This window comes from Acidobacteriota bacterium, from assembly GCA_028874215.1.
GTDB lineage: Bacteria > Acidobacteriota > UBA6911 > RPQK01 > JAJDTT01 > JAJDTT01.
Genome location: JAPPLF010000061.1, coordinates 115,343 through 172,209, shown reverse-complemented (window position 1 = coordinate 172,209; position 56,867 = coordinate 115,343). Strand labels below are relative to the sequence as shown.

Genomic DNA, 56,867 nt, shown 5'->3' with positions numbered 1-56,867 from the left:
TGGAGATACGTTGAGCGGGATCGCCCGGCGGTTCGGGACGTCGGTGGCCACTCTCAGACGGAACAACAGCATCCGGGGCACGCGGATCTACGCCGGAGAGGTTCTCACGGTGTCGAAGCCCAAAAAGAAGAGCCGCACCGTCGCCGAGGCCCAGAGCCCGACCCCTTCCAGGGCTCAACGCGGCAACGCCGCCAGATCGGGCAGCCCGGAGGTCTATCGGGTCCGGCGAGGAGACAATCTTTGGCGCATTGCCAAGCGATTCGGGGTTTCGCCCAGCCAAATCCAGAGGGCCAACAACATCCGGCACCGTGATCGTATCCACCCGGGCCAGACGCTTCGCATCCCGCAGTAGGTCCTGGGACGCTCGACACGCCCAGGCCCCGGTCAGCCGGCAACGCCGGTCTTCCGCCTGTCGGAATCGTGACTGAAGACCGGTTCGCCCCCGCCGGGAGCCGCTTCCGCCTGGATCCGGGCGCCTTCCGTCAGTGAGCCGGCAACGATGAGCCGCGCCAGTGGATTCTCGATCCGCCGCTGAATGGCCCGCTTGAGCGGACGGGCTCCGTAGACGGGATCGTAGCCCTCCCGCACCAGTTGCATCCTGAGCTCGTTGCTCAACTCCAAAGTCATTCGGCGCTCTTTCAGGCGCTGCCGCAAGAGATCCAACTGAATCTCCACGATCTGTTTCAGATGATCCTGAGACAGGGAGTGGAAGACGATCCGGTCGTCGATTCGATTCAGAAACTCGGGACGGAAGTGCTGAGCCAGTTTCCGGATCACGGCCTGCTTCATCCTCTCGAATTCGGTTCCGTCGGAGGCCCCCCGGTAGTCCAGGATGTCGGCGCTGCCCAGGTTCGAGGTCATGATGATGATGCAGTTCTTGAAATCCACCGTCCTGCCCTTGCCGTCGGTGAGGCGGCCGTCGTCCAGGATCTGGAGGAGGAGGTTGAAGACGTCGAAGTGGGCCTTCTCGATCTCGTCGAAGAGGAGCACGGAGTAGGGTCTGCGCCGGATCGCCTCGCTCAGTTGGCCCCCCTCCTCGTGTCCCACGTAGCCGGGAGGAGCACCGATCAGTCGCGCCACCGTGTGCTTCTCCTGGTATTCGGACATGTCGATGCGGATCATGGCCTGTTCGTCGTCAAAGAGGGCCTCGGCCAACGCTCTCCCCAGCTCCGTTTTTCCGACTCCCGTCGGACCCAGGAAAAGGAAGCTGCCGATGGGGCGGGCAGGGTCCTTGAGTCCGGCCCGGGAACGGATGACGGCTTCCGAGACGGCCCGAATCGCCTCGTCCTGGCCAACGACTCTTCGATGGAGCGTCTCGCCCAGGTTCAGGAGCCGCTCCATTTCGCCCTCCATGAGCCGGGAGACCGGGATGCCGGTCCAGTGGCTGACCACGTCGGCGATGTCTTCCTCGCCCACGTCCTCCTTCAAGAGAGGGGCCGCTCCCTGTTTGCGGTCCAGCCTCTGCTGCTCGGCCTTCAGTTTCCGTTCCAGGCATGCCAGAGTTCCGTACTTGAGTTCGGCCGCCTGATTCAGGTCGTATTCCCGTTCCGATTGTTCGATCCGGATCTTGGTCTCCTCGATCCGCTCTCTGATTGTTCGCAGTTGCCGGACTCCCTCCTGTTCGGACTGCCATTGCGCCTTGAGCGCGGTGGCCCTGTCCCGTTCCTCGGCCAACTCCTTTTCGATCCGGTCCAGCCGGTCCCGGGAGCCCTTGTCCTTCTCCTTGCGCAGCGCCTCCCTTTCGATCTCCAGTTGCATCACCCGCCGCTGGGTCTCGTCCAGTTCGGTGGGCATGGAATCCATTTCGGTCCGAAGCTTGGCTGCGGCCTCGTCCATCAGGTCGATGGCCTTGTCGGGCAGAAAACGGTCCGGAATGTAGCGGTTCGAGAGGACGGAGGCCGCCACCAGCGCCGTGTCTCTGATGTGGACGCCGTGGTGGACCTCGTAGCGTTCCTTCAGACCTCTCAGGATCGAAATGGTGTCCTCGACCGAAGGCTGGTCCACCAGGACCGGCTGGAACCGCCGCTCCAGCGCGCTGTCCTTTTCCACGTGTTTCCGATATTCGTCCACGGTGGTGGCGCCGATGCAGTGGAGCTCGCCCCGGGCCAGCATGGGTTTGAGCAGGTTGCCCGCGTCCATGGCTCCTTCGACCCGGCCCGCGCCCACCACCGTGTGGAGCTCGTCGATGAAGAGGATGACTTCGCCTTCCTGCTCCTGAACCGCCTTGAGGACGGCCTTGAGGCGCTCCTCGAATTCGCCCCGGTACTTGGCGCCGGCGATCAGGGCTCCCATGTCCAGCGAGACGACCCGGCGGCGTTTCAGGCCTTCCGGCACGTCGCCCCGGACGATGCGTTGAGCCAGGCCTTCCGCGATGGCCGTCTTGCCGACGCCCGGGTCGCCGATCAGGACCGGGTTGTTCTTGGTTCTGCGGGACAGGACCTGCATCAGCCGGCGGATTTCGTAGTCTCTTCCGATGACCGGGTCGAGCTTCCCGGCGGTGGCCAGCCGGGTCAGGTCCCGGCCGTACTGCTCCAGGGCCTCGTAGGTCGCCTCGGGATTTGGAGAGGTCACCCTCTGGCTGCCGCGAACGTCCCGCAGGGTCTGCATCAGGCGCTCGCGGCTGATTCCCTGCGCCTGCAGGAGGCGTCCGGCGGCGCCCGTATCCTTGACCATGGCCAGCAGCAGGTGCTCGACGGACACGTACTCGTCGTTGAGCTGTTTCGCTTCCTCCTGAGCTCTGTTCAAGAGCTGCGTCAAGCGAGGTGTGGCGTAGACCTGGCCGGCCGGCGCAGCGGGTCCGCTCACCCGGGCGCGGCTTTGCAAATCCTGGCGCAGCCTCCGGGTCAGTTGGCCGGGGTCCAGGTCGGCCTTGTTCAGGATGGATGCCGCCAGCCCTTGCTCCTGCTCCAGCAGGGCGGCCAGAAGATGCTCCACGTCCACCTGTTGGTGGCCGAGGTTCCCGGCCACCGCCTCGGCCCGGGTCAGGCCTTCGCGAACGCTCTCGGTCAATCGATTCAGTTCCATGTTCCGATCCTCCACTGTCCGGTCTCCCCTCCTTATAGGATCGGCCCTCGACCGCCGCAAGGAAGCGCGGACCTTCGCGGATATTCCGTTTTGAGGCGCCGCCGGATGACGGCTCCACGGATGAGGTCTACGGCCGGTCCCCGGTTTCTCGCACCTGCCCGCCGTAGTAGACTGCGCCTGTTCTACACGACGTTGGAGCGAGCCCCGATATGGCCGAGAAGGACAGTGAAGGAAGGTTTCAGGTCACCGACCGGCGAAGCTGGCTCGAAGATGAGTCGGTCATCGACCGGTCGCAGGTCCCGGAGACGCGGTATCCCACTTACGTGGAGGAATTGAAGGCCCGGACCGAGTTGGCCGAACGGAAGCTGAAGCAGAGGCTCGAGCAGCTCGAGTCCGACAACGACGCGCTACGCCAACGTCTTGAACGGACCCTGGAACAGCGCCTGGACCGGTTCAAAATGGACCTCCTCCGCCAGTTCCTGGAGGTGGTGGACAACCTGGAGCGGGCGTTGGAGGCGGCCGAGAGCGGTTCCGACCTGCAAGAGCTCCGAAAGGGCGTGGAGTTGAATCTCCGGCTCTTCCTGGATCGGCTCAGGGAGGCGGGGATCGAGCCCATCGAGGTGTTGAACCAGCCCTTCGATCCCCATCTGACGGAGGCCGTGGGGCTCATTCCGGTCACCGACCCCGAACTGGATCAACGGGTCGTCGAGGTGGTTCAGAGGGGCTATCGGTACGGGGACCGGCTCCTGCGTCCTGCAAGAGCCCGAGTCGGCCGCCTGGTCGACGCCGCACCCGGCGGAGAGTCCGAATCCGGCGCGAAACAGGAGTGAGGGTCTTCCGGAACGAGGGGTCAGCGGGCAAGTCTTGCCTGCTGCTGCAGCCGTTGGGAAGACACTCCCTTGAAGGCATGGCAGAGGGCCACGGCCAGGGCGTCGGCCGCGTCGTTGGGCCGGGGGCGTTCCTTGAGCTTGAGCAGGATCCGGACCATGGCCTGAACCTCCTCCTTGGTCGCCCGCCCGGTGACCGAGATCGATTTCTTGACCTCCCGCGGAGAGTATTCGAAGAGCGGAATCTCCAGTTCCGCGGCGGCCAGCAGGACCACCCCGCGGGCGTGCCCCAACTGGAGAGCGCTGCGGGCATTGACTGCATGAAAGACCGATTCCACGGCCACCACGGCTGGAGCGTGACGGCGGAGTACGCTCCCAAGTTCGTGGTAGATGGTCTTGAGCCGTTGCTCGAAAGGAGTCTTCAGCCTGCGGTCATGACAGCGGATCGCGCCGTAATCGACGCAACGGCAGTGATTCCCGAGTATCGAGATGACCCCGAAGCCGGTGATGCGGCTCCCCGGATCGAGGCCCATGACGATGGTGGGCGAGGGTTGACCCATCAGGTCTGGAGAAGCGCCTCCATCTCCTGCTCGTCGATGTCGAAGTTGGCGTAGACATGCTGGACGTCGTCGTGGTCCTCGAGGGCGTCCATCAGTTTCAACATCTTTCCCGCCATCTTGCCTTCCATCCTGAGGGAATTCTGGGGAAGCATGGTGATCTGACTCGACTCCGTGGGGATGTTGGACGCTTCCAGTTCCTGCCGCACCTGCTCGAAGTTCTCGAACGGAGTGTAGACGGCCAGCGTGTCGCCTTCGGTCTGGAGATCGTCGGCCCCGGCGTCCAGCACCACCTCCAACAGCGTTTCTTCCGAGACGGAGTCGCTGGGCACCCCGAAGTATCCCCGCTTCTCGAACATCCATAGAACGCTGCCCGTCTCTCCCAGACTCCCGCCGTTCTTGGAAAAGATGTGCCGGATCTCGGCCACGGTCCGGTTCCTGTTGTCGGTCAGCGTCTCGATCAGAACCGCCACGCCGCCGGGGCCGTAGCCCTCGTAGGTCACGGAGTCGAAGTTCTGGCCCGGGAGTTCGCCCGTCCCCTTCATGACCGCTCGTTCTATGTTGTCGTGGGGCATATTGGCCGCCTTGGCCGTCTGAATGGCGGTGCGCAGCCGCGGATTGGCGTCCGGGTCTCCGCCGCCCGTACGGGCCGCCACGGTGATTTCCCGGATCATCTTGCTGAACATCTTGCCCCGCTTGGCATCCACGACGGCCTTCTTGTGCCGAATGGAATGCCACTTGGAATGTCCTGACATGGGCGGATCTCCTGGTCGTTGTTGGCGCCTATTGTAACATGGCGTCTCGGTGGGCCAGAGTCCGCAACCGGGGGATCGAACGGGTTTTGACCAAGTATCGTTGTGTGGTCCAGTATCGCTCCGAGGGTTATTCCGGGTGGCAGGTCCAGAAGAATCGTCCCACCATCGGCGGAACCCTCGAAGCCGCGCTGGCCCGGATCACGGGCGAGACCGTCTCCGTCGTGGGCGCCGGGAGAACCGATGCCGGGGTGCATGCCCTGGGCCAGGTGGCGCACTTCAGGCTCCGTCGTCAACGGACGCCCGACCGCCTGCTGAAATCTCTCAACGGCGTTCTCCCCTCCCGGATTCGGGTGCTCCGGTTGAGCGTGGCTTCCGACGCCTTTCATGCCCAGAAGGACGCGACGCGGAAACGCTACATCTATCGTCTCTACAACGGCCCCATACTCTCTCCGTTTCTGGAGGGCAGGGTGCTGCAGGTCTACCGCCCCCTCTCCCTGGAGGCGATGCAACAGGCGTCGGAACTGATCGTCGGCACCCGTGATTTCACCGGCTTTACGGCCTCGGCGTCGCAGGTGAAGAACCGCGTCCGAACCGTTTTCGTTTCCCGTTGGCGGCGGAAGGGAAGGCACTTTTCCTACCGAATCGAGGGTGACGGCTTTCTCCATCACATGGTCCGGAACCTCGCGGGCACCATGATCCAGATTGGACACGGTCAAAGGCCGGCGACGGACATGACCGCGATTCTGGAATCCCGGGACCGGCGCCTGGCCGGGCCCACCGCCCCCGCGCATGGCCTGTTCCTGGCGCGGGTGTGGTACCGGAATTGAAAGCTCCAGTCACCGCTCGGTCCCATCCGGGAGGGCTCCGAATTGTGGTAGATTTAGCCCACCGCAATGACTCCCCCCTTTGAGAACTTCACCGGCATCGTCGAGCCTGGAAGCCTGGAAGCGCGCCTGCTGGCGCAACTCGATCCACACAAGTTGCCCCGCCATGTGGCCATCATCATGGACGGTAACGGCCGCTGGGCCCGGCAGCGGGGCCTGCCCCGGGTCAAGGGCCACAACGCCGGGATCAAGGCGGTTCGGGCTACGGTCGAGACCAGCGTCCGGCTCAACATCCCGGTGCTGACCCTCTACGCCTTCTCGGTGGAGAACTGGAAGCGGCCCATGAGCGAGGTCAATACCTTGATGGAGCTGCTCAAGGAATATCTGCGGAAGGAGTTGCCGGAGATCCAGGAAAACGACATTCGTTTCCACGCCATCGGGCGGATCCACGAGCTTCCCCGCTCGGTCCGGAGGGAGTTGCGGCACGTCGAGGAGGAGTCCCGGTTCAACCGGGGGATGAAGATGGTCCTGGCGCTGAACTACAGCGGCCGGGCCGAACTGGTGGACGCGTTCAACTCACTGCTCCTGCAGGGGAGAACCCGGCGGGTGAGTGAATTGGAGGTGCAGCGGAGTCTCTATACGGGCGATCTTCCCGATCCGGATCTCTTGATCCGCACCAGCGGAGAGATGCGAATCAGCAACTTCCTGCTCTGGCAGATCGCGTACTCCGAGATCTACGTCACCGACGTGTTCTGGCCGGACTTCCGGTCCCAACACCTGCTGGAGTCGATCCTGGCCTACCAGAAGCGGGAGCGGCGTTACGGGGGAATCCGATCCCGTTCCCTGCAAGGCGCCAGATGATCCTCCGCACCCTGAGCGTCGCCGTACTGGCGCCGCTGGTCCTCTTGATTATCGTGTTGGCGCCCGCCCCGGTGTTCCTGGGCTTCCTGGATCTGATCCTCCTGATCGCAGTCCTGGAACTGTTTCGGCTCCTGGCGCCCTTGGGAGCCAGGAAGCCCCTTCCTGCCATCGCCGCGTGCCTGATTCTTCCCTGGGTGTGGAATCAGGGAGGGAACGCGGTCGTAGCCTACCTGCTGGGAGCCTGCCTCTTCCTGTTCACCGCCAATCTCTACCGGTTCTCCAACCACCGGGACGCCCTGGCTTCGGCTTCGGCCAGCCTCATGGCGCTCTTGTATCTGGGGCTGCCCGTGTCGTTGCTGGCCGGGTACCGGAACAGATCCGACGAGCTGCTCATGATTCTGGCCATCGTCTGGTCATGCGACATCGCAGCTTATCTGGTCGGGTCGCGCTGGGGACGCCGCCGCATCGTTCCCCGGTTGAGCCCGGCGAAGTCCCTGGAGGGATTCGCCGCCGGTCTCGCCGCCGCGCCGGCGCTGGCCGTATTGTTGGGGTATGGCCTGCTCGGCCGTTCCGATTGGGGATTGTTGTCGCTGGTAGGCGTCGTGGTGGGGTTGGCAGCCATCCTGGGGGATCTCTTCGAGTCGCTCCTCAAGCGTGCCGTCGGCGCCAAGGACAGCGGTTCCCTGATTCCCGGACACGGGGGAATTTTGGACCGGATCGACAGTCTGCTCTTCGCTTTTCCCGTCTATCATTGCCTGTCTTTTCTGCTAGGATGATGCGCTGAGACGGCTATTCGGCGCGTTTCTTCGCGCCTGAAAGTCCGCATCGATTTTGGCCCTGGACTGTCGAATGCCGTGACGACTTTTACCACGGGCTGTTCAGCGCCGCGCTCGATCGATCGCCTGACGAACCCCGGAAGAAGATGAAGAAGATTTCGATTCTGGGCTCTACGGGTTCCGTTGGACGCAGCACGCTGAGTCTGGTCGATCTGAACCCGGATCAGTTCCGGATCGTGGGGTTGGCGGCGCGAAGAAATGCCGCTCGACTCCTGGAACAGGCCCGGAAATATTCTCCGCTCGCCGTCGCCCTTCATGATCGTGAGCAGGCGGCGTGGCTCCGGCAGCGACTTCCGGGGACGCCGGTTTGGGAGGGGCAGGAAGGGGTGTCGAAACTGGCCGCCGAAGTGGAGGCGGGAATGGTGGTGGCAGCCATTACCGGTGCCGCGGGTCTGATTCCCACGCTGGCCGCCATCCTGGCGGGCCGGGACGTGGCTCTGGCCAACAAAGAGACGTTGGTGATGGCGGGGGAGTTGGTGATGCGGGAGGTCCGGGACGCAAAGGTCCGCCTGCTGCCCGTCGACAGCGAGCACAGCGCCATTCACCAATGTCTCAACGGGGAGCGGATGGCCCAGGTCAAGCGGATTCTGCTCACCGCTTCCGGCGGCCCCTTCTTTGGCAAGTCCCTCCGGGAGCTGAGCGACGTGACGGTACAGGAGGCCTTGAACCATCCGACCTGGAAGATGGGACCCAAGATCACCGTGGACTCGGCCACGCTCATGAACAAGGGTCTGGAGGTGATCGAAGCGCACCATCTTTTCGGCCTGCGGCCGGGGCAGGTGGAAATCGTGATCCATCCCCAATCGATGATTCACTCCATGGTGGAGTTCGTGGACGGGGCCATCATGGCCCAACTGGGAATCACCGACATGCGTCTTCCCATCGGCTACGCCCTGAGCTACCCGGACCGCTGCAGCCTGCCGGTCCCGTCCCTGGACCTGTTCGCGTTGACGCCGCTGGCGTTCCATCCGCCGGACCCCGTCAAGTTTCCCTGCCTGCGCCTGGCCGGAGCGGCTCTGCAAGAGGGACGGACCTACCCCGCGGCCCTCAATGCCGCCAACGAAGTGGCCGTCGGACTATTTCTGGAGGAACGAATTCCTTTTCGGGATATTCCCGCCACGATCGAGGGAGTGCTGGACCGGCACCGGCCACAGGAACCCGATTCCCTGGAAGTCGTTCTGGAAGCGGACCGGAGGTCCCGGCGCGTGGCAAACGAACTGGCTCTGGCCAGAATCTGACTGCCCGCGGGGGAGAACGGGGAACAGAAGCGGGCTGCGGCACGTTTGAGGATCCGAGAGTTGGAGCGAATGTCGTTTACGATTGAGACGGCGGGTCGCAGGGATACCGAGTTCCGTCCCTGGAGCCCTGTCAGAAAGGCGAGATTCCTTTGCAGTTGATCGGTGATTTCGGGACCACCCTGCTGGCCTTCATTTTTGTCTTGGGGGTCATGATCTTCGTCCACGAGTTGGGACATTACGCGGTTGCCAAGTATCTGGGCATTCGCGTCGACGTGTTCTCCCTCGGATTCGGCCCCAGGCTGGCGGGGTTTCGCCGTGGCGACACCGACTACCGGGTGAGCATTTTACCCCTGGGCGGTTACGTCAAGATGGCCGGAGAGAACTATGACGAGTCGTTCACCGGTTCCGGCGACGAGTTTCTGGCCCACCCCAAGCGGCATCGTTTCGCCGTGGCCGTGGCCGGCCCCTTGATGAACATCGTCCTGGCCGTTCTGCTGTCGGCCGCCGCCTACACGCTGGGGGTCCAGGTGCTCGCCTACCGGTCCGGACCGGCGGAAATCGGGGCGGTGGCCGACGATTCCCCTGCCGTAGCGGCGGGGATTCAGATTCGCGACACGATCGTGGCCATCGATGGAGACGAAGTGTCCACCTGGCAGGATGCCGAGATCGCCATCGCCACGAGTCCCGGGCAGAGCCTTCGCCTGACTCTCGACCGGGGAGGGAAACGAATCGATAAACGGGTGCTGGTCGCCGCGGCGTCGGAAAGAGGCGAGATCGGAACCATCGGAGTGGAGCCCTGGATCCCATTCATCATCACCGGAACCATGGAAGGCTCGCCGGCGCAAGCCGCCGGATTGAAGCCGGGTGACGAGATCCTGGAGGTCCGGGGAGAGAACGGTTCCGTCGATGAACCCTCTGCCATCTCGCCGTTCGTGTCGGAACGCGAAGGAGAACCGTTGCTGTTCAAGCTGCGGCGGGGCGAAGAGTTCCTGGAGGCCACCATTCGCCCGGCGGAGATCGACGGCAGGGTTCTGATCGGTGTCGAGCGAGGTCCCCCCGTCCGCGTCGAGAAGTACGGAATCGTGGAGTCCCTGGCCCTGTCGATCCGGAGGAACGGAGAATTGGTCCTCTTGATCGGTCAAATCATCGGCAAGATCGTGACCGGCAGGGCCTCCCTCCGGAGCATGTCAGGTCCCATCGACATCGCCCGCTATTCGGGGGCCGCCGCGTCGGGCGGGTTGGTTCCCCTGATGGGATTCATGGCCCTGGTGTCCCTGAACCTGGGGATCCTGAACCTCTTTCCCATCCCTGTCCTGGACGGAGGCCTCATCGCCATGTTGGCCATCGAGGGGCTCATCGGCAGGGACCTCAGCATGAAGGTGAAGGAACGGATCTTTCAGGCCGGCTTTTTTTTCCTGATCCTGCTGATGGGGGTCATTCTCTTCAACGACCTCTCCAAGAATCTGCCCTTTTGAGAAATCGGGGGAGTGAAGAAAGGCGCGTCGTTTCCGTGTAGAGGGGACCACGGTCGAGAGTGGTCTCATCACGGAAACGGCAGCCGGACTGACTCGATCCCTTTTTTCTCTCCTGACTCCACCGGGCGCCGGCCGGCGCCCGGTGGGGGAGCCTCCTCGGCTGATAGCGATCAGGCGAAACTGGCGACCGCGTCAGCCTCGTTTTCGAAGGTATCGAAAACGGTCAGAAGCTTGGTGATGGCCAGCAGCTCCCGGGTCCTCTTGGTCAGATGGAGAAGCTTGAGCGCTCCTCCCTGGTCTGCAACGTGAGTGTACGAGCTCACCAGCTCGCCGATCCCGGTGCTGTCCACCGTGCGGACATCGGCCAGGTTCATGAGTAGATTCTTCTGCCCCGACTGGACCAATCCCCGTATGGTATTCCGTATCAGTGCGCTCTCTTCGCCGATGGTGATTCTGCCCTGGACATCCAGGATGGTGACGCCGTGCACGTTTCTGGTCGCGATGCTCATGATTACCTCCTCACATCGTGTGTTTGAACCACTTCTCCATTGTAACTTCGAATCCCCCCTGCCTGAGATTCCGATAGGTCACTTTGTCCATGAAGGTATGCACAAAGAACACCCCGCGGCCCGAGGGTTTCAGTAGATTCCCGGTATCCAGTGGATCCGGCAACGAGGACTCGTCGAAACCACGTCCCTGATCTGAAACGGTGATGAGAAGACGGTGGCGATCGATGCGGAATCGGACGCCCACCCTCTTGCTCTCATCCTCCTGATTTCCGTGCTGGATGGCATTGGTCACCGATTCGCGGATCGACAAGCAAATCCAATGGCTTGCCTCGTCATCGAATCCGGCCATTCGAGTGATGCTCTGGGAGATCTCCTGCACCAGATCGAGAAACTGAATATTGCTCCCGAAAGACATCTCGAATTCCTTGTCGAATCCCCTTCCCGCCAGTTCACTCGGCAACTCTTGCCGGTGCGCGTCCCGTTGCTCTGAATCGCTCATTGCAGATGGTTCCGCGGCGCATGAGCTGTGCTACGTTCGCACCGACTTTGTGAAGCCGCGGTCACACAAAAATATATACGCGGAAAATGGCCCCGAGTTTCAATGAACATCCGGGCACATTCCGATATCGGTGCTGCCGGGGATGGTTGCCGGGAACTGCCGGCAGCAGACTCTACAGTCTCTTCAGCCTGGCGCCGGACCGGTTGGACCCCGGCACGGGAGGTCTCTCAATAAACGTCTTTTCTGGAGTCGACGATCAGAGTCACCGGACCGTCATTGACCAGCGACAAATCCATCATGGCGCCGAATCGGCCCGTTTCCACAACCACCCCCGGCTCCCGGAGGGACTCCGCGAGGCGCCGGTATACCTCACGGGCCGCGGTGGGAGGCGCCGCCCTGCTGAAGCTGGGCCGGTTCCCTTTTCGGCAGTCGCCATAGAGCGTGAATTGGGAGACCAGAAGTATCGAATGCCCCGTTTCCAGAAGTGAACGGTTCATCCTGCCGGCTTCATCCGGAAAGATGCGGAGCTGCAGGATCTTCTTTCTGATGAATGCCAGGTCCCTGTCGGTGTCACCGGCGCATACGGCAACCAGGACGGCCAATCCGGGGCCGATCCGGCCCACCGTGCGGCCCTGGACCTCCACCTCGGCCATCGACACCCGCTGGATCACGACTCGCATGGCGATTCAGTGGATGGTCGGTTCCATTCCTTTGCCCCAACGTTTCCGCAGGACTCTCTCGAAACGGGGCATGAGAAGCAGGTGGAAGGTGAACTCTTTGTCCGGAAACATGCCCAGGACGGCACGCTCGGTCCGCCGCACCATCTGCCGGGCTTCGCCCAATGTCAACCTGGGGTCCTGGTACAACACGCTGAGCGTCAGATCGACCAGAAAGCGCATGCGCCGGAGTTTCCGATTCTCCTCCTGAATCAGATCTTCGCGAGCCGAAGTGGACATTGCCGTTCAGTTTAACAGTCCGTGGTGAAAGTCTCGCGAGCACCGAGACCGTTCCTGCGCCCGCCGGACAAGGCGCTATGGGCGCGCATACCAGGAGTATGTGCCCGAATCGCAACGCAGTCCGCGCCTGTGCAGGGACGGTCGAATGCCGTGACGACTTTTGCCACGGGCTGTTGACAGTCCGTGTTGAAAGTCTCGTGCCGCTCCGGGAGTCTGGGCCTTGAGAGACTGCACAAAAAGGATGCAAAATGGAGAAAGTCTCCATTTAACAGCCCCTTGAATCGTGTCTTCACAACGTTTTCCACCGGCATTTCCACAAAATCCGTGGACAACCCTTCCGGGCCCAGGTCCCGGTCCCGGTTTTTCGCCCGGAGAGTCGTTTGCAACGCCGGAGAAAAGGGATAACTATACGAGCAGGGGCCGCCGGGATTCTGATGTTCATGGGAATGGTCCATGTGGCGGCAGCAGCGGCTCTGACGACAGTTGCGGAGGATGGTCCGTGAAGCCGAGCCGATTCAGAACCGAATCCCCCGCCTTCGGGGCGTCGGACGTGGCCGAATTGGATTATCGCCGGGACATTGGCGAACCTGGATCGTACCCCTACACCCGGGGCATCTACCCGAACATGTACCGGGGACGTCTCTGGACCATGCGCCAATTTTCGGGCCACGGAAGCGCCGAAGAAACGAATCGCCGGTATCGGTTTCTCTTGGAGCACGGACAGACCGGCCTCTCCGTCGCCTTCGATCTGCCCACCCTCATGGGTCTGGATTCGGATGATCCCTTCTCGGCCGGTGAAGTCGGAAAATGCGGCGTTGCCGTCGACTCTCTCCGGGACATGGAGGTCCTTTTCGACCGGATCGACCTGGCCCGGGTGAGCACCTCCATGACCATCAACGCACCCGCGGCCGTCCTCCTGGCCATGTACGTGGTGGCGGCGGAGAAGCAGGGAGTCGCGGCCCGCCGAATCCGGGGCACCCTCCAGAACGACATCTTGAAGGAGTACATCGCGCAGAAAGAGTGGATCTATCCCCCCGCCCCGTCCATGCGACTGGTCGTGGATTCGATCCAGTTCTGCTCGCAGCAGCTTCCCCGGTACAATAGCATTTCCATCAGCGGGTACCACATTCGCGAAGCCGGCTCCACTGCGGTCCAGGAACTGGCCTTCACGTTGCGGGACGGCATCGAATACGTGGACTGGTGCGTTCGCCGCGGAATGGAAGTGGATGACTTCGCACCCCGCCTCTCCTTCTTCTTCAACTCCCACAACAACTTCTTTGAGGAGATCGCCAAGTTCCGGGCCGCCCGGAGGCTCTGGGCGCGGACCATGAGGAGCCGTTTCGGAGCTCTGAACGAGCGGTCGTGGATGTGCCGGTTCCACACTCAGACCGCCGGATGCACGTTGACCATGCAGCAACCGGCCAACAACATCATCCGGACCACACTGCAGGCGGTCGCCGCGATTCTGGGAGGGACCAATTCGCTTCACACCAACGCCCTGGACGAGGCGTGGGCGCTTCCCACCGAGGAGACGGCCAAGATCGCGCTTCGGACTCAACAGGTTCTGGCCTACGAGTCGGGCCTGACCGCAAGCGTGGACCCGGCGGGCGGCTCCTATTTCCTGGAGAACCTCACCAGCCGGGTCGAGGATCGGGCGGTGGAGTACATGGACCGGATCGACGAGATGGGAGGAATGATCAACGCCATCGAGGCGGGGTACCCGCAGCGCGAGATCCAGGATGCTTCCTACCGGGAGCAACGCGCCATCGAAAGAGAGGAACAGGTGGTGGTGGGCGTGAATCGCTTCGTCACCGACGAGCCGTCGCGGCCGGAGATTCTCCGTATCGGGCCGGAAGTCGAGGACGCTCAGATCGAGAGCCTCCGGGTCCTGCGGCGGGAGCGGAACCAGGAGAGCGTCAGCCGGGCCCTCCGCGACTTGAACCAGGCGGCCCGGACCGATGAGAACCTGATGCCCCGTCTGATCCATGCGGTGCGGGAGTACGCCACCGTGGGGGAGATCTGCACCTCCCTGAAGGAGATCTTCGGCGTTTATCAGGAACCCTTGTTCTGAGGAAGCAGACCGAATGAGCCACCGAAGACTCAGGATTCTCATCGCCAAGCCGGGCCTCGACGGGCACGACCGGGGCGCCAAGATCGTGGCCCGCGCTCTTCGCGACTCCGGAATGGAGGTCATCTACACCGGGTTGCGCCAGACTCCCGAGCAGATCGTGCAGGCAGCCATCCAGGAAGACGTGGACGCCATCGGACTTTCCATCCTTTCCGGTGCCCACGAGCACCTCTTCAAGCGGATCATGCAACTTCTGGCCGACCAGGATGCCTTGGACATCCTGGTCTTCGGAGGCGGCATCATCCCGGACGAAGACATTCCCGGCCTCAAGGAACTGGGCGTCGCCGAGATCTTTCAACCGGGATCCTCTACCCGGGAAATCATCGGGTTTCTGAAACAAGCCGTCTGAGCCGGGTTCGGCGAGGCGGCAAGATCGGGGAATTCCGGTCAGCCGGATTCACGAAGCAGCGACCGCACCGCCTCCAGCACGCGGGGGACGGTGATGGACCGGATGCACATGGGCTCCTGGTAGTGCAGGCAGTAATAGCCCGGGCAGGGAACGCACGGGAGTTCTGATCGAATCAAGCGGTGGCGGGTCCCCCAGGGAGACCAGACCGGAGAGTCTGAAGAACCGAAGATGACCACCAGGGGCCTGCCCAGGGCCGCGGCGATATGGGTCGTGCCCGTGTCGTTCCCCAAATAGAGGCGGCACAGCGAAGCCAGGGCGATGAACTGGTCCAGCGGAAACGGCCCCATGAAATGAACCGAGGGCGGAGCGGTCTTCCTGAGATCCTCCAGGAGCGGCTCCTCTCCCGGGCCCGCCGTGAAGACGATGGGGTGTCCCTCACGCTCCAGAAGCGCCGCGATTTCCGCAAACCTTGCCGGTTCCCATTGCTTGGTGTCGAAGGCGGCGCCCGGGTGAACCAGGAGGAAACCGGTCTCGATGGCGCGCCGGGACAGGAGCGTCCGAACCTGCTCCAGGGCCGCGGCTCCGACCGGAACCTGGAGCGGCGGCATGGGCTCGACCTGGAATCCGAGATGTTTGAAGGGCGAGAGTTGGTGCTCGACGGTGTGGATCGAATCCTTGCCCCAGATCTGCCGCGAATCGGGCACGGTTCGGTTGTAGAAGCGGCTGCTGCGGCTGCTGGCGTAGCCCAGGCGCACGGACGCCCCCGAAAGAGCGGTGATGAGAGCGCTGGTGGTCCCGCCGTGGAGGTCGACGGTCAGGTCCGGCGAGAAGCTGCGGGCCGCCTGAATGGCCAGACTCCGGGTCAGGAGCTTGGATCGGCCGCGGGGGACGGCAATGATCCGGTCCACGTCCGTGTTGTTGGCCAGCACTTCGTGAAACGGCGCCTCCAGGAGCACAGCCACGCGAGTGCCTGGATTTCGTTTGAGGACCGTGAGAGCCGGGGTCATGAGGACCGCATCCCCCAGAGAGCGCAGGCGCACCAGAAGGACGCGGGAACGGCGGGTCATCCCCCGGCTTGATCGGTCTCGGACGGACCTTCCGGCGGCTCAGTGACGGCCTCGTCGATGAGCATCACCGGGATATCGTCGCGGATGGGAAAGACCAGGAAACAGGCGCCGCACCTCAATCCGTTGCCGTCTGCAGTCAGGAACACCTCGGCCTTGCAGGCCGGGCAGGCCAGAATCTCCAGCAGCTCCGGGTTGATGGCCATCGACTAAGATTACCGGCTGGAACTCGCCGGGGTCAATCCGGCGGCGCCCGTCCGGTAGACTCGTCGGATGAGTCGTTATTCCTTCCGTGATACGGGTTTGGCAGAGCGGAGGCTTGCCCTTCTCGCGGAGACCTTCGAACCGGAGATGCGAGCGCTTCTGGCAACGCTCCCGAAGAGACCGGTTCGGCTTGCCCTCGATCTTGGATGTGGACCCGGATTTACGACCCGGTTGCTCATGGATGTGGTCCGGCCGCGGAGAGCTGTGGGAGTGGATATCTCCCGAAGTTACGTGCGATCGTCCCGGACCAGGTTTCCGGATCTCGAGTTCCTGGAGCACGACGTGACCCGGATTCCGTTCCCCGTCAGGAACCCGGATTTCATCATGGCCCGGCTGGTCTTGACTCATCTCCCGGATCCCCAGGGCATTCTGGAAAAGTGGGCGGATGAGTTGGCTCTCCGGGGTTTGGTTGCCATCGCCGAAGTGGAGACCATCAAGACCGAGCATCCCGTATTTTCAACCTATCTGTCCGTAGTGGAGCGGTTGATCGCGGACAGTGGCGGGGAGCTCTATCTGGGACCGTTTCTGCACGGCGCTGCCAATCCCACGGATCTGCGGCGGTTGTCGAGCGAGGTCTACCGGCTGCCGGTATCCACGGGAGCAGCCGCAAGCATGTTTTTAATGAATTTGACCGCTTGGAGGACCGACCGGTTTGTTGTTGCCAACTACGAAGCGGGTTTTCTGGATCGCCTCGCCCGTCGACTCGAACGGCTCCGGCGTTTGACCTCCATGGACAGGATCGAATGGGGCGTGCGCCACCTGGTGTACGAGCGAGCCGGCTGACGGAGTCGTTGCGATACGGCCCGGCGACGGCCATGATCACGATGGGGGCCTCATTGAGGGTGCCGGGATCTTCGGGCTGCCGGCCAGTTCGGCGGTCACCAGCTTCTCGTGCCTTGCTCCCCGGCTGGACAGCCGGCTCTCGTAAAGGTGGATCCTACGGACACTGAATGAGACCGTTCCCGTCTCCTGCCCTTCCGTCTCGAGGTAACTCGAAAGCCGTTTCAAATTGCGGGAGGATTTCAGGCGGAGCAGTGTCAGGTGGGGCCTGAAATTCTTTCTCTCGCGGTCGAATCCAAGCTTTTGCAACTCGAGTTCCAGGAGCCGGTGCAGACGTTCCAGGCCTCCGTCTCCGGCGACACCGGCCCAGACGATACGAGGCCGTTTCCGGCTGGGGAAAGCGCCCAGGTTCCGGAGCTCAAGAGCAAAGGACGGCACCCGTTGCGCGCAACGGCGAATCGCGTCTCCAATTCCGGGGACGCGGCTCTCCTCGACGTTGCCCAGGAAACGAAGGGTCAGGTGAATGGACGAAACCGGGGCCGGCCGGGCGTCCAGACCCAAGGAGCCGAGCGCGGCCGTGACGGAGCTCAAGTGGTTCTTGACTTCCGGCGGAACGTCGATGGCGATGAAGGCGCGGATCACGTCAGGTGCCTTCGGATCCAGTCCAGGGCGATCCGGCATGTGTTCGTCCGGACCCCGTCGCGGTCGCCCTCCAGCAAGAGTTTGCGGGCCCGGGTCCCGGCGGAATCGGAAAGGCCCAGATAGACCAGGCCCACCGGCTTTTCGGGACTTCCCCCGGAGGGGCCTGCGATGCCGGTCACCGAGAGGCCCAGATCGGCGCCGCTCCAGTTCCGGACCTCCCGGGCCATCTGACAGGCGACCGGATCGCTGACCGCGCCCCATCGATCCAGGACCTCCGGACTCACCTTGAGATGCCGAATCTTGAGAGCGTTGCTGTAGCTGATGATTCCGCCCTGGTAGAAATCGGAGCTGCCCGGAACGTCCGTCAAGAGCTTGCCCAGGTAGCCGCCCGTACACGACTCGGCGGTCGCCAGGGTCTTTCCCCGCCGTTTCAGCAAGCGTCCCACCACCGACGCGAGGGGCTCGTCCTGAATGCGATTCGGTGCTCCTGCCGCTGATCTCATGCCGTCTCCGGTCACCGGCTCACGATTGAGAGGTGAAAGCGTAGACGATTCTCAGCAGGAGGCCCGCGTAGAGGCCGGCGATCAGGTCGTCACAGACGATTCCCATGCCTCCCCGGAGCTGCTCCACTTTCTTGATGGGATAGGGTTTCAGAATGTCAAAGGCGCGAAATGCCACGAACCCCAGGGCCAGGAACGTCCAGGAAAACGGGACCCAGAGAAGGCAGAAGACCTGTCCCACCACCTCGTCGATGACGACGTGGGAGGGGTCGGACCTGGCCTCCCGGCGGGCGACGCGCGCCGACGCCCAGATGCTGACCGGTAGCAGCAGCAGCAGCAGTGCCGCGCCGAGTTGCAGCGTTGCCGAGCCGGAAGCCCGGTGCAGCAGGGCGACGGCCAAGGCTGTGACCAGCGAGGCGAACGTCCCCGGAATGTACGGGACGTACCCGAGACCGAACGCGGTGGCCAAGGTGTGGGCAAGCCGTCCGTTCTCACGCATTCTTTTCTTCCGTGTCCTTCCCGGCCTGTCGGTGGATCCGATATTTCTGGCCGAACCAACGGCCCAGGTCCACGAACCTGCAATGCTCGTTGCAGAAGGGAAATTGGGGGTCGTCCCTCTTCACCCTTCGTCTGCAGATTGGGCACTTGGAGGTTTTTCGACTCATGTCTTGGACGTTCTATTCGATTCCGGCCTGCGACGCGAGCACAAAATCTCAGATTCCGCCTGGCCGCCGCAGCGAATCGAGGGAAACCCGAATCTCCGCCAGTTCGGAAGGACTGGGATCCAGCCCGCCGAAGCGGTTCCTATAGTAGATTTCCGTCAGTCTCCGGGGCACGGTGCTCTTCACTGCGCCACCGATTCTCCCTGCGAATTCTCCCGGCGTTTCGGACCTCATCCGGACGAGTCCCCGCGCTTCCAGAATCCGGGTCAGTTCCAGGTAGTAGCCGGGTATGGACGTGGCGGAACCTCGGGCCCATCTCCTGCCGGCCCACCGGGTCCGGGCCCGCCGCCAGAACCGCGGACCGGTCCGAACCAGGAGCAGTGCCGAAACCAGAACGGCCGCCGCCACGAGCCCCGCCCGTTGCCAGGTGACTCCCGCGGCCCAGTCGGACCAGGCGGCCAGCGTTCGCCGCCGCGAATTGTCCCAGCCCTCCTTCCAGGAATCGCCCAGCGTCTGGAACAGGCCGTACTGTTTCAGGTGGTCGAAGGTGACCACGTCCAGCCACGCCAGATCGATGGCGTCCAGCAACTCTCGCAAAGCGGCAAAACCCGGCAGGGAGGCGCCGGCGGAGACTGCCGGGGTGGCGTCGAACTCGATCCACTCCCGTCCCGGGAAATAGGCCTCGACCCAACTGTGGGCATCGGAATGGCGGACCATGAAGTAACCGTTCCACCGGTTGTAGTCTCCCCGCTTGAATCCATTGACCACCCGGGTCGGAATGCCCAACGTTCGCAGCAGGACGGCCTGGGCCGTGGCGAAATACTCGCAGTGTCCGGCCCGCGAATCGAACAGGAAATCGTAGAGCGGGTCGCGGTTGGAGGCCGAGGTGTTCGCGAGCGAGTACTGGTAGTTGTCCTTCAAGAACTGTTCCACCATGAAGGCTTTGTGGATGGGATCGGTGATTCCCGAGGTGATGCGCCGGGCCAGGCGCCCGACCTCCGGGTCCAACTCGGGAAGCTGGAGATAGTGCCGGCCCGGAGCCTGGAGGTAGACCGGGACCGGAGCTTGGGAGAGTTTTTCGTCCCGGGTCATCACGTCGGAGAAGACGGTGTAGGTCCGGACACCGACGCCGGTTGTTCTGAAGGAACGGTTCCCGTCCTGGAAAACGTACGGTCTGTGGAGCCGCCCCGAAATGAGAATGATGTCGGGAAGCCCGAACAGCACCCGGGTCAGCGGCTCCTGGTGGATGGTCTGGCGGATCAGGAACTCCTCCTGCCGGCGCCGGCCAGCCACCAGAAACCCCCGGTAGCGATCGTCCCGGGCGACCTGCCTGAGGCCCCGGGTGCTGGACCACGTCTTTCCGTCGTAGTGGTCGAAGGCGATGCCCCTCCATTTCAGCTCCGAAGGCATCCGGTGCGGTGGCTTGTCCACCTTGATACGCAGCACCACCTCCTCGTTGATGAGGATCTCTCCCATTTCTCCCAGGCTCACCTTCTCGGAGAATCCGCTCAGATGGCCTGAAACGCGCTTCGCCGGCAACGCTCCCAGGGTCCCCCGGGGTATGACCACGAAGATGGGGACGGAAACCGCCGCCAGCAGCAGCGTAATGAGAAGGGCGGTCCATAGATGCCCGCGAAGCGCGAGTCTGAGTCCGTGATTCTTCTCATACGGATCCTTGCTCTCCAGCAACATGAGCACCAGCACGGCCAGGAACAGGAACACCAGGACCCAGACCGGAAACACGACGGAGATGGTGGCCGTGGATGCAATCAGGACGAAGGCGAAGGAGATGAAGAGCAGCAGTAGGTAATCCCGCTGCGTACGGGCGCTGCAGAGCCTCACCAGGCTGACCAGCATGAGCAGATGCGCCGTCGCCGGAACGAACGGGGAAAAGATCGCGGCGTCCACGACGAACAGCGCCAGCAGGATGCCGAAGACGATGCCTTGAACGGCGCCGTCCAGCCGGATGCGGGGGAGGAATCGAGTGGCGCCCAGGCAGGCCAGGTAGCCGAGCAGCGTCCCGCCGCCGATTTCGCCGGACGAATAGAGTGTCGACACGCCCGTCACCTGCAGTCCGTAGCTGGTCAGATGCAGGACCGTCTTGAACCGCATGGCGTCAAATCCGCAAGTAGTCTATGGCCACGGAACCCGGCGAAACCCACCGATGTCCCGCGGCAACCTCGATGCCGTTTCGCGCCGGCCTATTCTGGAGGGTCGCCGGGCGGCGGCTCACCGGCTGGACCAGCGCCAGGCACTCCATGAACCGTTCATAGCCGTTCCTGCGGCCGTCGACGAGAACCAGAGTCTCTCCGCAAGTGAATCGGAACTTCTGGCTCATTCGCCAATAATGGTCTCCCAGGGCCGCCACGCAAGAGACCCCTTTTTCGAACTGTTCCAGGCTGCGGGGAGAGAGATCGTTCAGTTCGGGATGAAACGTCAGATCGATCAGGTTCTGATTCTCGGCGACGAAGTCCCGGACCATGAGCTGATCCAACCTGGCGGTCGACTTCCAGTCCACCAGCCGGGCGCTGTCGCCGCTCTGGTACCTTCGGATCCCGTAGAGGCTGTCGCCGTGGCCTCTCAGGTTCAGGGCCTCCGCCCCAGCCAGCTCGGGATAGATGAAGAACAGGGTCCGCAGGTTCATCAGCGCGGGGTAGACCAGGATGGAGCCCTGGGTTCGCAGCATTCTCTTGCGATGAAAGAGGCCGAAGGGGAACTTGGTGCCGATCTCGAAGCCATCGACCGGATAGGAGCCGCGCCGGCGGAACAGGCACTTCAGGGTCAGTTTCAGGTCGGAACCGACGCCGATGTAGGGAAAGGCCTTCTCCCGGGTGAAGAAATCCGTCGCCGGTTCGGGATCCTTGTCCCGTTTTTGACGGCCTCTCAGCTTCAGCGCGAAGGACGGGATCCAGCGCTTCAGGTTATGCAGAGTGACGAAGCAGGTGGCGGTGTCGTGGGCCCGGATTGTCTCCGGCACGCTGATGCTCACCTTCAAGCCGTACAGGACCAACGCGGAAAGCAGTCCCGAAACCAGCAGCGCGGCCAGCAGGAGAGAGAGCAGGAGAACCAGCAGGTTGTTGCCCGAGTTCATGGACGAGAATCCCAACACGGTCACCAACAGGAGGAAGAAGGCCCCTCGATGAGTGATGGAAAGCGTGGGAATCCTCTCCCTCAGATCCTTCCGGTAACGGGACAACACGTAAGGCGCCAGCGTCACGGCGGCCAGGGACGCGAAGATCAGCGACACCAGGGCGAGAAATGCCGCGGCATGGCCCTGACCGGACCAGCGCGCCGTGGCGCTCAGGCCGGCCAGCATCGCCGCGGACACCAGTAGAATCAGCGGCCAGACGATTTCTCCCCGGGCCCATTTCAGCGTAAGCCGCCGAATCATCAGACCGGGACCTCGACCTGGTCCACGAGATCCGCAATGATCGATTCGGCTTCCCGGGTCTTTTCCAGAGGCGAGGCATGTCTGGGACTGACCAGGACGCGGTGGGAAAATACGGGCACCGCCAAGCGTTTGACGTCGTCCGGAATGCAGAAGGATCTACCCTGGAAATAGGCCAGCGCTTGGGACGCCCGATACAGGAACATGGCTCCCCTCGTGCTCACTCCCAGGGCCAGGAGCTCGCATTCCCGGGTCGCCCTCACCAGTTCCATGAGGTACTGCAGGAGCGTCTCCTCGAACCTCACTTCCTGAACCTCTTCCTGGCCCCTCAGGAGATCCTCGGTGCTGATGACCGGATCGAGATCAAGGGAGTCATACCCTCCCATAGAGCGCAGAATCTCCTTTTCGTGAGACTCGCTGGGATAGCCCATGGAGATGCGCATGAGAAACCGGTCCAACTGGGACTCGGGCAGCGGGTACGTTCCGTGGTGTTCGATGGGGTTCTGGGTGGCGATCACCATGAAGGGCTGCGGCAGCAGGTGGGTGTGGTTGTCCACCGTGATCCTCGCCTCGCTCATGGCCTCGAGCAGGGCGCTCTGGGTCCTGGGGGTGGTGCGGTTGACTTCATCGGCCAGCACCACGTTGGCAAACAGGGGGCCGGGCCGGAACTCGAAGTCCCTGTGCACCTGGTTGAAGACCGAGATCCCGGTCAGGTCGGAGGGAAGCAGGTCGCTGGTGAACTGGATGCGCTGGAAGCGGCAGTCGACGGAGCGCGCCAGAGCATGGGCCAAGGTGGTCTTGCCGACGCCGGGGACGTCCTCCACCAGCATGTGCCCCCGTGCCAGCAGGGTCACCACGGCCAGTTCCACCACGTCGGATTTGCCCTTGATGACCCGTTCCACCGAGTACTGGAGGGCCTTGAATCTCTCCGTCAGACTGGCGATTCCGGCACCGTTCGACACGGGCGTATGATATCAGCCCGTGGCGAAAGTCGTCACGGCATTCGACCGTCCCTGCATCCCGGCGGACTACGTTGCGATTCGGGCACATACTCCGGGTATGCACCCGAATCGCGCCTTGTCCGGCGGGCGCAGGAACGGTCTCGATGCTCGCGGGACTTTCACCACGGACTGATACCAGCCCGCCGCGAAAGTCGCTGAGTCCCGGCGGTGTCAGCGGAACAGGCTTTTCTGGGAAGCCGCCGCTTCGAGGCCCAGGTGGGAATAGGCCAGGGGAGTGGCCACGCGGCCCCGGGGAGTGCGGGCAATGAAGCCGATCTGAATCAGGTAAGGCTCGTAGATGTCCTCGATGGCGCCCTTCTCCTCGCTGATGGCGGCGGAGAGAGTGCTCAGGCCGACGGGGCCGCCGTCGAATCGCTCGATGATGGTGTCCATGAGCTTGCGATCGATCTCGTCGAATCCGAACCGGTCCACGTTCATGAGTTCCAGACCCCGGCAGGCGATGTCCCGGGAGATCTTTCCGTTGGCCCGCACCTGGGCGTAGTCGCGGACCCGCTTGAGCAGGCGGTTGGCGATACGTGGCGTGCCCCGGCTCCTTCGCGCCACCTCGGCCGCTCCCTTCTGGTCGATCTCCACGCCCAGAATTCCCGCGGACCGGCGGATGATGGAGACCAGGCTCTCGACGTCGTAGAAATCGAGGCGCTGTATGATTCCGAACCTTCCCCGGAGCGGGGAAGTGATCAGTCCGGTGCGGGTCGTGGCACCCACCAGCGTGAACCGGGGTATGTCGATCTTGATGGAGCGGGCGCCCGGGCCTTCGCCGATGATGATGTCGATCTGGAAGTCCTCCATGGCCGGGTAGAGGATCTCCTCGATAGCGGGGTGGAGCCGGTGGATCTCGTCGATGAAGAGAACGTCCTTGTCCTCCAGGTTGGTAAGAATGGCGGCCAGGTCTCCTCGCTTCTCGATGGCGGGCCCGGAGGTGGAGCGAAAGTTGACTTCGAGTTCATGGGTGATGACGTGGGCCAGAGTCGTCTTTCCCAGCCCGGGAGGTCCGAAGATCAGAATGTGGTCCAGGGCCTCCCCGCGGCGGCGGGCGGCTTCGATGCCGACGGAGAGCCCCTCCTTCACCTGGTTCTGACCGACAAAGTCGCGCAGCCGGCGAGGACGGAGGTCGGTCTCGTAGAGGACCTCTTCCTCCTGATGCCGGGGATTCATGATCCGGTCCTGCACCCGTCCGTTCCTCTGGGATTCGGTTTCCACCGGCATTTGGACGCTCTACTTCAAGTCCGGCCCCGTCCGCCGGTTACCTGGAGATCTTGCGCAAAGTGCTCTTGAGCAGATCCTCGAAGCGATCCGGACTCTCCTGCTTGAGCACCCGGGTGACGGCCCTCTCCGCGACCTTCTTGGGATAGCCCAAGTTGACCAGGGCGGAGACGACGTCCTGCCGCAACTGTGCCGGAACCCCCGAAATGCCGGCCGTCTCCACTGGCGGCGCCAACCCCTGCAACCGGTCGCGCATCTCCAGGACGATCCGTCCCGCCGTCTTCTTGCCCACGCCGGGGACGGCGTAGAGCCGGGCCAGGTCCTGGGCCGCGACGGCCTCCAGAAACTCGTCGACCGGCATTCCCGACAGGATGGCGATTCCCAGTCGAGGACCGATGCCCGATACCTGGATGAGGCGTGTGAAAAGCTCCTTCTCTCTGACAGTGGAGAATCCATAGAGACTGAGCTGATCCCCTTTCGCGTGAGTGTAGATTTGGAGGGTGACAGCGTCCGACTCGGAACCCAGCTCATAGTAGGTCGAGAAGGGGATGTGAACTTCGTATCCGACCCCCCGAACGTCCACGATGACGCGGCCGGCCGACTTCTGCGCGAGGAGGCCTGTAAGGCGGGCGATCATCCCGTCCTAACCCCGCTGAGCCAATGGCCGGCGCGACAGGTCCAGCTCGGCTGGCTCGCGCCCGAACGCAAATTCGAACCCCGGTCTGGACGGCTCCATGAAGGTGATCGACTGGTAGAAATCATCCAACGCAACGAAAACACCCTTCTCTTCCGCCCATCGCCGCATCCGCTGGTTGCAGGAATGCCCCCATGACAGGATCTCCACCCGCCAGCCGCGCTTGTGCATGCGCTCCAGCGCGCTGTGGAAACCCGCGCCTTCACGATAACCGGCGCCGTCTCCGGTCAGGAGCACCACGATGCCCGGGTCGCCGTTGTAGTCGAGCGCATCCTCCAGCATTCTCAACTGGAGCAACCGATCGGGCACCTCTTGTTCACTTCGCGCCGGGTCGCCGCGGTCGAAGAGTTTCACCTCTACGCCGTTGCTCTCCATCCGGTTCCACAACTGCCGCATTTCCGGTGGTATGGAACCTGCCGCAACCGCCCTCTGCACGGGTCGCTCGGCATGCGCCAGACGGAAGATGTTGTCGAAATGGATGCGCACGCGAAAGCGAGCGCCGGGCCCTTCATTGCGCTCCTCGGCAAAGCGTTGCGCTTCGTGAAAGATGTTCGAATTGTCCCAATATATGAAAACGTGTTTCATGTCGATCTGCTCCTCTTTTCGTACAAGGCGGCCTGCTCCGGTTGCCAGTGACGGGTGAAACGGTTGATCGTTGGCCGACCTTGAACGAGAGCATTGTACGACAAAGTCCGGGCGACAAGGTTCCTGTCTTCCGTGCAGGTCAGTATCTGCCGATGGCGTCGAAGTCAATTTCGATGGTCGTTCCGTCGGATCCCTCAGGGCGCCGGAGGACGATGAAACCCATATCCCAAAGTCGCTCCAGTTCACGCCAGAAGGTGCGCCGCGTCACGTTGCGGTAGGCAGCCCGGACGTAAGGGGATTCCAGAAGTTCAGAAAATGGGATCTGTATGGAGGGCTTCTCCGCAAAGGGATCTTCCGGCTCGGTCTCTCGGAGGAGGAAATCGAGAAGATCGTACTCCCGGTCATTGAGAACCCGCCGGCGTTTTCCCACTTTCTGGTTTGTGGCTTTCTGCATCGTGGAGCGATACACCATCCGATTGAGCTTGGTCTTGATGAAGTTGTTGATTCCCCCGAGCTCGGCGGCAAAGCCTACAAGGCCGAAACTCACGAATGATGTAACGTCGAAAGGCTGAGTTCTCCGGCATTCCTGAAGGCTGCGGATATATTCGTCGCGGTTGCGATAGAAGTAACTGGACAGCCCGTAGAACCCCAGTACGTTGTATCCTCCCTGGTACAGGATGGCGGCCTCGACCAGCCGCGAAACCCGGCCGTTGCCATCTCCGAATGGATGAATGGTGACCAGGAAGAAGTGGGCGAGCAAGGCTCGGATCACCGGGTGTTCGTGGCGCAATCTGCCGGAGTTGATGAACGCAACGAAATCGTCCATCAAGCGGGGGACGTCAGCGGGCGGTGCCGCACGATGGACACCCCCCAGAGCCGGTGTCCCCACGACCACACGAACGGTCCGAAACTTTCCCGGAGCGTTGTTGGTCTCGTCCGACTTTTCGGTCATCAGTCGGTGCATCTCCAAGATGTCCCGAAGCCGGAGCGGCTCTCGGTCCTTCGCGAATCTGGATCTGATCCAGTCCTGCGCTCGTCCGGCATTCTTGATCTGAATTTGTTCTCTCGTTTGGTGGTTGTTGCCGCCCCCGCCGTGCAAAGATTCAGCCACTTGTTGTTCGGAGAGCGGATTCCCTTCGAGAGCCGTTGTCCCATGGATCGCACGCACCCGGTTCAACCGGTCCAACTGCTCGCGCCAGTCCGGGGGGAGCACGAGGTTGAGCGTTGCCTCCCGGTATGCTTCGATGGTGACCAAAAGCCTCAGAAGGTTGTCGGTCTTGAAACGGTATTCAAACTCGAATTGCTCCCAATCCATATCTATTGGACACCTATACCGACACCTTATTTGACTACCTAAGTGTCTATATTATAAATGGATAGAGTGATCCATGTCAATAATCTGACACGTTATCTGACAGTTCAGTTGACCGGGTGGGACAGCGGCAGGGAGACGGCGTGGCGTCAGCGAACGCCTCGACGATGATCATTTTGACCGCTTCACGCGGCCCCACGCACCTTTCGCAGGTGTCGTGGGAGATGAGGGTGGGCTAGCCGCCCGGCCCTGGCGCGGATTCCCGGTCCCGGAGGCCGCGGTCGATCTCGGACAGGATCTTCCGGGCTTGCGCCGTAGGGTCGGCGGCGTCGCGGATGGGCCGTCCCACCACCAAGTAATCGGCGCCGTCCCGGACCGCGCGATAGGGTGTGACCACCCGTTTCTGGTCGTCGAGCCGGTCCCCGCCGAGCCGGATGCCGGGGCAGACCAGGATCGGATCCGGACCCAGTTCACGGCGCAGCCGACGCGCATTCTGTCCGGAGCAGATCAATCCGTCGCAGCCGTTGGAGACCGCGGTCCGGGCCCTCCAGCCGACGTATTCGTCCAAATCCCGGAACCGTCCTGCCGAACCCGGCCCAGCGCTGTCTCGCAAGTCCCGGGCATCCACACTCGTGAGCAGGGTGACGCAGAGTACCTGCAAGCGGGAATCGCCGGTTCCCTCCCGGGCGGCCGCCGCTCCGGCTCCCGCGTCGTGAATGGTGATGAAGCGGGCGCCCAGCCGCGAGGCCGCGGCGACAGAGCGGCGCATGGTCGCCGGGATGTCGTACAGCTTGAGGTCCAGGAAAACGTCCAGTCCTTCCCGGACCAGCCACCGCACCAGGTCGGGCCCTTCGGAAACGAAGAGTTCGAGGCCCACCTTGAAGAAGCCCACGGAAGGCCGCAGCTCGGCGACCAGGGTCTCCGCCTCGGTCCGGCTGGCCACATCCAGGGCGAAAATGAGCCGCCTCTCCGACGCGCCGGGGCTCATAGGGAAAGCAGGGGATTCTCCCGGTTCTCCAGGGGCAGTTTGACGGGGCCTCCCTGGCGATGGGACTCGAAGGCGGCCACGATCATCTCGGTGGCTCCGCGAGCCTCATAGACGCTGCCGATCGGATCTCGATCTTCCTCGATCGCCCGGATCAGATCTTCACAGGTCCAGATGTTCCCCTGGTGGGCACGCCCCTTTTCCAGCGGTTCCGGCTTTCCGACTCCAGCGGTGCTCACGCTCATCCACTTGGAGCCGGTCCTGCCCGGCGACCACGCGGAGTCTTCCAGCAGGTGCACGTCCGGAACCGAACCGGTGTACATCTCGAGCAGCCCCTTGGACCCTCGGATCGTGAGCCCGAAGCGGGTCGGTCTCCCGGCCGCGTTCCGGTGGCTCGAAAAATAGGCGCCCGCGCCGTTCTCCATGCCGTACATGGCTTCCACCCGGTCTCCGGCCAATGCGCCGATGCCTTCGGCGCCGTCGACCACGTCGGCGCGGGTCACGGGGCGTCCGTCCTGGGTCACCCGGGCGTAGCACCAGAGGGCGTTTCCCCCGAAAATGCGCATCAGGTCGAAGATGTGCGTCCCCAGGACCCACAGATCCTCGCCGCCCCCTCGGCGGTCCTCCTTGCCGCGGCCGCAGAATTCCAAAACCCGGCCCAGGCGTCCCTCGGCGATCAGGTCCTTGATCACCTGGATCTTGGGGCTGTAGCGGGTCTGGTGAGCGATGGCCAGCTTGACGTGGGAACGTTCGCAGGCCTCCACCATGGCGTCCGCCTCGGCAAGGGTCCGGCACATGGGTTTTTCCAGGAAGATGCTGGCTCCGTACTCGGCGCAGGCCAACACCATGTCGTGGTGGCAGTCCAGCCACCGGGGCGCCACGCTCACGATCTGAGGACGTTCCTGCCGCAACATCTCCCGGTAGTCTGAGTAGCCGGCCTTGACGCCAAGCCGGGCAGTCGCCTCCTTGAGACCTTTTTCGTCCTCATCGGCGACGGCGACCAGCTCCGCCCGGTCCATGTCCAGCCAGACCGTGTCCAGGCCGTGCCCATAGTTGCCTCGGTTGGTTCGGCCGATAACGGCGACCCGGTATTTCTTGCTCATAGTTTTACCTCCCGGAACAGTTTGGGGATGATGCCGATCTTAACAATCTCTGGCGAAAGTCTCACGCAGCACCGAGACCGGGGCTGCGCCCGCCGGACAAGGCGGTCAGAGGGAACATGCCGGGAGTATGTGACCGAGGAGCAACACAGTCGCCGGACTGATTCCACAATCTCTGTAACCCATTTACTATAAAAGAGTTATGTAGACGATATGCTAACGAGGATCTTGCTCGCTCTCAGACGTCAAGTACAATGAGGCTTCCGAACCCGTCATTAGCTCGCGGCCGAAACACTCGTAGCCGGCGGACTGTGAAAGCGCTTCGGCTATGTCTACGAACTTTCGGAGACACGACCGGAAGATAAACGGTCCAAAACTGACGCGGTTAATCCCGATCGCCGCCATCCTTCCCAACGGAACCGCATCCGGGGTCGCGAGGGCGTTCAACGGCAGGGTGATCCGTGACCGGAGCGCGGTGAGAGTCTCGGCATCGCTAGGACCGATCGGGTAGATGCAGTCGGCGCCGGCCTTGCCATAGACCTCGGCGCGCGTCACGGTCTCTTCGATTTGCTCCTCTGCTCGGCCGAATCCGTCTGACAAAAAGGCGTCCACTCGAGCATTGATCAAGAGGTCGAGCCCCTGCGCGGCTGCGGTCTCCCGTACCGTCGCAATCCTTTCGGCCTGTTCATCCACGGGTCGGAGGGACCCGCCCTCTTCGAGGCTGTCCTCGATGTTGAGCCCAACGGCCCCCGTGTCGAGCAGGCACCGTATGGTGTCCTCCAACTCAGCGAGGGAAGTCCCGTACCCAGTTTCCATGTCGGCCGTCACCGGAACGGCTACGGAGCGGCTGATCCGGGCGACGATCTCCAGCATCGTCTGCCGCCTGATCTTCTCTCCGTCTTCGAATCCGAGCGCGGAGGAAACCGCCGCGCTGGCGGTCGCAACAGCCGGGTAACCCTTAGCTGCCAGAATGCGCGCCCCAATCGGATCCCAGACGTTCGGTAGCACAAGAACTTCTTGGTCCGAATGGAGCTCTCGCAGGGCACGCGCCTTACCGCGCTGCTCGGTGGTCGTCATTTCTCCCCTGATGCTGTCCGCGTCACTGGACTCGAATAGCGTCGAACGGCGTTTGTTAGCTTCGGTGGAGTCGCAACAGGTCATGCGGACGAGCTTCAAGACCCCGCCGCCCATTCTAGAGGAAATCCAGCGCGAGATGCGTGTTGCAATCTATATGCCTTCTCGATGGGATGCAGACCCAGTCGAATGCCGCCGCCCCCGGCGGGCCAGGCTGCTCTCTGGCAAACTGTTGCGGACAGGGCTAACCTGATGATCCACGCCTGGGGCGCTCATGCGGCGTCTCACCGGGGTGGTTCGGGAGTCGTGGAGTCGAAGATGGAGCAGCGTGCGGGCAGGTGGGCGGCTTGGCTGTTCCTGTCTCTACTCCTGATTTCGGCGGAAACCGTCTTGAGTCAGAACCCGGACGGCCACGCCGGTTCGGAGCCGTCGCCTCGATTCGACGTTTCCTCAGCCGCCGGAACCGAGTCCCGTCCGTCGCCTCAGGAGCTCTTGCGGGAGGCGATCCTCCGACTGCGGCAGCTTCCCGACTCCAACCGGCGCGTCAAACGTTCGGTGGACGACATCGTGGAGGCCATCTCCGAGAGCCTGTCCCACAAGGGAGAGAGCCTTTATCTCGATGGGAGTCAGATCCGTTCGTATCCCGACGGAAAGAGGGTCTTCAAGTACAACAAGCGGGCGCTGAGCCGGCTCCAGAGGGGCATCAGATCGGTGCGCGGGAACCGCGAGGCCCAATCGGTCTTCCAGCAGGTGGCCAGGACCCTCCTCGAGGCTCAGACGGAGATCGCAAGGGCCTCCATCGAAGCGGCCCAGCGGTTGGGAGCCGTCGGACTGGCCGACGAATGGCAGGTGGAAAGAGCCTTTCGGGAACTGGAGAGAGCCGCCCGGCACGACAATTCCCGGAAAGCCATGGATGCCCTGAAGAAGGCCTGGGAGGTGTCGCAGCGGGCGGTGCGCCGGCAGAACCTGGCGGTCATTGCCTTCCGCGACTCTCCCGATCCGTTTTCTCCGGAGCTGGCCACCAGCACCTTGTCCATCACCTTCAAGATCCTGGCCCGGGGACACTATTCGCTGGACTACGTCCGGGTTATTCAGGATCCCGCCAGCGGCGAGGTGATCCGAGTCTTGAACAATCGTCCCTGGGACGGCACGGACGGAACCGGACGCCTCGTGCCCGACGGGAGCTACCCCTACCTGGCTTTTGGCCAGCTCACGAGACTCACGGTGTACGACCGGCGCCGGGGCAGGATTCCCGTGCGCAAGCCGGGCGAGTACCGGGCCGCATCGTTTCCCGTCACCGGAACCGTCATGGTGGACGGCACGCCGCCCGTCATCCAGGTCGAGACCACTCCCCCGCCGAACCGCCGGGGCTGGCACAATGCGGACGTGACCGTTTCGTTCAAGGCGCGGGACAACCTCGCCGGACTGGCCAGCGTGACTCCCGACCTGCAGATCACCGCCGAAGGGCCGGTCCGCCGCCTCAGGGGCATGGCCGTCGATCGGGCCGGAAACAGCGCTTCCCTGGATCTGGAAGTCAAGCTGGACAAGCAGCCCCCGTCCATCGAGGTGACGTGGCCCAAGACCGGGTCCCGGCTGCAAGAGGGGGGTCTGAGGTTGACGGGAATGGTTCAGGACGCCGTCTCCGGGGTCGCCCGATTGACTTGCAACGGAACGCCGGTCCGGTCTTGGGACACGGAATTCAGTTGCGACCTGCGGCTCCGGGAGGGAGAGAATCGAATTCGAGTGGAGGCTGTCGATCACGCGGGAAACGAAACGATGGCTTCGATTCGGGTGCACGGCGTGTCCCCCGCCGCCGCGGCAGGGCAGTTCCCGGCCGGAAGAGAATAGGAATGCGCGGATCTTTCGCTTGCGCGCCCCGGTGGCTCTTCCCGCTCCTGCTGGGACTTCAGGTTCACCTGCCGCTGCCGGCCGGGACGGGAGGAGAGGATTGGCCCCGGTTCCTGGGGCCGCGTGGAGACGCCAGCTCAAGCGAGACCGGTTTGCTGGAGGGCTGGTCCGAAGAGGGTCCGCCGCTGGTTTGGGAACGGAGCCTGGGCCGGTCGTTCAGTCCGCCGGTGACCTCTGCCGGCCGGATCGTCGTATTTCACCGCATTCGGGGCCAGGAGGTGGTCGAGTGTCTGGAAGCCGGGACGGGGCGTCCTATCTGGAAGCAGGGGTATCCCACTCGCTACCGGGATCGTTACGGTTACAACAACGGCCCCCGATCCTCCCCGGCCATCGACGGAGACCGTGTCTACACCTTCGGGGCCGAGGGAAAACTCACCTGTCTGGAATTCGCCACGGGCCGAATCCTCTGGCAACGGTGGATCAACCAAGACTACCGTGTCCCGCAGAACTTTTTCGGTGTCGGTTCGGCTCCCGTCGTGGAAGGGAATCGAATCCTGGTGAACGCGGGCGGCGACGGCGCGGGTGTCCTGGCGGTGGACAAGCGCTCGGGTGAGACCATCTGGAAGACCGGCGATGACGAGGCGAGCTACTCGACGCCGGCCGTCGTCGACCTGGACGGACGGCGAGTCGCCATGTTTCTGACCCGGTCGGGCTTTCTGGCCGTGGACGCGGCGGACGGCCGGGAACTGTACCGCTATCCGTTCCGCTCCCGCAGCTATGAATCGGTCAATGCCGCCACGCCCGTCGTGGTGGGCGACCACGTCTTTCTCTCGGCGACCTACAATACGGGAGCCGTTCTGCTGGAGTTGGGATCGCAGGGTCCGACGGAAGTCTGGCGAGACCGGATGGCGATGCAGAACCACTGGGCCACGAGTCTCTACCGGGACGGATACCTGTATGGCGTGGACGGCCGGCACGAGGGACAGGCCAACCTGCGTTGCATCGAATTCCTGACGGGTACGGTTCGCTGGAAATCACCTCGGGAGCTGGGGCGGTCCAGTTTTGTCCTGGCCGAGGGACGGCTCATCCTCCTGGGGGAGCGGGGCGACCTGGCTCTGGTGGAACTGAGCCCGGACTCGTATCGGGAGAAGGCGCGCGCCCGGGTTCTCACCTACCCCTGCTGGGCTCCACCGGTTCTTTCCCACGGACTTCTCTATCTGCGCAACGAAATCCGTCTGATCTGCCTGGATCTCCGGAAAAAGTGACGGGATTTCCCTGACGCCTGCACAGGAGTCCCGGGTGCTTGCCGCAAGCGAGGCCACTCGTCGTCGGCGTGGGAGACTCGGCACCGGCTGATATACTCCCGACGTGATCCGGGCCCATCAGGTCAGCAAGGTCTACAAGTCCTATCCCGGTCCATTTGCCCTGTTGCGGGAGCTCAGTTCCGGGAGATCTTCCCATCGGCAATTCGCGGCCCTGAAATCGGTCAGCTTTCAAGTCCGGCGCGGCGAAAGTTTCGGCATCGTCGGCAACAACGGGGCGGGGAAGACGACGCTGCTCAAGATCTTGGCCGGGACCTGCGCTCCCACCCGCGGAGATGTCCGGGTCCAGGGCCGGGTGGCGGCGCTTCTGGAATTGGGCGTCGGTTTCGATCCGGAGTTCACGGGAAGGCGCAACCTTTACTTCGGGGGCGCGCTGGCCGGTTTTTCCAGAGAGGAGATCGCCCGCCGCGAGTCCGGGATCATCGAATTCAGTGGCCTTGGCGACGAGATCGATCGGCCGCTCAAGACCTACTCCGCGGGCATGATGTTGCGGCTTGCCTTCTCCCTGGCGACCAGTTTCGAGCCGGATGTCCTGATCGTGGACGAGGTCCTGGCCGTGGGAGACGGCGAGTTCCAGAGCAGGTGCCTGAATCGAATCCAGGGCCTTCGGGATCGAGGCTGCACCGCCGTCCTGTGCTCCCACGCTCTCCATCAGATCGAGAGCTTCTGCTCCAGAGCCCTGTGGCTGCATCGGGGGCAGGTCCAAGCCATGGGTTCAAGCCGCGAAGTGTTGGGGCGATACCGTGATTTCTGCCGGACCGGGAGCCGGGAGTGGGATCCGGTCCGGGCCCGGGAGGCCGGTTCTCGAAAGATCTGCTGGATCGAGGATGTCAAGCTCCAACGCCCCCGGACCGGACCCTTCCGGACCGGCGAGAGCCTGGAGTTGGACGTGTCGGCCCGCTTTCTCCCCGAGTTTCGCGGAACTCCCGGCCTGGGGGTCGCCGTGGTGCGGGACGACGGGGTTGTCGTCTACGTCACCAGCACCGTCTTCGACGGGATCCCGCTCCGGGAGGCCGGTCCCGGCGACTACCGTGCCCGGGTGGTCTTTCCCCGCATGGCGCTGTTGGAAGGCCGGTACTACTTCAATGTCGTGGCCACCGACACCGACGGTCTCCAGTCCTACGACCTGGCCGAAAAGAAGGAACCCTTCTCCGTGACCCGCAGTGGTTCCGATGCGGGTCTTGTGCGGCTGAAAGTGGAATGGGGGCCGGGAGAGAAAAGAGGGAGAAGCAAGCCGGCAAGAGAGAAGCGGAGGAGTGAGGAGTGAGAAGCTCCGCCGCCGAACGGGTACGCAGCGGCGATCTCGTCGCCCTTGGAGTGGAGCCTCCGGAAGCGCGGCGGCTCTCGGCGGGAGTGAACCGTCTGTTGGGGACTTGCTCCGCCGCCGAATGCTGGCGAAGAGTGAGCAGCGGTCTTCTGAGTCCGGCCCATCCGTTCCCGGTCCACCAACTGCTGCACCGGACCGTGTGCGGCAACGAGCCCGATGCGGGCCCCGCGCCCATATTCGTTCCGGCGCCGGAATCCATCCGGGAAACGAACCTGGCGCGAATCCAAGAGCAACTGGGTCTGAAGTCGTATGCCGAACTCCACTCCTGGACCGTAGAGGACCGCTCCGCGTTCTGGGATTTGATGATCCGGCACCTGGGGATCCGGTTCCGGACTGCGCCGGTCAAGACGCTGGATTCGACACCGGGCGCGGAAAACGTGAGATGGCTGCCCGGCGCCCGGCTGAACATCGCCGAGAGCTGTTTCGGCCGCGGATCGGACCCGGCCATCGTTTGTCACAGGGAGGGAGCGCCGGTTTCCAGTCTGACCCGGAAGGAGCTGGACTCCCTTTCGAACCGCGTCGCCAACGCGCTGCCCCGCCTGGGAGTGCACCGGGGCGACACGGTTGCCATCGACATGCCCATGAACGTCGAAGCCGTGGCCATCTACCTGGGTGTCATCAAGGCGGGTTGCGTGGCGCTGACCATAGCCGAAAGCTTTTCCGCGCCGGAGGTCCGGACCCGGCTCAGAGTCGGAGAAGCCAGGGCCCTCTTCACCCAGGACCGGATTCTTCGCGGTTCCCGGGAGCTGCCCCTTTACCCCAGGATGTTGGAGGCCGGCGCTCCGGTGGCGGTGGTGGTGCCGGTGCAGGGACGCCTCTCCGAACCGCTCCGGGAAGGAGACCTGTCATGGGACGATTTCCTGAGTGATGAGGAGGCTTTCCGGGCGGTGGCGTGTGATCCCGATGACGCCATCAACATTCTCTTCTCCTCGGGGACCACGGGCGATCCCAAGGCCATTCCTTTCACCCACCTGACCCCCATCAAGTGCGCCGCCGACGGATGCCTGCACCAGGACATTCGGGAGGGAGACGTGGTGGCATGGCCGACGAGCCTGGGATGGATGATGGGACCCTGGTTGATCTATGCTTCGCTCATCAATGGAGCCACCATCGCGCTGTTCGACGGAATTCCCACATCCAGGGAATTCTGCGAGTTCGTGCAGGATGCGAGGGTGAACGTCCTGGGGGTCGTGCCCACTCTGGTCGGGGCCTGGCGGGCCGGAAGCTGCGTGGAAGGACTCGACTGGTCCTCGGTCAGGGTCTTCACCTCTACCGGAGAATGCTCGAATCCCGACGACATGCACTATCTGACCTCCCGGGCCGGATACCGGCCGGTAGTCGAATACTGCGGCGGAACCGAGATCGGCGGCGCCTACATCACCGGCACCGTGGTGCAACCTTCTGTCGCCTCAGCCTTCTCGACGGCGGCTCTGGGGATGAGTCTGACCATTCGGGATCGGCGTGGGGTCGAGTCCGACCAAGGGGAGATCTTCATCGTTCCGCCGTCGATCGGCCTCTCCACTCGCCTCTTGAACCGGGACCACCACCGGGAGTATTTCGCCGGAACGCCCCAGGGGCCGGGAGGGGTCCCGCTGCGCCGGCATGGAGATCGGATGGAGCGGCTCGGCAACGGTTACTACCGGGCTCAGGGACGGATGGACGACACCATGAACCTGGGCGGCATCAAGGTGGGGTCGGCAGAGATCGAACGAGTCTTGAACCGGGTTCCGGGGATCGGCGAGACGGCGGCGGTGGCGGTCTCTCCTCCCGGCGGAGGCGCGACCCGGCTGGTGGTCTACGTCGTCCCGGCGACGCCGGAACCGGATTTCGACGAGGAGGGACTCCTGGGGATCTTTCAACAGGCGGTCGCGGACCGGCTCAACCCCCTGTTCCGTTTGCACGACGTGCGGGTGGTCCACCAGATGCCCCGCACTGCCTCCAACAAGATCCTGCGTCGGCAGTTGCGTTCCCGGTATTCGAGGTGGGACGCATGATCAGGAGGCCGGATGAGGTGCTTCCCCACCGGCTCGGTCCGGCGGACGCCCGGCAGAAAAAGGAGAGGAGCGGCGGTTTCCTAACCGCCGAACTGGAACGGCGGTTTCCTAACCGCCGAACTCCGGTGTAACAAACATGGCGACGATGACCGGGCGCTTGGAAATCGCCCCCTCCAGGTTCTCAGGAGTTACGGAGACCGGCGGATCATGACGCTCGAGATTGCCTTCATGCTGGTGTTGATCGCGGTGGCGCTGGTGGTGTTCTCGCTGGAAATCTTTCCCATCGAGGTGACCGCGGTCGGTCTGTTGGGCGTTCTCCTGGTGTCCGGAACCCTCACTGTGGAGCAGGCCGTTTCGGGGTTCAGCAACAAGGCGGTGATCACGATTGCCGCCATGTTCGTCCTGAGTCACGCCCTGGTGAAGACCGGTATTCTGGAGGTGGCCGCCGATCGTCTCAGTCGGCAGGTAGGGACCCGGAAATGGCTGGGAATGTGCATTTTCCTGGGGGTCGCCGGCATTCTCTCCGGCTTTCTGAACAACACCGCTGTGGTTGCGGTCTTCATTCCCTTGGCCATCAGCCTGTGCCGGCGCTTTCACCTGAGTCCCAGCAAAGCCCTGATCCCCCTCTCCTTCGCCAGTATGGCCGGAGGAACCCTGACCCTGGTGGGGACGTCCACCAATCTGATCGTCAGTTCTGTCGCGGAAAAAGCCGGCCAGCCTGCTTTCGGAATGTTCGAGTTTTTCCCTTTGGGGATCCTGTTGCTGGGTGCCGGACTGATCTACGTCTGCCTTCTCGCCCGGCGTCTTCTGCCCGCCCGCTCCACTCCCGTCTCCCTGGCCGGGAACTACCACATGGGCGCGTACCTGACCGAAGTCCGGGTCCAGGAAAAGTCGAAGCTCGCCGGAAAGAGCTGCCTTGAAGTCGGCATGAACAAGACCTACGACATCACCGTCCTCTCGATCCTGAGAGATGGCCAGCATGTTGCCCAAAACATTCGAAACGAGCGTCTCGGCGTCGGCGACATCCTCATCGTCCGCGGGACCGTCGACAACATCTTCAGGCTGCGAAGGGAATTGGGCCTGGCGCTCCTTTCGGACGTGAAGCTCAACGACCGGGAACTGGCCCGCGAGGGCCAGATCATGGCGGAGGGACTGGTCACCCGCACCAGTACCCTCATCGGCAAGACCCTGAGGGATGCCGACTTTCGCCAGCACTATCGGGCTTTCGTGCTGGCTGTCCGTCGCCATGGGGAGATCATGCGGGACAAGCTGGCGTATATTCCGTTGCGTTTTTCGGACACGCTGCTGATGCTGGCGGCCCCCGATCGCCTCGACGAACTCAGGCGGTCCGAGGACCTCATCATCATCTCCCAGGTCGATCTCCACATCAGAAGAGGGCGCCTTTGGTGGCTGGTCCTGGCTTTGATTCCGGTTATGGTGCTCCTGGCCGCCGTGGGCACCATGGAGATTCTGAAGGGTGCGTTTCTGGCGGTGGTGCTACTCCTTTTTCTCGCCATTCTCTCCCCGCAGGAGACCTACCGCTCCATCGACTGGTCGGTAGTCGTCCTGATCGCGTCGTTGATCCCCGTGGGGGAAGCCATGATCAAGACCGGCACGGCCGGCTACATCGCCGATCAGATATTGATTGTGGTCTCTTTCTTCGAGGGGTCGGACATCGCTCCATATGTCGGAGTGGCGCTGATCTACCTGGTCACCTGCGGCCTGACTCAGGTGGTGTCCAATGCGGCCACCGCCGTCCTGATGCCGCCGGTGGCCCTGAGCCTGGCTGCCGCCCTGGGCGCGGACGCGAGGCCCTTTCTGATGGCGACCTGCTTCGCCGCGTCGTCGGCGTTCCTCACTCCCATGGGCTACCAGACCAATCTCATGGTCTATGCTCCCGGCAACTACCGGTTTCTGGACTTCACCCGATTCGGCGGTCCCTTGAGTTTGCTCTTCTGGGTCATGGCGACACTGCTCATTCCTCGTTTCTGGCCGTTTTGAGACGGTCTCGGCAGCCTGGTGAATTTCCCGGAGGTCCTCGATGCGCATCTGTAGACATTGTGGAATCGGTTTTCTGATCCTGTGGAGCGGTTGGGGTCCGGTCGAGAGCGCTCCGGAGAATCCTCCCGAAATCCTGGGGTTTTCCCGCGGCGCGGCCGAGGAGCAGCGGCTCCTGGAATCGAAAATGGACGCTGACCTGGATCCGGCGCAGATTGAAGAATGGATCCGAAAACTCAGTTCCCGCCCGCATCACCCGGGCTCTCCCAAAGGCCGGGAAAACGCCGAGTTCATGGTTTCCCTCTTTCGCTCCTGGGGGTATGAAGCCCGGTTGGACGAGTACCGGATCCTCTTTCCCACACCCAGGCTTCGCCGGTTGGAAATGCTGGAGCCCGAGCCCTTCCGGGCTCGCCTGAAGGAACCCGCGCTGGCCGAGGATTCCACCTCCGGCCAGACATCGGAAATTTTGCCCGCCTACAACGCCTACTCGCCGGATGGGGAGGCGACCGGTCAACTGGTCTACGTCAACTACGGGATCCCGGCCGATTACGAGCAACTGGACCGCCGGGGCATTCAGGTCAAGGACCGGATCGTCATCGCCCGCTACGGGGGTTCATGGAGAGGGCTCAAGCCCAAGCTGGCGGCCGAGCGGGGCGCGCTGGCCTGCATCATCTATTCCGATCCCAAAGACGACGGGTATTTCCAGGGCGACGCCTATCCCACGGGTCCGTTTCGGAATGAGGATGGGGTGGAGAGGGGATCGGTGCTGGACATGCCGGTCCATCCCGGAGATCCATTGACCCCCTTCACGGCGGCGACCGAGGACGCCGAAAGATTGTCCCGCAGCGAAGCGCCCACCCTGCCTCGAATTCCGGTCCTTCCCATCTCCCATGAAGACGCCCTTCCCCTGCTCAGCGCGCTGGGGGGTCCGGTGGCTCCCCCCCATTGGCGCGGCGCCCTGCCCATCACCTACCACGTGGGTCCGGGTCCGGCCAAGGTGCGCCTCAAGCTGGAGTTCAACTGGGACCTGGTTCGCGTCTACAACGTCATCGCCCGGCTGGAAGGCCGGGAAGAGCCGGATCAGTGGATCCTCCGCGGCAACCATCACGACGCCTGGGTCCACGGCGCCAGGGATCCGGTGAGCGGTGTGGCCGCCATGCTGGCCGAGGCCCGGGCGGTGGCCAGCCTGTCCGGGGACGGTTGGCGTCCTCGCCGCAGCATCGTCTACGCCGCCTGGGACGCCGAGGAGCCGGGCCTGATCGGCTCCACCGAGTGGGTGGAGGAATACGCCGGCGAGTTGAAGAAAAAGGCCGTCGTGTACGTGAACAGCGACTCCAACGGCCGCGGATTCCTGAGCGCGGGAGGCTCCCACATCCTGGAGACGCTGGTCAATCAGGCGGCGAGGGACGTCGACGATCCCCAGACGGACCTGAGCGTCCTGCAGCGTTCCCTGGCCCGGCGAACGGTCTCCATCGATCCGCTGCCGCTTGCACCGGTGGAGCGGGTGAGGCTGGGAGCCCTGGGATCGGGTTCCGACTACACTCCGTTTCTCCAGCACCTGGGAATCGCCAGCCTGAATCTGGCTTTCGGCGGCGAGTCCTCCCAGGGCTCCTATCATTCCCTCTATGACTCCTTCGACCATTACCACCGGTTCATGGATCCGGGATACCGGTACGGCGTGGTCCTGGCCCAGGTGGCCGGCAGAATCGTTCTTCGGCTGGCCAACGCCGAAGTCCTGCCGTTGGAGTTCACCCGCCTGGCCGCCACGCTGGAGGGTTACCTGACGGAGGTCATGAATCTGGCCGGCGAAATGCGCCGCGGGACCCAAGCCCTGAACCGTTGGATCCGGGAGGGATATCTGAAAGCGGCCTCGGACCCGACGCGGATTTACGTCCCTCCCGCGCCGCGGGATGCGGTTCCCTTCTTCAACTTCGCGCCGCTTCGAAACGCCGTGGCGGGACTTCAGGTCAGCGCCCGCAAGTATGCTCGCGGCTACGGACGTTTCGCATCGAGGGGCACGCTTCCGGAAGCGGAACGGTTGCAGTTGAATCGGATCCTGACGGGGCTGGAGCAGAAATTCGCACACCCGGAGGGGCTGCCGGGGCGCCCCTGGTACCGGCATCACATCTATGCGCCGGGCTTCTACACCGGGTACGGAGTCAAGACCCTTCCCGGAGTACGAGAGGCCATTGAGCAGCGGAACTGGAAACAGGTCGAGGCTCAGATCGAACGGACGGCCGGCTTGATCCGGGCTTTCTCCGGCGAGGTCGAACGGGCGGCTCGACTCCTGGCGCCTTGACCGTCACGCCAGGACGTCGTGGAGGACCTTGCCCCCCACGTCGGTGAGGCGGAAGTCCCTCCCGCTGTACCGAAAGGTCAATCGCGTGTGGTCCAAGCCCAGGAGATGCAGGATCGTGGCATGCAGGTCATTGGGATGGACCCGGTCTTCCACGGCCTTGTATCCGAAATCGTCGGTGGCGCCGTAGGTGCAGCCGCCGCGAATTCCACCTCCCGCCAGAAGCGTGCTGTAGCCGTGCACGTTGTGGTCCCGCCCCTTTCCGATCTTCTCCAGGCCGCTGTTCTGAATCATGGGCGTGCGGCCGAACTCGCTGCCGACCATGACCAGGGTCTCCTCGAACAGGCCCCGTGACTTCAGATCCCGGATCAGGGCGGCGATGGGACCGTCGGCCACCTGGGCGTGGCGGCGGTGGTCCTGGATGTCGTCGTGGCTGTCCCAGGGCTGGGAGCTTCCGTAGAAGACCTGGACCATGCGAACCCCCTGCTCCACCAGGCGAAGGGCCATGAGGCAGCCGCGGCCGAAGTCGCTGTCGCCGTACCGCGAGCGTGTGGATTCCTTCTCCCGGGTGATGTCGAAGACGTGGGGCACTTCCATCTGCATCCGGAACGCCACTTCCATGGCGGCGATGCCCGACTCCAGTTCCGGCTGGTGACCGAGCCGTCCCAGGTAGGAGCGGTTGAGTCGGGACAACAGAGCCAACTGCCGCTCCTGCTCGCCGGGGAGCAAACTCTGATTTCGAACGTTCCGCACCAGCTTTTCCGGCGACGTCTCGTTGTTGCGAACGTGGGTCCCCTGGTAGGTGTTGGGAAGGAATCCGGAGGACCAGAGGGGAGGGCCCACGATGGGATAGCCGGGGCACAACACCACGAATCCGGGCAGGTTCTCGTTCTCGGAGCCCAGTCCGTAGGTGATCCACGAACCCATGGAGGGGTGACCGGGGAGCTGATGTCCACAACTCATGAGGAGCAGGGAGGGCTCGTGATTGCCGATGTCCGAATGCATGGAGCGGATGACGCAGAAGTCGTCGATGGATTCGCCCACTTGCGGGAAGATCTCAGAGACCGGGATTCCGCTCTCGCCGCGGCGGCTGAAGCGAAACGGAGATCTCATCAGGGTTCCCGAGGCCCGGTCGGTCCTGACCTTGGGGCCGGGAAGCGGATCGCCGTGGTGCCGGTCCAGCGCCGGTTTGGGGTCGAAAGTATCCACCTGGGAGAGCCCGCCGTTGAGGAAGAGAAAGATGACGTGCTTGGCCTTGGGTGGGAAATGGGGTGTCCGGCGAGACAGGGGCTGGTCGCCGGAAGGGCCGGCCAGCAGGCTGGACATGCCTACCGTGCCGAACCCGGTCCCCATGAGAGACAGCATTTCACGTCGGTTCATGTTGGGCTCCTCCCGTGACAACGGTAAGGGAATCTTTCCGGATTGTCAGTACCGTGCCAGTCCTTTCCGGCCAACCCCGGCTGAGTTCGGACACCTCAGTTCACCGAACTGAACTCGCTGGACGCCAGCAGCATCTGAGCGTACTTGGGCCAGGGATCCTTTTCTTCCTCCAGGTATTCAAGCCCCATGCGGATCTCGGACGGATCCGGGGGGCGTCCGTACAGCAATTGGTAGGCCCGCCGGATCCGGGCCCGGTTCCCCTGAGGAGACTCTCTGGCCAGGCGGCCGGCCAGGGCTTTCGCCTGCTCCATGACAAAGGGGCTGTTGAGGAAAAAGAGCCGCTGCATGGGACCCACGGTCACGGCGCGCCGGTCGCTGTGGGCATTGGGGTCGGGAAAATCGAACAGCGCCATGGCCCGGTCGGGCTGAGTCCGGCTGACGGTGGCGTACAGGGCGCGGCGGCGGTGCTTTTCGTCCAGCGGATTCGGCGGTCCGCCCGGCGTGCGGTCCAGACTTCCCGAGACGGCCAGTATCGTGTCCCGCAGGGCTTCCGCGTCCAGCCTCTGAATCGGGTTCATTCGCCACAGTAGCCGGTTTTCAGGATCCTTCCGGAAATTCTCCTGGTGGTGTCGGCTGCTCCGGGCATAGGCGGCCGACAGCATGATCTCCTTGTGGAGTTGCTTGACGGACCACCCGTTGCGAATGAAGCGCCCCGCCAAGTAGTCCAGCAGCCGGGGATGGCTGGCCGGTTCTCCCAATCTCCCCAGATTGCTCGGCGTCGAAATGAGTCCCCGGCCGAAATGATGCTGCCAGATCCGATTCACCATGACTCGCGCGGTCAGAGGGTTCCGGGGATCGGCAATGGCCTTGGCCAACTCCAGGCGGCCGCTTCCTTCCGTGAATGGTTTCGGGGTCCCGTCGCTCAGAATGTGGAGGAACCTTCGCGGAGCCACGTCCCCCAGGTTCTTCGTGTCGCCCCGAATGGCAACTTGGAGGTCCTCCGGTTTCTCCCGGTCCTGATAGATGTGGAGAAACGGATAGGGCTCGGGAGCCGAGTCCTCAAGACGCTTCAATTCGGCGCGCATCCGGTCCAGATGACCCTTCCAGACCGGGCTGAGAAAGCGATCGATCTCCAATCCCTCTTCCGCACCGTAGTAAAACACTCCGCCCGGGAACCGGAAGCTCCCTCGGGGATGGGGCCCCGCCGCCAGGTCCCTCCACAGGTACCACTTCTCCAGGTCGAGGAACTCCAGGTTCGTGAACTGGCGGGTGCCCTGGTCGGCGACCCCTTTGGCCCCGCCCAACTTCACGTAGTTCCTGTCCTCGATGCCCTTCTTCTCGGCGTGGACGGCCAGCACCGCGTCCTGGAAGAGGCGGGAGAGATCGTTCACCTGTTGGAGAGTTCCTCCCTGGTCTCCAAGCTCTTCCCACTCACGGAGGTAGGGGTGTTCCAGGTCCTTTCGACCCAGGTACTTGACCCACCGGTCCAGGATCTCCGAGTCCAGTTCGGCCGGCGGCGCCTGCGAATTCCCGCGCATCGCCTTCCAGGCGGCCACCATGTAGCCGGAGGTCTGTCCCATCAGGATTTCCGACAGTTGCTCCGACTGAGCCGTGATGAAGGCCTGAATCGCCTCCTTCCGGGCGTTGATCCGCTCCTGGCTCTGCTTGTAGGCATCGACGACGGGGTCGGCCACCAGAGGGTGTTCCCCGGCTTTGCTGCTGGTGAACACACCCTTCAGGGAATAGAAGTCCTGAGTGGGGATGGGGTCGTACTTGTGGTCGTGGCACCGGGCGCAGCCCACGGTCAGCCCCAGGAAAGTTCGGGCCGTCACGTCCACCAGGTCGTCCAGGTTGGGAGCGATGGCGAGAAAGCCCAGGCCCGCAAGCAATTCCTCCCGGCTTTCGACAGGCAGTTGGTCGGCCGCGACCTGGGCCAGGATGAATTGATCGTAGGGCAGGTCCCGGTTGAACGCTTCGACGACCCAATCCCGGTATCGGAAGGCGTTGGGATAGGGAGTGTCCGTCCGGGCTCCCAATCTGCCGTCGGAATAGCGGGCCAGGTCCAGCCAGTGGCGCCCCCAACGCTCTCCATAGTGGTGGGAGGCCAGCAGCCGCTCCACGACCCGGGAGAAGGCGTCCGGAGAGGTGTCGGAGGCGAAGGCCTCCACCTCTTCGGGCGTGGGCGGAAGTCCGCTCAGGTCGAAGCTGGCTCTCCGGATGAGAGTACGCCTGTCGGCGGACCCGACGGGAGCCAGACCCTCTTTTTCCAGCCGGTCCAGGACGAAATAGTCGATGGGGTTTCCCGGCCGGGGGGCATCCCCCACGCCGGGAGGATCGGTTTCCTGCAGCGGCCGCAGAGACCAGAAGGCCCGTTGCTCCGGCGTGACCGTGTAGGTGGCTGCCGGATTCGAGGCGATCAACTTGTCGCCGGTGTCCGGCCAGACGGCGCCGGCGTCGATCCAACTGCGCAGGTCCTCGATTTTCCGGTCGCTGAGCTTTCCCTGGGGAGGCATCTGCAGCCTCTCATGGGTGTGGGAGACGACCCGGACGAGCAGGCTGCCGGCAGCGTTTCCGGGCCTGATGGCCGGCCCGGAACTGCCCCCGCGAACCAGTCCGTCCCTCGAATCCAATCGAAGATCTCCCTTGCGGGCGCTGGTGTGGCAGGCGTAGCAGTTTTCGGCCAGCAGGGGCCGAATGCGCATCTCGAAGAACTCGGCCGCGGACCTGTCGGAGCCGAACAAGGGCAGGGCGGGCCCCAGCAGGATCCCGATGGAGAGTATGACCCGATTGATCATGGAGTTAAGATCCAAGTTACCAACGGCCGGAAGAAACTGTCAACGGCGGGGGACAAGGGGGGGAGGAACGGGGGAGCGGAACTGTGAAAGGGCGGGCACACCGGCCCGGATTGAATGGCGGGTCAGACCGCGGCGGTGATTCGAAGTTTGGGAACCCTCACCATGACCTTGGACCCGGGAGGCACGCTGCTGATGATCCAGACGTTGCCGCCGATGATGGAATCCCGGCCGATGACCGTATTGCCGCCCAGAATCGTGGCCCCGGAATAGATGACCACGTTGTCCTCGATGGTGGGATGGCGTTTCTTTCCACGGGCCGCCGCCGCCCCTTCGGGGAAGCTCAGCGCACCCAGAGTCACGCCCTGATAGAGCTTGACGTTCTCTCCGATCTCGGTGGTTTCGCCGATGACGACACCGGTGCCGTGGTCGATGAAGAAACGGCGGCCGATTCGGGCGCCCGGGTGGATGTCGATTCCCGTTTCGTGATGGGCGTATTCGGTCATGATCCTGGGGATCAGCGGGACGTTCAAAAGGGTCAGCTCGTGGGCGACCCGATAGATGGTGACGGCCTTCATGCAGGGGTAGCTGAAGATGATCTCGTGGTTGCTCCGGGCCGCCGGGTCGCCGTCCATGGCGGCCTCCAGGTCCAGTCCCAACAGCCGGCGAAGTCGCGGAAAGGTCTTCAGGAAACGAAGGCAGATGGCATCCGCGGTTCTCCCGACCTTCTCCGGGTCCGGACCGGATTCGAGAATGAGTGCTTTGCAGATCTCCTTCGAGAGGCGCCGGTACACCTCTTCGACCAAGCCGCTCACGTACTCTTCCACCGTCTCGTTGGTGACGGATTGGTGCCCGAAGTATCCGGGGAAGAGAATCATTCGGATCTTTCCCAGGACGTCGACAACGACCCGCTGGCTGGGAAGCGGCGTCTCCCCCAGGTGCTGGTGCTTCAGACGGCTGTCCCGGTAGGTGGCAGCGATGTCGTCGATGACTCGGGGAAGAGAACGCCGGCCTCGCGATCTGTCGTCGATCTTGGAACTCATGGCCCTGACCCCTCGCCAACAGTCTACTACGGTGCCGGGACCGCTGTCAGGACGGCGCCGGAGGACCGCCGCGGCCCGGTCTCGGCCCGGAGCGGACGGCCGGGCCGGGCTGGTGCCGGCCTTGTCAGGATAGGGGGGTCTGTCTATGATCCGTCTCATGTCCGACTACGGCTCGCCTCCGTCGCCGCTCACCGAATTGTCGGAAGAGGAGGCGCTGTTTCGGGATGCCGTCTACGACTTCGCCCGGAGCGAGGTCCGGCCGCTGGCCGCGGAGATGGACCGGGACGGAGTCTTCCGGCCCGAGCTCCTGCAGCAGTTTTTCCAGTTGGATCTGATGGGCATCGAGGTCCCCGCGTCATTGGGTGGGGCCGGGGCCAGTTTCTTCATGTCCATTCTGGCGGTGGAGGCGCTGAGCACGGCGGATGCGTCGGCCGGAGTCGTCGTGGACGTCCAGAACACCCTGGTCAACAACGCTCTGCTGCGATGGGGGACACGGTCCCAAAAGGAGCGGTATCTGCCCCGCATGGCGTCGCGGTGGGTGGGCGCCTACGCCCTCTCGGAGGCGACCTCCGGCAGCGACGCGTTCACCATGGCGGCCCGGGCCTCCAGGCAGGGGGACCATTACGTTCTCAACGGCCGGAAGCTGTGGACCACGAACGCGGCGGAGGCCGATCTTTTCATCGTCTTCGCCAACGCGGCCCCCGAGAAGAGGTACAAGGGCATCACCGCCTTCCTGGTGGAACGGAGCTTTACCGGGTTCCGCGTCGGAAAGAAGGAGGACAAGCTGGGCATTCGCGCCTCGTCCACCTGCGAGCTGATCCTGGAGGATTGCGCCGTGCCTGCGGAGAACGTCCTGGGAGCCGAAGGCATCGGCTACAAGGTGGCCATCGAGACTCTGAATGAGGGCAGAATCGGGATCGGCGCCCAGATGATCGGCCTGGCCCGGGGGGCCCTGGACCATGCCCTCGCCTATTGTCGAGAGCGGGAGGCGTTCGGCAAGCCCATCGGCCAGTTCCAGGGGGTCCAGTTCTCGGTGGCGGAAATGGAGACGGAGTTGGAGGCGGCGAGACTCCTGGTCTACAACGCGGCGCGGTTGAAGGACGCGGGCAAGGCCTTTCTGAAGGAAGCGGCGATGGCCAAGTACTACAGCTCCAGGGTCGCCGAGAAGATCACGTCCCGCGCCATCGAGATTTTCGGAGGCTACGGCTATACCCGGGACTATCCCGTGGAGAAGTATTTTCGGGACTCCAAGATCGGGTCCATCTACGAGGGCACGACCCACATGCAACTCGCCACCATCGCCAAGCAGGTCCTCAGCCCGTAGCGGCCTGCTCCGGCCTGGTTTTCGACTCCATGGAAAAGCTGGAACTGCCGGTTCCCGTCGCCGCGTTCTGCCGGGATCTGCTGCGCTGGTACCAGCGGCACCGGCGCGATCTTCCCTGGCGCCGCCGGCTTGAGCCCTATCCGGTCCTCCTGGCCGAGGTGATGCTCCAGCAGACCCAGGTGAAGACCGTCGTTCCCTACTACCGGAGGTTTCTGAAGCGTTATCCCACGCTGGAAGACCTGGCCGAAAGCGACGAGGACGAAGTCCTTGCCCTCTGGTCGGGGCTGGGATATTACAGCCGGGCCCGCAATCTTCGCCGGGCAGCCCAGCAGATCCGCGACCGCCACGGGGGTGAGTTCCCACGGACCTACCAAGAGATGATCCGGTTGCCCGGAGTCGGCCGGTATACGGCCGGAGCCGTCCTCTCCATTGCCTATGGGCAACCGCTGCCCATCCTGGACGGCAACATCCGCAGGCTCTTCGCCCGCTACCTCAAGATGGACGGCGTCTCCGCCGGAGACGATTCCCCGCCGCTGTGGGACCTGCTGACCCGCATCAGCCGCTATGCCGCGGCCCGGGAGGAAGTGTCCGATCTGAACCAGGCTCTCATGGAATTGGGGGCCCTGGTCTGCACGCCGCGCTCGCCGGGTTGCGGTCGCTGTCCGCTGGAGGGGAGTTGCCTCGGACTTCGGGCCGGAGTTCAGGAAAAGCTGCCCCTGCCCCGCGCGCGCCGTGCCGTGCGACGGTTGAGCTACGCGGTGGCCGTGATCCGTCACCGGGATCGATTCCTGCTGGCCCGGAACCGGGAAGGTGAATTCTTGAAAGGGATGTGGGAATTTCCCCGGATTCGGGTCAGGGATCCGGATCCGGATCTGACGGCCGATGCGCTGGAGAAGGCCTTTCATCGCAAGCTCGGCTTGTCGCTCAACATCGGCGGCTTGCTGAAACCGGTTCGTCATCAGATCACGTTTCGGCGGCTCACCCTTCATCCGGTTGTGGGCGCGCTCCGGACGGCCGCCCCACCCCCGGGACTGGTGTGGGCCGATCCGGGTGGGGACCGTTCCTATCCGGTCCCCGCCTATGTGGGCAAGATTGCGAGACTCTACGCCCGGGAACACGGGCCGGCTTGATTCCGGACCCGACCTGAGGGAATGCCAGGGTGTCCCGGAGGTTTCCCCATTACGCTCAGTTCAGGCCGCGCCGGACCAGCAACGAGGCGGCGTCCGGATCGCGGCCCCGGAAGGCCCGGTAGAGAGCCATGGCCTCCCGGCTGCCTCCTTGCGACAGGATCATCCTGCGGAATCGGTCACCGTTCTCCCGTGTCAACCCGCCGTTCTCCTTGAACCATTCCACCGTATCGGCGTCCAGCACCTCGCTCCAGATGTAGGAGTAGTACCCGGCCGAGTAGCCGCTGCTCCAGATGTGTGAAAAGTAGGTGCTGCGGTAGCGCGGCGGCACCGCATCGAGGGCGACGCCGGCCTCGGCCAGCACCGCCTTCTCGAAATCGATCACACCCTCGTCATCGGGCGCTTCCTCGACCGTGATCTGGTGCCACGCCTGGTCCAGCAGCGAGGCGGCCAGGTACTCGGTGGTGGCGAATCCCTGGTTGAATTTCTCGGCGGCCAACATCTTTTCCACCAATTCCATGGGCATGGGCTCCCCGGTCTCGAAATGGACCGCGTAGTTCGCCACCACCTCCGGCCAGGTGGCCCACATTTCGTTGATCTGGGAGGGGAATTCGACGAAGTCGCGAGCCACGGACGTTCCCGAGAAATAGGGGTAGCGCACCGAAGAGAAGATGCCGTGGAGCGCGTGACCGAACTCGTGAAACAACGTCTCCACCTCATCGACGCTCAGCAGCGTCGGCTCCCCGGCGGGGGGCTTCGGGACATTCATGTAGTTTCCGATTACCGCCCGGGTCCCCAGCAGCTCCGACTGGGAGACGAACGAGCTCATCCAGGCGCCCCCCTGTTTGGAGGACCGGGCATAGAGGTCGACCAGAAACAGGGCCAGCGGCCGGGAGTCGGCGTCGAGAACGTCGAACACCCTCACGTCCGGGTGGTGGGTGGGGAGATCGGTCCGCTCGTGAAGGCTGATCCCGAACAGCCGGTTCGCCGCGTAGAAGACGCCCTTTTGCAAGACGTTGTCGATTTCGAAGTAGGGTCGAAGCTGAGACGCGTCGAAGTCATACCGTTTCCTGCGAACCTGCTCCGCGTAGTAGGCCCAATCCCACGAGGCCAGCGGATGGCTCCCGCCGTCGCCGTCAATCATGGCCTGCAGGTCCCGTGCCTCCCGCGCGGCGTTGGCGGCCGCCGCCTCCGCCAGTTGGGAGAGAAAGCGGTTGACCGCCTCCACCGTCTTCGCCGTCTGCCGCTCCAGGCTGTAGGCGGCATGGTTGGGATAGCCGAGGAGCGCCGCCCGTTCCGCCCGCAGCCTGGCGGAGCGGGCCACGATGCCCCGATTGTCGAACTCGCCTCCCCGGCTGCCGCGGGCTTGGGACGCCTCCATGATCCGTTTCCGCATCGCGCGGTCCCGGATCCAGGTCAATGGCGGCTGGCCACTGGTGTTCCGGAGCGCAACCAGGAACTTTCCCTTCAGGTCCCGGGCCGCCGCCGCATCCGCCGCCGCCTGGATCTCGTTTTCCGACAATCCTTCCAGTTGTCCGCGGTCGGCGACGACGACAGCGGAATCGTTGACCTCGGACAGCAGGTTCTGGCTGAAGCGCGTCTGCAGGCCGGCCAGATCGACGTTGATCTCCTGGAGCCGAGCCTGGCCCGACTCCGAGAGCCGCGCGCCCGCCCGCACGAAGTCGGTGAAATACTCCTCGATCAGGCGCCGCGACTCGTCGTCGATACCCAGCGCCGCCCGGCGGCCGTACAGGTCCCGGACCCGTTCGAACAGCTTGCGGTTCAGCAGAATGCGGTCTCTGTGGGCGGAAAGTTTCGGAGCCATCTCGCTCCGGATCTCGTCCAGCTTGTCGTTGGTGTGGGCGAGGACCAGGTTGAAGAAGACGCTCCTGACCCGTCTGAGCATCCGGCCGGAACGCTCGAGCGCAACCAGAGTGTTTTCGAACGTGGGAGGCTCCGCCTGGTTGGCGATGGCGTTCACCTGGTCCAGGTGCCGGGCCATGCCCTGCTCGAAGGCGGGCCGGAAGTGCCGCTCGTCGATCCGATCGAACCGCGGGTAGTTGAATGGTAGGGAACTCTCAGTGAAAAAAGGATTCTGTGGCATGGCAATCGTCGTCTCGTCCTGGGTCGTTTCCGGTTCCGAACGCGAGCACCAGGTGAACAACACCAGTGCCGCGGCAATCCCAATCTGGGATCCTCCCAACCGCATCAGGGTAATGCTACCGCAGGGTTGATCCCGGCTTCACCCGGGACGCCGGCGGCGGGTGCCGGGAGATATTGTAGGGTTGCTCCTGGAAACGATGAAAACACAGGAAATATATTGATCATGAGGCTGAATAACCTGTAATATCGGTATCAGTGAGAACGATAATACAGAGATTCCGGTGGCTCACCACTCGGCTGCCAATTGCGGACAAGCGCCGCCTGGTGGTTCTGACCGGAGCGCGCCAGACCGGAAAAACGACACTGGCCCGGGATCTCTACCGCGATCTGCGGTACCTGAACCTGGATGCGATCGAGGAACGGGAGGCGGTGCGCGCAATACGCAGCGGCAGTTGGGGCCGGGTCGTCGGCGCAGCCGTGATCGACGAGGCGCAGAAGGAACCTGGCGTCTTCGACAAGGTGAAGCTGGCCTTCGATGGAGGGCATCTGTCGTTCTCGGTCCTGCTGGGTTCGTCTCGATTCCTGCTCCTGAAACGCATCCGGGAGTCGCTGGCCGGCCGGGCGTTCGTCTACGATCTATGGCCGCTCACTGCCTCCGAGTTGCGTCGCGCCGTCGGAGTCACTCCGCCCCGCCCGCTGTTTGATCGGCTCATCACGCGGCCGGACGCGTTCTCGGCGATCCTGGGTGAAGAGCCGCCGCGGCTGCTGGGTGACGAAGCGACGGCGCGCGTTGAGGCAATCGATCACCTCGCGGCTTGGGGCGGGATGCCCGAGCTCCTGTCGCTGGACGATGAGGACAGGCGTGAATGGCTGCGCTCCTACCAGCAGACGTGGCTCGAGCGTGACCTTGCCGATTTGACCCGCGTCGCCGACCTGTTGCCGTTTCGCTCACTGCAGAGGCTGGCCATGCTCCGCACCGGACAACTCCTCAACTATGCGAAGCTGGGCCGGGACGCCGCCGTCAGCGCGGCCACGGCCCGCCGATACCTGGAGTACCTCCGTCTGTCATACCAGGTCGAGCTGCTGCAGCCGTATGCGCGCAACCTCACCAGTTCGACGGTGAAGAGCCCCAAGCTCTACTGGATGGACCTGGGCCTGTTGCGCCAGGGGACCGGATTCTGGGGTGAGATCACCGGACCTCTGTTCGAGACGCTGGTCGTAGCGGAGGCTCGCAAGTGGATCGACACCCTCGGGCGCGACGCGATGCTGTGGTTCTACCGGACGCGCTCGGGACGGGAAGTCGACCTGCTGGTCACGACCTCCGCCGGCGTCATCGGTATCGAGGTGAAGAACCGCACCCGGATTGGGAGGGTCGACTGCTCGGGGCTGCGCGTGTTGGGAGAGGCGTTGGGAGACGAGTGGCTCGGCGGCCTGGTCGTCCACCGGGGCGAGGACCTGTTGGAGTTGGAACCGGGCCTTTGGGCAGTTCCGGTTCACAGGCTCTTCTAAGGAAAAGGGGGGGCGATTTCCAATCGCCCAGTCTTCGTTGCCAAGTTTGTCAGTCAGGAGTTCGGCGATTGGAAATCGCCGCTCCAGTTCGGCGGTTAGGAAACCGCTCCTTTTTCTACCGGGCGTCCGCCGGACTGGGCCGATGGGGGAGCTTCTGAATTTTGATCCGTCCAAGTTTCCCTGCATCGGCTCCCCATTTTCAGACCGGCTGGTAAGATGGTGAAACGTGATTGCAGACTGGGAACATCGATGCCGGTGCAAATGACCTGTTTTCGAATCGGCGCACGATCGCGGCCGTTCCTCCTGGGCGCGCTCTGCTCGATGGGTTTCCTTCTGGTCTGCATCGCGCTCGAAGCCCAGCGCAGGGGGCCTCCCCGGCGGTTGGAAAACCCGGTCGACCTCACCCTCCCCAACAAATCAAGGATGGAATTTCGAAGCTTTCCATCGTCCGCCTTGGGGATGAATGCGGATTACAGCGTCCTGCTTCCGCCCAGCTACGATGAGGAATCGGACCGGAGATTTCCCATCGTCTACTTTCTTCACGGATTGAACAACGACCATACGAGTTGGGCGACGCCGCGCTACGGGGATCTTCCGGCCCGCATCGACCTTCTCATGAGCCAGGGGAAACTGCCCCACTTCGTCATGGTCCATCCCGACGGACAGAACAGCCTCTACACCGATTCTCCCGACGGGACCGGCAACTACGAGACCTACATTCGAAACGATCTCTTACAGGCGATTCAGGGGCGGTACAGGGTTCGAACCGACGCCGGGGGACGCGCCATCGGAGGCGTCTCCATGGGAGCTTACGGAGCTCTCAAGATCGCCATGAAGCACCCCGGTCTCTATGCCTCGGCCGCCGGCGTCTCGCCCATCGTCTTTCTGGGCGAGGACCCCTTCGAGGTCCTCCGATCCAACCCCTCCCGAAGTTCCACCTATTTCCTGCGTCTGGTGGAAAAGGCCTTCGGCGATCCGATGGACCAGGACTACTGGAAGCAGAACAGCCTGGAAGAACTGGCCCGAAGCGCCTCCCTGGCCGGATTGAATCTCTACTTCTCCTACGGCACCGCCGACCGCTACAACCGGCGTTTCCCCATGGAGCATGGCATCAAGTCGCTGGCGCGGATCCTGGACCAGCGTGGGGTCTCCCACCAGTGCATGATCTTCGAGGGGGAGCCGCACGGCTGGGAACTGGTGGCGGCCCACCTGGAGGAGACGCTCGCGTTCCTCACCCAGACCTTTTGAGAATGTGGAAGGGCGATTTCCAATCGCCCGTTCTTCCGTCGCCGCTTTGCTACGCGGGAGTTCGGCGGTTTGGAAACCGCGGCTCGTTTCCTTTTTCTCCCCGCCGGTGGGGGAGCTTTTGAGAAGAGGAACCCAACGTAAGGACACCCCTTGTGGGTGTCCTCTTCGAGTGTCACGACGGATCGCGGAAGCGAAGCACCACCTTGCCGAACTGGCGTTGGGACTGCAGGCGCTCCAGGGCGGCGGCGGCGTCTTCGAAGTCGAAGACCCGGTCGATGCAGGGAAGGAGCCTTCTCCGGCCCAGCAAGCGTACGATCTCGGCAAACTCGTTCCGGTTGCCCATGGTGGAGCCGAGGATATCGATCTGCTTCCAGAAGATGAGACGGATCTCGGTGGCCGGGTTGGGTCCGGTGGTGGCCCCGCAGGTCACGATCCTGCCTCCCTTTCGGGCCATCTTGAGGCTCTGAAGCCAAGTCGATGCGCCGGGGCCCTCCACCACCAGGTCGATGCCGCGCCGATTCGTAGCCCGGAAAACCTCCCGGGCCACGTCGCATTGGGTGTAGTCGTAACAGAAATCGGCCCCCAGGCTGCGAGCCAGGTGGAGCTTTTCCTGTGACGAGGAACTGACCCAGACGCGCGCCCCCGACAACTTGGCGATGGCCAGGGCGGCTGTGGCGACGCCTCCTCCGATCCCGTGAATGAAGACGTCCTCCCCCGGCCGGAGCCGGCCCCGGGTGCAGACCATTCTCCATGCGGTCAGGTTCACCAGCGAGAACGCCGCCGCTTCCTCGAAGGTCACGCCATCGGGAATCCGCGCCAGGTTGCGGGCCGGGGCCGCGAAATACTCGGAATAGACCCCGGGGCCATGTTCTCCCACCAGGCCGTAGCGCACACAGAGGCTCTGCTCGCCGTCCTGGCAGAACTCGCATTCCGTACACCAGATCCCGGGGTTGAGCATGACCCGGTCTCCAACTTGAAGACCCTCCACGCCGGCGCCCAGTTGTCGGACCACTCCCGCGGCATCCGAGCCCAACACGTGGGGCATCTTCTGCTTGATGCCCGGGATGCCCTCCAGGACGAACAGGTCCAGATGGTTCAGGGCAGCGGCACGGGTCTGGACCAGCACCTCGCCTCTCCCGGCCCGGGGAGTGGGGACCTCGTCGATGCGAACCTGGTCCAGGGTTCCATGTCGATGGATCAAGACGGCTTTCATGAGATCGATGTTCCTGCAGGAGTCAGGGGTGATAGTACGGTTTTCGCAGAAGACGGGCCTTGGTCTCGTCGGCCGCCGCCCTCCGCATCAGTTCGGGCGAGGCCTCGCAACCCGGCCAGTCCACCATGTAGGAGGGACCGTACTGATACAGAAGCCAGAGCTTGGATTCCGTTCGGGACCTCTTCATGCAGTGGGAAATGCTCTCGCTGAAGATCACGGCGGAGCCCGCCGCCAGGGAGAGGTCGTTCAGTGCCGCAACGCTCTCAGGAGGACGCCCCCCGTAGGGGTGGGGGAAGTTGCTCTTGTGGCTGGAGGGGATGACGGAAAAGGAACCGTCCCCGCTCCCGGTGTCGTTGAGGGCAATCAGGCAGGAGACCAGCAGGCAGCGGAATTCTCCGTCGATGAAACAGCGGTAACGGGTGTAGCGCCGGGGGTCGGCGAGGCCGCCCTGAGAAATGTGTCCCGAGATTCCGGGTTCGCGAACGATGGCGCGGGATGAGACGAGGCGGATCTGATCTCCCCAGATGAGCTGCTGCATGGCCTCGACCAGCCGCTCCTGGACGAATGCCTGTTCCAGGATCCCGCCGCACTCGACGACGTTGAGCAACTCGACCTCGGGACCGTTGCGGCGCAGCGTCACGTGTTCCGGGGGGCTGGCGAGGCTTCCCTGGAGCTGCCGTGTGGCTTCACCAACCTGCGCAGCGGTCAGAAAATCTTCCAAAACCAGGTAGCCGGTGATGTCGAAAACGTATCGGTCTTCGTCCGTCAGATACTCGATCCCGGTCCCGGTCTGAAAGGGCCGGATGTCCTTCTCTTCCTCTCGCTGCTGATAGAGCCTCTTTTCGACCATGACTTGCCGTTCGGCTACCCGGACTCGGAGGCCCGAAAAGGGGACAGGTTGAAACCCGGCGCCGAATCGAAGGGCGGCGGTCCCTGCACCAGTTCCAGTTGCCGGGGCGTAGCCCGCTCCTCGAAACCGGACGCGGTCTCGATCTGATCGTCCCAGGCCGCCTGAAACGAGGGCGCGTAGGACGCGAAGATGGTGCGCCGGATCTTTCGGCTCCGGTTCTGCACGGCGCCGTGGGTCAGGTCCTCCGAGAAGATGACCGCGTCGCCCGCCCGGCAGGCACAGGTCTGCACCAGGGGTGGTTCTCATCGGGGTTCTCCAGGTGTTGGGGGCTGGCATAGTTGCCCTTGTGGCTTCCCGGAATCACGGCAAACGCCCCCTCGTGCACGTCCACGTCCGTCAGGGCGTAACCCACCTTGACGCTCACGCATTCGAAGCGGTCCCGGTTGCAGGCGAATTCGCTGTAGGAGAGGAGCTCCGAGTAACCGTGGTGAAAGACGGTGGCCCGGCCGGGGCAACGGGACAGGAGGTGGAGAGCGTCAATCCGGATCGGGACCGAGATCATGGCCTCCATGTAGGGCAGCACCGCGGGCCAATCGATGAGCTGCTCGAAGACTCCCCCGTATTTGAGCAGGGTGCAGGAATAATCGCGGCACCCGGTCGAACCGTCCGGTTCGTCGGGATAGTAGCTCCGGGTCAGCCCCTTGGCGCCGATCTCGCTGTCGGACAGGGCTTCCAGCTTGTCCAGCTCCCGGTTCAAATCATTCACGAGACTCGGGGGGAGAACATTCCGCAATATGAGGTAGCCGTTCAGGTCAAAGAGGTAGGTCTCTTCAGGGGTCATTCCGGCAATTCTCCAGTCTGGGTGGGGAACAGGATTCTGGCCATGGTCACCGCCGGGGCGCCTCCAACGGCCGGATTCTAACACCTGCGACCCTTCCATTTCCCCGGCTTCGAGGCTAGTCCGAGTCGATTACGCGGTTAGAATAGGCGCGGCATGGAAAACTTGACTCATTCCCTCGTCGGAGTGGCTCTTTCCCGGGCGGGGCTGGGACGAATGACTCCCTACGGCACCGTCTCCCTAGTCGTGGCCGCCAACCTGCCGGACGCCGATATCGTCGTGAGCGGGTGGGGGCCGCTCTACTATCTTCACCACCACCGGGGAGTGACCCATTCGGTGTTGGGCGTCCTGGCGCTGGCCCTGTTGTTTTCCCTGCTGCTCAAGTTTCTGGCTCGGTTCCGATCCGGAGACAAGGCATTTCCATTCGGCCCGCTCCTGGCCAGCGTCACTCTGACCCTGGTCAGCCATCCGCTGCTGGACTTGACCAATTCCTACGGCCTCCGTCCCTGGCTGCCCTTTTCCGGGAAGTGGTATTACGGCGA

At 63.4% G+C, this 56,867-nt stretch carries 51 protein-coding genes (2 of these 51 running past the window's edge); 21 read left to right on the top strand and 30 right to left on the bottom strand.

Annotation, left to right across the window (positions count from 1 at the left end; genetic code table 11):
- On the top strand, positions 1–352 hold the 3' end of the coding sequence (locus tag OXT71_11575) for a LysM peptidoglycan-binding domain-containing protein (protein MDE2927027.1). The gene continues 1,193 nt to the left of window position 1, outside the view; only the last 352 of its 1,545 coding nucleotides appear in the window; the start codon falls outside the window, past its left edge; the stop codon is at positions 350–352.
- A gap of 32 nt (positions 353–384) precedes the next feature.
- On the opposite strand, the gene clpB is transcribed toward OXT71_11575, so the two are convergent.
- Positions 385–3,024, bottom strand: coding sequence for an ATP-dependent chaperone ClpB (clpB, locus tag OXT71_11570; GenBank protein MDE2927026.1), 2,640 nt, complete (start codon positions 3,022–3,024; stop codon positions 385–387).
- 209 nt (positions 3,025–3,233) lie between these two features.
- On the opposite strand from clpB, the gene OXT71_11565 reads away from it, so the two are divergent.
- Complete coding sequence (locus OXT71_11565) at positions 3,234–3,854, top strand: nucleotide exchange factor GrpE (GenBank protein MDE2927025.1); 621 nt, start codon at positions 3,234–3,236, stop codon at positions 3,852–3,854.
- A gap of 20 nt (positions 3,855–3,874) precedes the next feature.
- Here OXT71_11565 and ruvC read toward each other — a convergent pair whose 3' ends face one another.
- Together ruvC and OXT71_11555 are read right to left on the bottom strand one after the other, a co-directional pair.
- Positions 3,875–4,411: a crossover junction endodeoxyribonuclease RuvC gene (gene ruvC / locus OXT71_11560; GenBank protein MDE2927024.1), complete on the bottom strand. Its 537-nt coding sequence runs from the start codon at positions 4,409–4,411 to the stop codon at positions 3,875–3,877.
- Positions 4,411–5,163, bottom strand: a complete 753-nt coding sequence (locus OXT71_11555) for a YebC/PmpR family DNA-binding transcriptional regulator (protein MDE2927023.1) — start codon at positions 5,161–5,163, stop codon at positions 4,411–4,413. The genes ruvC and OXT71_11555 overlap by 1 nt, the downstream gene beginning before the upstream one ends.
- 38 nt (positions 5,164–5,201) lie before the next feature.
- Between OXT71_11555 and truA the strand changes: the two genes are divergently transcribed.
- The 5 genes from truA (at position 5,202) to rseP (ending at position 10,397) form a co-directional block, all read left to right on the top strand.
- Entirely contained in the window at positions 5,202–5,990 is a 789-nt protein-coding gene (gene truA / locus OXT71_11550; GenBank protein ID MDE2927022.1) for a tRNA pseudouridine(38-40) synthase TruA, read from the top strand.
- 66 nt (positions 5,991–6,056) lie between these two features.
- Complete coding sequence (locus tag OXT71_11545; protein ID MDE2927021.1) at positions 6,057–6,848, top strand: isoprenyl transferase; 792 nt, start codon at positions 6,057–6,059, stop codon at positions 6,846–6,848.
- Positions 6,845–7,624, top strand: coding sequence for a phosphatidate cytidylyltransferase (locus OXT71_11540; GenBank protein ID MDE2927020.1), 780 nt, complete (start codon positions 6,845–6,847; stop codon positions 7,622–7,624). Before OXT71_11545 ends, OXT71_11540 begins: the two co-directional genes overlap by 4 nt.
- A 146-nt stretch (positions 7,625–7,770) precedes the next feature.
- Positions 7,771–8,922: a 1-deoxy-D-xylulose-5-phosphate reductoisomerase gene (locus tag OXT71_11535; GenBank protein MDE2927019.1), complete on the top strand. Its 1,152-nt coding sequence runs from the start codon at positions 7,771–7,773 to the stop codon at positions 8,920–8,922.
- 149 nt (positions 8,923–9,071) lie between these two features.
- Positions 9,072–10,397 carry an RIP metalloprotease RseP gene (gene rseP, locus OXT71_11530; GenBank protein MDE2927018.1) on the top strand — a complete coding sequence of 442 codons (1,326 nt, stop codon included), beginning with the start codon at positions 9,072–9,074 and terminating at the stop codon, positions 10,395–10,397.
- 170 nt (positions 10,398–10,567) lie between these two features.
- Here the strand turns inward: rseP and OXT71_11525 are convergent, their stop codons facing one another.
- From OXT71_11525 to OXT71_11510, 4 genes are all read right to left on the bottom strand, one after another.
- The gene (locus tag OXT71_11525) at positions 10,568–10,906 is read right to left on the bottom strand and encodes an STAS domain-containing protein (protein ID MDE2927017.1); all 339 of its coding nucleotides are present in this window, start codon (positions 10,904–10,906) and stop codon (positions 10,568–10,570) included.
- Positions 10,907–10,916: 10 nt separating this feature from the next.
- On the bottom strand, positions 10,917–11,405 hold the full coding sequence (locus OXT71_11520; GenBank protein MDE2927016.1) for an ATP-binding protein: 489 nt from the start codon (positions 11,403–11,405) through the stop codon (positions 10,917–10,919).
- A gap of 227 nt (positions 11,406–11,632) precedes the next feature.
- Entirely contained in the window at positions 11,633–12,085 is a 453-nt protein-coding gene (gene dtd / locus OXT71_11515; GenBank protein ID MDE2927015.1) for a D-aminoacyl-tRNA deacylase, read from the bottom strand.
- A 6-nt stretch (positions 12,086–12,091) separates the two neighbouring features.
- Complete coding sequence (locus tag OXT71_11510; GenBank protein ID MDE2927014.1) at positions 12,092–12,361, bottom strand: hypothetical protein; 270 nt, start codon at positions 12,359–12,361, stop codon at positions 12,092–12,094.
- A gap of 499 nt (positions 12,362–12,860) precedes the next feature.
- Between OXT71_11510 and OXT71_11505 the strand changes: the two genes are divergently transcribed.
- Both OXT71_11505 and OXT71_11500 read left to right on the top strand, forming a co-directional pair.
- On the top strand, positions 12,861–14,432 hold the full coding sequence (locus OXT71_11505; GenBank protein ID MDE2927013.1) for a methylmalonyl-CoA mutase family protein: 1,572 nt from the start codon (positions 12,861–12,863) through the stop codon (positions 14,430–14,432).
- A 13-nt stretch (positions 14,433–14,445) separates the two neighbouring features.
- The gene (locus tag OXT71_11500; GenBank protein MDE2927012.1) at positions 14,446–14,838 is read left to right on the top strand and encodes a cobalamin B12-binding domain-containing protein; all 393 of its coding nucleotides are present in this window, start codon (positions 14,446–14,448) and stop codon (positions 14,836–14,838) included.
- A gap of 38 nt (positions 14,839–14,876) precedes the next feature.
- Here OXT71_11500 and OXT71_11495 read toward each other — a convergent pair whose 3' ends face one another.
- Together OXT71_11495 and OXT71_11490 are read right to left on the bottom strand one after the other, a co-directional pair.
- Positions 14,877–15,905, bottom strand: coding sequence for a glycosyltransferase family 9 protein (locus OXT71_11495; protein ID MDE2927011.1), 1,029 nt, complete (start codon positions 15,903–15,905; stop codon positions 14,877–14,879).
- On the bottom strand, positions 15,902–16,108 hold the full coding sequence (locus tag OXT71_11490) for a Trm112 family protein (GenBank protein MDE2927010.1): 207 nt from the start codon (positions 16,106–16,108) through the stop codon (positions 15,902–15,904). Before OXT71_11490 ends, OXT71_11495 begins: the two co-directional genes overlap by 4 nt.
- Positions 16,109–16,253: 145 nt before the next feature.
- On the opposite strand from OXT71_11490, the gene OXT71_11485 reads away from it, so the two are divergent.
- Positions 16,254–16,949, top strand: a complete 696-nt coding sequence (locus OXT71_11485; protein MDE2927009.1) for a class I SAM-dependent methyltransferase — start codon at positions 16,254–16,256, stop codon at positions 16,947–16,949.
- Between the two features lie 36 nt (positions 16,950–16,985).
- Here the strand turns inward: OXT71_11485 and thpR are convergent, their stop codons facing one another.
- The 13 genes from thpR to OXT71_11420 all read right to left on the bottom strand — a co-directional run bounded on the left by thpR (position 16,986) and on the right by OXT71_11420 (position 30,116).
- A complete protein-coding gene (gene thpR, locus OXT71_11480) occupies positions 16,986–17,627 on the bottom strand; it encodes an RNA 2',3'-cyclic phosphodiesterase (GenBank protein ID MDE2927008.1) in 642 nt (213 codons plus the stop codon).
- Positions 17,585–18,091 carry a CinA family protein gene (locus OXT71_11475; protein MDE2927007.1) on the bottom strand — a complete coding sequence of 169 codons (507 nt, stop codon included), beginning with the start codon at positions 18,089–18,091 and terminating at the stop codon, positions 17,585–17,587. Before OXT71_11475 ends, thpR begins: the two co-directional genes overlap by 43 nt.
- A gap of 19 nt (positions 18,092–18,110) precedes the next feature.
- On the bottom strand, positions 18,111–18,587 hold the full coding sequence (locus OXT71_11470; GenBank protein MDE2927006.1) for a phosphatidylglycerophosphatase A: 477 nt from the start codon (positions 18,585–18,587) through the stop codon (positions 18,111–18,113).
- A 214-nt stretch (positions 18,588–18,801) separates the two neighbouring features.
- On the bottom strand, positions 18,802–20,862 hold the full coding sequence (locus tag OXT71_11465; GenBank protein ID MDE2927005.1) for a DUF3488 and transglutaminase-like domain-containing protein: 2,061 nt from the start codon (positions 20,860–20,862) through the stop codon (positions 18,802–18,804).
- A gap of 4 nt (positions 20,863–20,866) precedes the next feature.
- A complete protein-coding gene (locus OXT71_11460) occupies positions 20,867–22,141 on the bottom strand; it encodes a DUF58 domain-containing protein (GenBank protein MDE2927004.1) in 1,275 nt (424 codons plus the stop codon).
- Entirely contained in the window at positions 22,141–23,100 is a 960-nt protein-coding gene (locus tag OXT71_11455) for a MoxR family ATPase (protein MDE2927003.1), read from the bottom strand. Before OXT71_11455 ends, OXT71_11460 begins: the two co-directional genes overlap by 1 nt.
- Before the next feature lie 210 nt (positions 23,101–23,310).
- Entirely contained in the window at positions 23,311–24,315 is a 1,005-nt protein-coding gene (gene ruvB, locus OXT71_11450; protein MDE2927002.1) for a Holliday junction branch migration DNA helicase RuvB, read from the bottom strand.
- Positions 24,316–24,403: 88 nt separating this feature from the next.
- Positions 24,404–25,000 (bottom strand): Holliday junction branch migration protein RuvA, encoded by a 597-nt coding sequence (gene ruvA / locus OXT71_11445; GenBank protein ID MDE2927001.1) that lies wholly within the window; start codon positions 24,998–25,000, stop codon positions 24,404–24,406.
- A 6-nt stretch (positions 25,001–25,006) separates the two neighbouring features.
- A complete protein-coding gene (locus tag OXT71_11440; protein ID MDE2927000.1) occupies positions 25,007–25,642 on the bottom strand; it encodes an NYN domain-containing protein in 636 nt (211 codons plus the stop codon).
- 139 nt (positions 25,643–25,781) lie between these two features.
- On the bottom strand, positions 25,782–26,957 hold the full coding sequence (locus tag OXT71_11435) for a Fic family protein (protein ID MDE2926999.1): 1,176 nt from the start codon (positions 26,955–26,957) through the stop codon (positions 25,782–25,784).
- A gap of 232 nt (positions 26,958–27,189) precedes the next feature.
- Positions 27,190–27,942 (bottom strand): orotidine-5'-phosphate decarboxylase, encoded by a 753-nt coding sequence (gene pyrF, locus OXT71_11430; GenBank protein MDE2926998.1) that lies wholly within the window; start codon positions 27,940–27,942, stop codon positions 27,190–27,192.
- Positions 27,939–29,042: a Gfo/Idh/MocA family oxidoreductase gene (locus tag OXT71_11425; GenBank protein ID MDE2926997.1), complete on the bottom strand. Its 1,104-nt coding sequence runs from the start codon at positions 29,040–29,042 to the stop codon at positions 27,939–27,941. The genes pyrF and OXT71_11425 overlap by 4 nt, the downstream gene beginning before the upstream one ends.
- Before the next feature lie 213 nt (positions 29,043–29,255).
- On the bottom strand, positions 29,256–30,116 hold the full coding sequence (locus tag OXT71_11420; protein MDE2926996.1) for an isocitrate lyase/phosphoenolpyruvate mutase family protein: 861 nt from the start codon (positions 30,114–30,116) through the stop codon (positions 29,256–29,258).
- 249 nt (positions 30,117–30,365) lie between these two features.
- On the opposite strand from OXT71_11420, the gene OXT71_11415 reads away from it, so the two are divergent.
- The 6 genes from OXT71_11415 (at position 30,366) to OXT71_11390 (ending at position 40,901) form a co-directional block, all read left to right on the top strand.
- Positions 30,366–31,961, top strand: coding sequence for a hypothetical protein (locus tag OXT71_11415; protein ID MDE2926995.1), 1,596 nt, complete (start codon positions 30,366–30,368; stop codon positions 31,959–31,961).
- Between the two features lie 2 nt (positions 31,962–31,963).
- The gene (locus OXT71_11410) at positions 31,964–33,226 is read left to right on the top strand and encodes a PQQ-like beta-propeller repeat protein (protein ID MDE2926994.1); all 1,263 of its coding nucleotides are present in this window, start codon (positions 31,964–31,966) and stop codon (positions 33,224–33,226) included.
- Positions 33,227–33,329: 103 nt separating this feature from the next.
- The gene (locus OXT71_11405; GenBank protein ID MDE2926993.1) at positions 33,330–34,550 is read left to right on the top strand and encodes an ABC transporter ATP-binding protein; all 1,221 of its coding nucleotides are present in this window, start codon (positions 33,330–33,332) and stop codon (positions 34,548–34,550) included.
- Complete coding sequence (locus OXT71_11400; GenBank protein ID MDE2926992.1) at positions 34,547–36,604, top strand: AMP-binding protein; 2,058 nt, start codon at positions 34,547–34,549, stop codon at positions 36,602–36,604. The genes OXT71_11405 and OXT71_11400 overlap by 4 nt, the downstream gene beginning before the upstream one ends.
- 207 nt (positions 36,605–36,811) lie before the next feature.
- A complete protein-coding gene (locus OXT71_11395; GenBank protein ID MDE2926991.1) occupies positions 36,812–38,605 on the top strand; it encodes an SLC13 family permease in 1,794 nt (597 codons plus the stop codon).
- Between the two features lie 40 nt (positions 38,606–38,645).
- Positions 38,646–40,901, top strand: a complete 2,256-nt coding sequence (locus OXT71_11390; protein ID MDE2926990.1) for a M28 family metallopeptidase — start codon at positions 38,646–38,648, stop codon at positions 40,899–40,901.
- A gap of 3 nt (positions 40,902–40,904) precedes the next feature.
- Here the strand turns inward: OXT71_11390 and OXT71_11385 are convergent, their stop codons facing one another.
- The 3 genes from OXT71_11385 to OXT71_11375 form a co-directional block, all read right to left on the bottom strand.
- The gene (locus OXT71_11385) at positions 40,905–42,278 is read right to left on the bottom strand and encodes a DUF1501 domain-containing protein (GenBank protein MDE2926989.1); all 1,374 of its coding nucleotides are present in this window, start codon (positions 42,276–42,278) and stop codon (positions 40,905–40,907) included.
- 95 nt (positions 42,279–42,373) lie between these two features.
- The gene (locus OXT71_11380; protein ID MDE2926988.1) at positions 42,374–45,073 is read right to left on the bottom strand and encodes a PSD1 and planctomycete cytochrome C domain-containing protein; all 2,700 of its coding nucleotides are present in this window, start codon (positions 45,071–45,073) and stop codon (positions 42,374–42,376) included.
- A 122-nt stretch (positions 45,074–45,195) separates the two neighbouring features.
- Positions 45,196–46,113, bottom strand: coding sequence for a serine acetyltransferase (locus OXT71_11375; protein ID MDE2926987.1), 918 nt, complete (start codon positions 46,111–46,113; stop codon positions 45,196–45,198).
- Between the two features lie 145 nt (positions 46,114–46,258).
- On the opposite strand from OXT71_11375, the gene OXT71_11370 reads away from it, so the two are divergent.
- A complete protein-coding gene (locus tag OXT71_11370; protein MDE2926986.1) occupies positions 46,259–47,437 on the top strand; it encodes an acyl-CoA dehydrogenase family protein in 1,179 nt (392 codons plus the stop codon).
- A gap of 29 nt (positions 47,438–47,466) precedes the next feature.
- Complete coding sequence (gene mutY, locus OXT71_11365; protein MDE2926985.1) at positions 47,467–48,567, top strand: A/G-specific adenine glycosylase; 1,101 nt, start codon at positions 47,467–47,469, stop codon at positions 48,565–48,567.
- A gap of 55 nt (positions 48,568–48,622) precedes the next feature.
- Here mutY and OXT71_11360 read toward each other — a convergent pair whose 3' ends face one another.
- Positions 48,623–50,668, bottom strand: a complete 2,046-nt coding sequence (locus tag OXT71_11360; GenBank protein ID MDE2926984.1) for a M3 family metallopeptidase — start codon at positions 50,666–50,668, stop codon at positions 48,623–48,625.
- A 254-nt stretch (positions 50,669–50,922) separates the two neighbouring features.
- Between OXT71_11360 and OXT71_11355 the strand changes: the two genes are divergently transcribed.
- Together OXT71_11355 and OXT71_11350 are read left to right on the top strand one after the other, a co-directional pair.
- Positions 50,923–52,176: an ATP-binding protein gene (locus tag OXT71_11355; protein ID MDE2926983.1), complete on the top strand. Its 1,254-nt coding sequence runs from the start codon at positions 50,923–50,925 to the stop codon at positions 52,174–52,176.
- 261 nt (positions 52,177–52,437) lie between these two features.
- On the top strand, positions 52,438–53,424 hold the full coding sequence (locus tag OXT71_11350) for an alpha/beta hydrolase-fold protein (GenBank protein MDE2926982.1): 987 nt from the start codon (positions 52,438–52,440) through the stop codon (positions 53,422–53,424).
- Positions 53,425–53,596: 172 nt separating this feature from the next.
- On the opposite strand, the gene OXT71_11345 is transcribed toward OXT71_11350, so the two are convergent.
- Genes OXT71_11345 through OXT71_11330 form a run of 4 tightly spaced genes read right to left on the bottom strand, consistent with a single transcriptional unit; the run spans position 53,597 to position 56,328 of the window.
- Positions 53,597–54,637, bottom strand: coding sequence for a zinc-binding dehydrogenase (locus OXT71_11345; GenBank protein ID MDE2926981.1), 1,041 nt, complete (start codon positions 54,635–54,637; stop codon positions 53,597–53,599).
- Positions 54,638–54,659: 22 nt separating this feature from the next.
- Positions 54,660–55,487, bottom strand: a complete 828-nt coding sequence (locus OXT71_11340; GenBank protein MDE2926980.1) for a phytanoyl-CoA dioxygenase family protein — start codon at positions 55,485–55,487, stop codon at positions 54,660–54,662.
- A gap of 14 nt (positions 55,488–55,501) precedes the next feature.
- Positions 55,502–55,777, bottom strand: coding sequence for a phytanoyl-CoA dioxygenase family protein (locus tag OXT71_11335; GenBank protein ID MDE2926979.1), 276 nt, complete (start codon positions 55,775–55,777; stop codon positions 55,502–55,504).
- Positions 55,723–56,328, bottom strand: coding sequence for a phytanoyl-CoA dioxygenase family protein (locus OXT71_11330; protein ID MDE2926978.1), 606 nt, complete (start codon positions 56,326–56,328; stop codon positions 55,723–55,725). The genes OXT71_11335 and OXT71_11330 overlap by 55 nt, the downstream gene beginning before the upstream one ends.
- Before the next feature lie 153 nt (positions 56,329–56,481).
- On the opposite strand from OXT71_11330, the gene OXT71_11325 reads away from it, so the two are divergent.
- Positions 56,482–56,867 carry the 5' end (the start) of a metal-dependent hydrolase gene (locus OXT71_11325; protein ID MDE2926977.1) on the top strand. Its footprint extends 730 nt past the window's final position, so 386 of the gene's 1,116 nt are visible here — the first part of the coding sequence; its start codon is at positions 56,482–56,484; its stop codon lies beyond the right edge, outside the window.

What these genes read in the sequence shown, in the direction of transcription:
- clpB (MDE2927026.1), bottom strand. Translation starts at nt 3,024, where the DNA reads ATGGAACTGAATCGATTGACCGAGAGCGTTCGCGAAGGCCTGACCCGG.
- OXT71_11565 (MDE2927025.1), top strand. Translation starts at nt 3,234, where the DNA reads ATGGCCGAGAAGGACAGTGAAGGAAGGTTTCAGGTCACCGACCGGCGA.
- ruvC (MDE2927024.1), bottom strand. Translation starts at nt 4,411, where the DNA reads ATGGGTCAACCCTCGCCCACCATCGTCATGGGCCTCGATCCGGGGAGC.
- OXT71_11555 (MDE2927023.1), bottom strand. Translation starts at nt 5,163, where the DNA reads ATGTCAGGACATTCCAAGTGGCATTCCATTCGGCACAAGAAGGCCGTC.
- truA (MDE2927022.1), top strand. Translation starts at nt 5,202, where the DNA reads ATGGCGTCTCGGTGGGCCAGAGTCCGCAACCGGGGGATCGAACGGGTT.
- OXT71_11545 (MDE2927021.1), top strand. Translation starts at nt 6,057, where the DNA reads ATGACTCCCCCCTTTGAGAACTTCACCGGCATCGTCGAGCCTGGAAGC.
- OXT71_11540 (MDE2927020.1), top strand. Translation starts at nt 6,845, where the DNA reads ATGATCCTCCGCACCCTGAGCGTCGCCGTACTGGCGCCGCTGGTCCTC.
- OXT71_11535 (MDE2927019.1), top strand. Translation starts at nt 7,771, where the DNA reads ATGAAGAAGATTTCGATTCTGGGCTCTACGGGTTCCGTTGGACGCAGC.
- OXT71_11525 (MDE2927017.1), bottom strand. Translation starts at nt 10,906, where the DNA reads ATGAGCATCGCGACCAGAAACGTGCACGGCGTCACCATCCTGGATGTC.
- OXT71_11520 (MDE2927016.1), bottom strand. Translation starts at nt 11,405, where the DNA reads ATGAGCGATTCAGAGCAACGGGACGCGCACCGGCAAGAGTTGCCGAGT.
- dtd (MDE2927015.1), bottom strand. Translation starts at nt 12,085, where the DNA reads ATGCGAGTCGTGATCCAGCGGGTGTCGATGGCCGAGGTGGAGGTCCAG.
- OXT71_11510 (MDE2927014.1), bottom strand. Translation starts at nt 12,361, where the DNA reads ATGTCCACTTCGGCTCGCGAAGATCTGATTCAGGAGGAGAATCGGAAA.
- OXT71_11500 (MDE2927012.1), top strand. Translation starts at nt 14,446, where the DNA reads ATGAGCCACCGAAGACTCAGGATTCTCATCGCCAAGCCGGGCCTCGAC.
- OXT71_11495 (MDE2927011.1), bottom strand. Translation starts at nt 15,905, where the DNA reads ATGACCCGCCGTTCCCGCGTCCTTCTGGTGCGCCTGCGCTCTCTGGGG.
- OXT71_11490 (MDE2927010.1), bottom strand. Translation starts at nt 16,108, where the DNA reads ATGGCCATCAACCCGGAGCTGCTGGAGATTCTGGCCTGCCCGGCCTGC.
- OXT71_11485 (MDE2927009.1), top strand. Translation starts at nt 16,254, where the DNA reads ATGCGAGCGCTTCTGGCAACGCTCCCGAAGAGACCGGTTCGGCTTGCC.
- thpR (MDE2927008.1), bottom strand. Translation starts at nt 17,627, where the DNA reads ATGCCGGATCGCCCTGGACTGGATCCGAAGGCACCTGACGTGATCCGC.
- OXT71_11475 (MDE2927007.1), bottom strand. Translation starts at nt 18,091, where the DNA reads ATGAGATCAGCGGCAGGAGCACCGAATCGCATTCAGGACGAGCCCCTC.
- OXT71_11470 (MDE2927006.1), bottom strand. Translation starts at nt 18,587, where the DNA reads ATGCGTGAGAACGGACGGCTTGCCCACACCTTGGCCACCGCGTTCGGT.
- OXT71_11465 (MDE2927005.1), bottom strand. Translation starts at nt 20,862, where the DNA reads ATGCGGTTCAAGACGGTCCTGCATCTGACCAGCTACGGACTGCAGGTG.
- OXT71_11460 (MDE2927004.1), bottom strand. Translation starts at nt 22,141, where the DNA reads ATGATTCGGCGGCTTACGCTGAAATGGGCCCGGGGAGAAATCGTCTGG.
- ruvB (MDE2927002.1), bottom strand. Translation starts at nt 24,315, where the DNA reads ATGAATCCCCGGCATCAGGAGGAAGAGGTCCTCTACGAGACCGACCTC.
- ruvA (MDE2927001.1), bottom strand. Translation starts at nt 25,000, where the DNA reads ATGATCGCCCGCCTTACAGGCCTCCTCGCGCAGAAGTCGGCCGGCCGC.
- OXT71_11440 (MDE2927000.1), bottom strand. Translation starts at nt 25,642, where the DNA reads ATGAAACACGTTTTCATATATTGGGACAATTCGAACATCTTTCACGAA.
- OXT71_11435 (MDE2926999.1), bottom strand. Translation starts at nt 26,957, where the DNA reads ATGGATTGGGAGCAATTCGAGTTTGAATACCGTTTCAAGACCGACAAC.
- pyrF (MDE2926998.1), bottom strand. Translation starts at nt 27,942, where the DNA reads ATGAGCCCCGGCGCGTCGGAGAGGCGGCTCATTTTCGCCCTGGATGTG.
- OXT71_11425 (MDE2926997.1), bottom strand. Translation starts at nt 29,042, where the DNA reads ATGAGCAAGAAATACCGGGTCGCCGTTATCGGCCGAACCAACCGAGGC.
- OXT71_11420 (MDE2926996.1), bottom strand. Translation starts at nt 30,116, where the DNA reads ATGACGACCACCGAGCAGCGCGGTAAGGCGCGTGCCCTGCGAGAGCTC.
- OXT71_11415 (MDE2926995.1), top strand. Translation starts at nt 30,366, where the DNA reads ATGATCCACGCCTGGGGCGCTCATGCGGCGTCTCACCGGGGTGGTTCG.
- OXT71_11410 (MDE2926994.1), top strand. Translation starts at nt 31,964, where the DNA reads ATGCGCGGATCTTTCGCTTGCGCGCCCCGGTGGCTCTTCCCGCTCCTG.
- OXT71_11395 (MDE2926991.1), top strand. Translation starts at nt 36,812, where the DNA reads ATGACGCTCGAGATTGCCTTCATGCTGGTGTTGATCGCGGTGGCGCTG.
- OXT71_11390 (MDE2926990.1), top strand. Translation starts at nt 38,646, where the DNA reads ATGCGCATCTGTAGACATTGTGGAATCGGTTTTCTGATCCTGTGGAGC.
- OXT71_11385 (MDE2926989.1), bottom strand. Translation starts at nt 42,278, where the DNA reads ATGAACCGACGTGAAATGCTGTCTCTCATGGGGACCGGGTTCGGCACG.
- OXT71_11380 (MDE2926988.1), bottom strand. Translation starts at nt 45,073, where the DNA reads ATGATCAATCGGGTCATACTCTCCATCGGGATCCTGCTGGGGCCCGCC.
- OXT71_11375 (MDE2926987.1), bottom strand. Translation starts at nt 46,113, where the DNA reads ATGAGTTCCAAGATCGACGACAGATCGCGAGGCCGGCGTTCTCTTCCC.
- OXT71_11370 (MDE2926986.1), top strand. Translation starts at nt 46,259, where the DNA reads ATGATCCGTCTCATGTCCGACTACGGCTCGCCTCCGTCGCCGCTCACC.
- mutY (MDE2926985.1), top strand. Translation starts at nt 47,467, where the DNA reads ATGGAAAAGCTGGAACTGCCGGTTCCCGTCGCCGCGTTCTGCCGGGAT.
- OXT71_11360 (MDE2926984.1), bottom strand. Translation starts at nt 50,668, where the DNA reads ATGCCACAGAATCCTTTTTTCACTGAGAGTTCCCTACCATTCAACTAC.
- OXT71_11350 (MDE2926982.1), top strand. Translation starts at nt 52,438, where the DNA reads ATGACCTGTTTTCGAATCGGCGCACGATCGCGGCCGTTCCTCCTGGGC.
- OXT71_11345 (MDE2926981.1), bottom strand. Translation starts at nt 54,637, where the DNA reads ATGAAAGCCGTCTTGATCCATCGACATGGAACCCTGGACCAGGTTCGC.
- OXT71_11340 (MDE2926980.1), bottom strand. Translation starts at nt 55,487, where the DNA reads ATGGTCGAAAAGAGGCTCTATCAGCAGCGAGAGGAAGAGAAGGACATC.
- OXT71_11330 (MDE2926978.1), bottom strand. Translation starts at nt 56,328, where the DNA reads ATGACCCCTGAAGAGACCTACCTCTTTGACCTGAACGGCTACCTCATA.